General features: G+C 65.0%; 54 protein-coding genes, 2 pseudogenes and 1 riboswitch (2 of these 57 running past the window's edge). Of the genes and pseudogenes, 45 read left to right on the forward strand and 11 right to left on the reverse strand.

Translation table 11 applies throughout. The features are described from left to right. From ACIDOCELLA78_RS82145 to ACIDOCELLA78_RS82245, 21 genes and pseudogenes are all read left to right on the forward strand, one after another. On the forward strand, positions 1–349 hold the 3' portion of the coding sequence (locus ACIDOCELLA78_RS82145; protein ID WP_249674945.1) for an NADH-quinone oxidoreductase subunit C. Its footprint begins 293 nt before the window's first position; 349 of the gene's 642 nt are visible here — the last part of the coding sequence; its start codon lies off the left edge, out of view; its stop codon occupies positions 347–349. Further along, a complete protein-coding gene (locus tag ACIDOCELLA78_RS82150) occupies positions 346–1,566 on the forward strand; it encodes an NADH-quinone oxidoreductase subunit D (RefSeq protein WP_201727620.1) in 1,221 nt (406 codons plus the stop codon). Before ACIDOCELLA78_RS82145 ends, ACIDOCELLA78_RS82150 begins: the two co-directional genes overlap by 4 nt. 3 nt (positions 1,567–1,569) lie before the next feature. Further along, positions 1,570–2,181, forward strand: coding sequence for an NAD(P)H-dependent oxidoreductase subunit E (locus ACIDOCELLA78_RS82155; RefSeq protein ID WP_201727621.1), 612 nt, complete (start codon positions 1,570–1,572; stop codon positions 2,179–2,181). Position 2,182: 1 nt separating this feature from the next. Further along, a complete protein-coding gene (gene nuoF, locus ACIDOCELLA78_RS82160; protein ID WP_201727622.1) occupies positions 2,183–3,478 on the forward strand; it encodes an NADH-quinone oxidoreductase subunit NuoF in 1,296 nt (431 codons plus the stop codon). A 67-nt stretch (positions 3,479–3,545) separates the two neighbouring features. Next, positions 3,546–5,606 (forward strand): NADH-quinone oxidoreductase subunit NuoG, encoded by a 2,061-nt coding sequence (gene nuoG, locus ACIDOCELLA78_RS82165; protein WP_201727623.1) that lies wholly within the window; start codon positions 3,546–3,548, stop codon positions 5,604–5,606. Between the two features lie 5 nt (positions 5,607–5,611). Beyond that, positions 5,612–6,628, forward strand: a complete 1,017-nt coding sequence (nuoH, locus tag ACIDOCELLA78_RS82170) for an NADH-quinone oxidoreductase subunit NuoH (protein WP_201727624.1) — start codon at positions 5,612–5,614, stop codon at positions 6,626–6,628. 15 nt (positions 6,629–6,643) lie between these two features. Further along, positions 6,644–7,131: pseudogene (nuoI, locus tag ACIDOCELLA78_RS82175) on the forward strand (NADH-quinone oxidoreductase subunit NuoI). 6 nt (positions 7,132–7,137) lie between these two features. After that, positions 7,138–7,788, forward strand: a complete 651-nt coding sequence (locus ACIDOCELLA78_RS82180) for an NADH-quinone oxidoreductase subunit J (protein ID WP_201727625.1) — start codon at positions 7,138–7,140, stop codon at positions 7,786–7,788. After that, positions 7,785–8,096, forward strand: a complete 312-nt coding sequence (nuoK, locus tag ACIDOCELLA78_RS82185; protein ID WP_011941875.1) for an NADH-quinone oxidoreductase subunit NuoK — start codon at positions 7,785–7,787, stop codon at positions 8,094–8,096. The genes ACIDOCELLA78_RS82180 and nuoK overlap by 4 nt, the downstream gene beginning before the upstream one ends. Positions 8,097–8,102: 6 nt before the next feature. Beyond that, positions 8,103–10,031: an NADH-quinone oxidoreductase subunit L gene (nuoL, locus tag ACIDOCELLA78_RS82190; protein ID WP_201727626.1), complete on the forward strand. Its 1,929-nt coding sequence runs from the start codon at positions 8,103–8,105 to the stop codon at positions 10,029–10,031. A gap of 13 nt (positions 10,032–10,044) precedes the next feature. After that, the gene (locus ACIDOCELLA78_RS82195) at positions 10,045–11,562 is read left to right on the forward strand and encodes an NADH-quinone oxidoreductase subunit M (protein WP_201727627.1); all 1,518 of its coding nucleotides are present in this window, start codon (positions 10,045–10,047) and stop codon (positions 11,560–11,562) included. An 8-nt stretch (positions 11,563–11,570) separates the two neighbouring features. After that, entirely contained in the window at positions 11,571–13,007 is a 1,437-nt protein-coding gene (gene nuoN, locus ACIDOCELLA78_RS82200) for an NADH-quinone oxidoreductase subunit NuoN (RefSeq protein WP_201727628.1), read from the forward strand. Beyond that, entirely contained in the window at positions 13,004–13,732 is a 729-nt protein-coding gene (locus tag ACIDOCELLA78_RS82205) for a biotin--[acetyl-CoA-carboxylase] ligase (protein ID WP_201727629.1), read from the forward strand. The genes nuoN and ACIDOCELLA78_RS82205 overlap by 4 nt, the downstream gene beginning before the upstream one ends. Before the next feature lie 23 nt (positions 13,733–13,755). Further along, on the forward strand, positions 13,756–14,556 hold the full coding sequence (locus ACIDOCELLA78_RS82210) for a type III pantothenate kinase (RefSeq protein WP_201727630.1): 801 nt from the start codon (positions 13,756–13,758) through the stop codon (positions 14,554–14,556). A 34-nt stretch (positions 14,557–14,590) separates the two neighbouring features. Next, entirely contained in the window at positions 14,591–16,237 is a 1,647-nt protein-coding gene (locus tag ACIDOCELLA78_RS82215) for a ribonuclease J (protein ID WP_201727631.1), read from the forward strand. Positions 16,238–16,490: 253 nt separating this feature from the next. Next, positions 16,491–17,585: an acyltransferase gene (locus ACIDOCELLA78_RS82220; RefSeq protein ID WP_201727632.1), complete on the forward strand. Its 1,095-nt coding sequence runs from the start codon at positions 16,491–16,493 to the stop codon at positions 17,583–17,585. A 35-nt stretch (positions 17,586–17,620) separates the two neighbouring features. Continuing rightward, a complete protein-coding gene (proS, locus tag ACIDOCELLA78_RS82225) occupies positions 17,621–18,934 on the forward strand; it encodes a proline--tRNA ligase (protein ID WP_201727633.1) in 1,314 nt (437 codons plus the stop codon). Continuing rightward, positions 18,934–20,181: a lipoprotein-releasing ABC transporter permease subunit gene (locus tag ACIDOCELLA78_RS82230; RefSeq protein WP_201727634.1), complete on the forward strand. Its 1,248-nt coding sequence runs from the start codon at positions 18,934–18,936 to the stop codon at positions 20,179–20,181. Before proS ends, ACIDOCELLA78_RS82230 begins: the two co-directional genes overlap by 1 nt. Next, positions 20,174–20,851, forward strand: a complete 678-nt coding sequence (locus ACIDOCELLA78_RS82235) for an ABC transporter ATP-binding protein (protein ID WP_201727635.1) — start codon at positions 20,174–20,176, stop codon at positions 20,849–20,851. Before ACIDOCELLA78_RS82230 ends, ACIDOCELLA78_RS82235 begins: the two co-directional genes overlap by 8 nt. A 22-nt stretch (positions 20,852–20,873) precedes the next feature. Beyond that, the gene (locus ACIDOCELLA78_RS82240) at positions 20,874–21,812 is read left to right on the forward strand and encodes an alpha/beta hydrolase (protein ID WP_201727636.1); all 939 of its coding nucleotides are present in this window, start codon (positions 20,874–20,876) and stop codon (positions 21,810–21,812) included. Continuing rightward, positions 21,802–22,272, forward strand: coding sequence for a phosphate-starvation-inducible PsiE family protein (locus ACIDOCELLA78_RS82245; RefSeq protein WP_201727637.1), 471 nt, complete (start codon positions 21,802–21,804; stop codon positions 22,270–22,272). Before ACIDOCELLA78_RS82240 ends, ACIDOCELLA78_RS82245 begins: the two co-directional genes overlap by 11 nt. Here the strand turns inward: ACIDOCELLA78_RS82245 and ACIDOCELLA78_RS82250 are convergent. Further along, the gene (locus ACIDOCELLA78_RS82250; RefSeq protein WP_201727638.1) at positions 22,232–24,037 is read right to left on the reverse strand and encodes an ABC-F family ATP-binding cassette domain-containing protein; all 1,806 of its coding nucleotides are present in this window, start codon (positions 24,035–24,037) and stop codon (positions 22,232–22,234) included. The genes ACIDOCELLA78_RS82245 and ACIDOCELLA78_RS82250 overlap by 41 nt on opposite strands. Positions 24,038–24,104: 67 nt before the next feature. Between ACIDOCELLA78_RS82250 and ACIDOCELLA78_RS82255 the strand changes: the two genes are divergently transcribed. Further along, positions 24,105–25,706 (forward strand): NAD(P)/FAD-dependent oxidoreductase, encoded by a 1,602-nt coding sequence (locus ACIDOCELLA78_RS82255; protein WP_201727639.1) that lies wholly within the window; start codon positions 24,105–24,107, stop codon positions 25,704–25,706. A 38-nt stretch (positions 25,707–25,744) separates the two neighbouring features. Here ACIDOCELLA78_RS82255 and ACIDOCELLA78_RS82260 read toward each other — a convergent pair whose 3' ends face one another. From ACIDOCELLA78_RS82260 to ACIDOCELLA78_RS82270, 3 genes are all read right to left on the reverse strand, one after another. Continuing rightward, positions 25,745–26,650 carry a GNAT family N-acetyltransferase gene (locus ACIDOCELLA78_RS82260; protein ID WP_201727640.1) on the reverse strand — a complete coding sequence of 302 codons (906 nt, stop codon included), beginning with the start codon at positions 26,648–26,650 and terminating at the stop codon, positions 25,745–25,747. Positions 26,651–27,020: 370 nt separating this feature from the next. Then, entirely contained in the window at positions 27,021–27,797 is a 777-nt protein-coding gene (locus ACIDOCELLA78_RS82265; RefSeq protein ID WP_201727641.1) for an exodeoxyribonuclease III, read from the reverse strand. 7 nt (positions 27,798–27,804) lie between these two features. Next, complete coding sequence (locus tag ACIDOCELLA78_RS82270; protein WP_201727642.1) at positions 27,805–28,146, reverse strand: iron-sulfur cluster assembly accessory protein; 342 nt, start codon at positions 28,144–28,146, stop codon at positions 27,805–27,807. A 79-nt stretch (positions 28,147–28,225) separates the two neighbouring features. Here ACIDOCELLA78_RS82270 and ACIDOCELLA78_RS82275 point away from each other — a divergent pair, with 79 nt between their 5' ends. Both ACIDOCELLA78_RS82275 and ACIDOCELLA78_RS82280 read left to right on the forward strand, forming a co-directional pair. Then, entirely contained in the window at positions 28,226–29,368 is a 1,143-nt protein-coding gene (locus tag ACIDOCELLA78_RS82275; RefSeq protein WP_201727643.1) for a deoxyguanosinetriphosphate triphosphohydrolase, read from the forward strand. 9 nt (positions 29,369–29,377) lie between these two features. Then, positions 29,378–31,168, forward strand: coding sequence for an arginine--tRNA ligase (locus ACIDOCELLA78_RS82280; protein ID WP_201727644.1), 1,791 nt, complete (start codon positions 29,378–29,380; stop codon positions 31,166–31,168). A 320-nt stretch (positions 31,169–31,488) separates the two neighbouring features. Here ACIDOCELLA78_RS82280 and ACIDOCELLA78_RS82285 read toward each other — a convergent pair whose 3' ends face one another. Beyond that, entirely contained in the window at positions 31,489–31,785 is a 297-nt protein-coding gene (locus ACIDOCELLA78_RS82285; protein ID WP_249674951.1) for a hypothetical protein, read from the reverse strand. A 174-nt stretch (positions 31,786–31,959) separates the two neighbouring features. On the opposite strand from ACIDOCELLA78_RS82285, the gene ACIDOCELLA78_RS82290 reads away from it, so the two are divergent. From ACIDOCELLA78_RS82290 to ACIDOCELLA78_RS82345, 12 genes and pseudogenes are all read left to right on the forward strand, one after another. Continuing rightward, positions 31,960–32,055, forward strand: a complete 96-nt coding sequence (locus ACIDOCELLA78_RS82290) for a hypothetical protein (RefSeq protein WP_249674995.1) — start codon at positions 31,960–31,962, stop codon at positions 32,053–32,055. 10 nt (positions 32,056–32,065) lie between these two features. Continuing rightward, entirely contained in the window at positions 32,066–32,467 is a 402-nt protein-coding gene (locus tag ACIDOCELLA78_RS82295; RefSeq protein WP_283770800.1) for a glycoside hydrolase family 3 N-terminal domain-containing protein, read from the forward strand. Next, positions 32,416–32,991: a glycoside hydrolase family 3 N-terminal domain-containing protein gene (locus tag ACIDOCELLA78_RS82300; protein ID WP_283770801.1), complete on the forward strand. Its 576-nt coding sequence runs from the start codon at positions 32,416–32,418 to the stop codon at positions 32,989–32,991. The genes ACIDOCELLA78_RS82295 and ACIDOCELLA78_RS82300 overlap by 52 nt, the downstream gene beginning before the upstream one ends. Further along, positions 32,988–33,683, forward strand: coding sequence for a site-2 protease family protein (locus ACIDOCELLA78_RS82305; protein ID WP_201727645.1), 696 nt, complete (start codon positions 32,988–32,990; stop codon positions 33,681–33,683). The genes ACIDOCELLA78_RS82300 and ACIDOCELLA78_RS82305 overlap by 4 nt, the downstream gene beginning before the upstream one ends. Then, on the forward strand, positions 33,670–34,464 hold the full coding sequence (locus tag ACIDOCELLA78_RS82310) for a ScpA family protein (protein WP_201727646.1): 795 nt from the start codon (positions 33,670–33,672) through the stop codon (positions 34,462–34,464). Before ACIDOCELLA78_RS82305 ends, ACIDOCELLA78_RS82310 begins: the two co-directional genes overlap by 14 nt. After that, entirely contained in the window at positions 34,457–35,014 is a 558-nt protein-coding gene (gene scpB / locus ACIDOCELLA78_RS82315; protein ID WP_201727647.1) for an SMC-Scp complex subunit ScpB, read from the forward strand. Before ACIDOCELLA78_RS82310 ends, scpB begins: the two co-directional genes overlap by 8 nt. A 48-nt stretch (positions 35,015–35,062) precedes the next feature. Then, complete coding sequence (gene tatB / locus ACIDOCELLA78_RS82320; protein WP_201727648.1) at positions 35,063–35,506, forward strand: Sec-independent protein translocase protein TatB; 444 nt, start codon at positions 35,063–35,065, stop codon at positions 35,504–35,506. 9 nt (positions 35,507–35,515) lie between these two features. Further along, positions 35,516–36,321: pseudogene (tatC, locus tag ACIDOCELLA78_RS82325) on the forward strand (twin-arginine translocase subunit TatC). After that, positions 36,314–37,624 (forward strand): serine--tRNA ligase, encoded by a 1,311-nt coding sequence (gene serS / locus ACIDOCELLA78_RS82330; RefSeq protein ID WP_201727649.1) that lies wholly within the window; start codon positions 36,314–36,316, stop codon positions 37,622–37,624. The pseudogene tatC and the gene serS overlap by 8 nt, the downstream one beginning before the upstream one ends. Before the next feature lie 75 nt (positions 37,625–37,699). Beyond that, positions 37,700–38,569 carry an MBL fold metallo-hydrolase gene (locus ACIDOCELLA78_RS82335; RefSeq protein ID WP_201727650.1) on the forward strand — a complete coding sequence of 290 codons (870 nt, stop codon included), beginning with the start codon at positions 37,700–37,702 and terminating at the stop codon, positions 38,567–38,569. Positions 38,570–38,587: 18 nt separating this feature from the next. After that, entirely contained in the window at positions 38,588–39,025 is a 438-nt protein-coding gene (locus ACIDOCELLA78_RS82340) for a YeeE/YedE family protein (RefSeq protein ID WP_201727651.1), read from the forward strand. Further along, positions 39,025–39,489: a DUF6691 family protein gene (locus ACIDOCELLA78_RS82345; protein WP_201727652.1), complete on the forward strand. Its 465-nt coding sequence runs from the start codon at positions 39,025–39,027 to the stop codon at positions 39,487–39,489. Before ACIDOCELLA78_RS82340 ends, ACIDOCELLA78_RS82345 begins: the two co-directional genes overlap by 1 nt. Here the strand turns inward: ACIDOCELLA78_RS82345 and ACIDOCELLA78_RS82350 are convergent. From ACIDOCELLA78_RS82350 to thiC, 5 genes are all read right to left on the reverse strand, one after another. Continuing rightward, positions 39,438–39,845 carry a metalloregulator ArsR/SmtB family transcription factor gene (locus ACIDOCELLA78_RS82350; RefSeq protein WP_201727653.1) on the reverse strand — a complete coding sequence of 136 codons (408 nt, stop codon included), beginning with the start codon at positions 39,843–39,845 and terminating at the stop codon, positions 39,438–39,440. The two genes, ACIDOCELLA78_RS82345 and ACIDOCELLA78_RS82350, sit on opposite strands and share 52 nt — an antisense overlap. 179 nt (positions 39,846–40,024) lie before the next feature. Further along, positions 40,025–40,792: a thiazole synthase gene (locus tag ACIDOCELLA78_RS82355; protein WP_201727654.1), complete on the reverse strand. Its 768-nt coding sequence runs from the start codon at positions 40,790–40,792 to the stop codon at positions 40,025–40,027. Position 40,793: 1 nt separating this feature from the next. After that, positions 40,794–41,000 carry a sulfur carrier protein ThiS gene (gene thiS, locus ACIDOCELLA78_RS82360; protein ID WP_201727655.1) on the reverse strand — a complete coding sequence of 69 codons (207 nt, stop codon included), beginning with the start codon at positions 40,998–41,000 and terminating at the stop codon, positions 40,794–40,796. Next, positions 40,997–42,118 (reverse strand): glycine oxidase ThiO, encoded by a 1,122-nt coding sequence (thiO, locus tag ACIDOCELLA78_RS82365; RefSeq protein WP_201727656.1) that lies wholly within the window; start codon positions 42,116–42,118, stop codon positions 40,997–40,999. Before thiO ends, thiS begins: the two co-directional genes overlap by 4 nt. 4 nt (positions 42,119–42,122) lie before the next feature. Then, entirely contained in the window at positions 42,123–43,943 is a 1,821-nt protein-coding gene (gene thiC, locus ACIDOCELLA78_RS82370) for a phosphomethylpyrimidine synthase ThiC (RefSeq protein WP_201727657.1), read from the reverse strand. A gap of 42 nt (positions 43,944–43,985) precedes the next feature. Then, positions 43,986–44,090: riboswitch (TPP riboswitch) on the reverse strand. A gap of 427 nt (positions 44,091–44,517) precedes the next feature. Between thiC and ACIDOCELLA78_RS82375 the strand changes: the two genes are divergently transcribed. The 7 genes from ACIDOCELLA78_RS82375 (at position 44,518) to metG (ending at position 52,053) form a co-directional block, all read left to right on the forward strand. Beyond that, complete coding sequence (locus ACIDOCELLA78_RS82375; RefSeq protein WP_249674954.1) at positions 44,518–46,296, forward strand: bifunctional diguanylate cyclase/phosphodiesterase; 1,779 nt, start codon at positions 44,518–44,520, stop codon at positions 46,294–46,296. Between the two features lie 79 nt (positions 46,297–46,375). Further along, positions 46,376–47,041, forward strand: coding sequence for a DsbA family oxidoreductase (locus tag ACIDOCELLA78_RS82380; protein ID WP_201727659.1), 666 nt, complete (start codon positions 46,376–46,378; stop codon positions 47,039–47,041). A gap of 42 nt (positions 47,042–47,083) precedes the next feature. Beyond that, on the forward strand, positions 47,084–48,043 hold the full coding sequence (locus ACIDOCELLA78_RS82385) for a lytic transglycosylase domain-containing protein (protein ID WP_201727660.1): 960 nt from the start codon (positions 47,084–47,086) through the stop codon (positions 48,041–48,043). Beyond that, positions 48,040–48,924, forward strand: a complete 885-nt coding sequence (locus tag ACIDOCELLA78_RS82390; protein ID WP_201727661.1) for an RlpA-like double-psi beta-barrel domain-containing protein — start codon at positions 48,040–48,042, stop codon at positions 48,922–48,924. The genes ACIDOCELLA78_RS82385 and ACIDOCELLA78_RS82390 overlap by 4 nt, the downstream gene beginning before the upstream one ends. After that, positions 48,921–49,553, forward strand: a complete 633-nt coding sequence (gene tmk, locus ACIDOCELLA78_RS82395; protein ID WP_201727662.1) for a dTMP kinase — start codon at positions 48,921–48,923, stop codon at positions 49,551–49,553. Before ACIDOCELLA78_RS82390 ends, tmk begins: the two co-directional genes overlap by 4 nt. Then, complete coding sequence (locus ACIDOCELLA78_RS82400; protein ID WP_201727663.1) at positions 49,553–50,521, forward strand: DNA polymerase III subunit delta'; 969 nt, start codon at positions 49,553–49,555, stop codon at positions 50,519–50,521. Before tmk ends, ACIDOCELLA78_RS82400 begins: the two co-directional genes overlap by 1 nt. After that, positions 50,518–52,053, forward strand: coding sequence for a methionine--tRNA ligase (gene metG, locus ACIDOCELLA78_RS82405; protein WP_201727664.1), 1,536 nt, complete (start codon positions 50,518–50,520; stop codon positions 52,051–52,053). The genes ACIDOCELLA78_RS82400 and metG overlap by 4 nt, the downstream gene beginning before the upstream one ends. 192 nt (positions 52,054–52,245) lie before the next feature. On the opposite strand, the gene ACIDOCELLA78_RS82410 is transcribed toward metG, so the two are convergent. Next, entirely contained in the window at positions 52,246–53,400 is a 1,155-nt protein-coding gene (locus ACIDOCELLA78_RS82410; protein ID WP_249674956.1) for a FliM/FliN family flagellar motor switch protein, read from the reverse strand. A 258-nt stretch (positions 53,401–53,658) separates the two neighbouring features. Here ACIDOCELLA78_RS82410 and istA point away from each other — a divergent pair, with 258 nt between their 5' ends. Then, entirely contained in the window at positions 53,659–55,185 is a 1,527-nt protein-coding gene (istA, locus tag ACIDOCELLA78_RS82415; RefSeq protein WP_201727680.1) for an IS21 family transposase, read from the forward strand. A gap of 17 nt (positions 55,186–55,202) precedes the next feature. Next, a protein-coding gene (gene istB, locus ACIDOCELLA78_RS82420; RefSeq protein WP_201727488.1) for an IS21-like element helper ATPase IstB crosses the window boundary here: on the forward strand, positions 55,203–55,584 show its 5' portion. 365 nt of this gene lie beyond the right edge of the window; the window shows 382 of its 747 coding nt (coding positions 1–382); it begins with the start codon at positions 55,203–55,205; its stop codon lies off the right edge, out of view.

Genomic DNA, 55,584 nt, shown 5'->3' on the forward strand with positions numbered 1-55,584 from the left:
GATCGTGACCACCGACGAAGCCACACCGGTGCCAAGCGTCAGCGAAATCTGGTCTGGCGTCACCTGGTGGGAGCGTGAGGTATTCGACCTGTTCGGCGTGAGTTTCGATGGGCTTGTCGATCATCGCCGGATTCTGACCGATAACGGGTTCGAGGGGCATCCATTGCGCAAGGATTTTCCGCTCACCGGTCATGTCGAACTTCGCTATGACGAGGAACAGAAGCGGGTCGTTTACGACAGGGTCGCGCTGACGCAGGAATTCCGGAATTTCGATTTCCTCTCGCCCTGGGAAGCGATGAATACGCTGCCTGGCGACGAGAAGGCGGTGGGCGGAGGGTCAGGCTCGTGAGTGACGCGATACAGAACGGGACGCAGGAACCCGAGCGTCGCGTGATCGACATCAACGACCGTCATACGGTGAATGTCGGCCCGCAGCATCCGGCCACTCACGGCGTGTTGCGCCTGATCATGGAATTGGAGGGCGAGACGGTAACCCGTGCCGATCCGCATATCGGCCTGTTGCATCGCGGCACCGAGAAGCTGATCGAATATAAATCCTATCTTCAGGCGGTGCCGTATTTTGACCGGCTCGATTACGTCAGTCCGATGTGCTGCGAGCATGCGTTCGCCCTCGCGACCGAGCGGCTGCTCGGCGTGAAAGTGCCGGAACGGGCGCAGTGGATCCGCGTGCTGTTTGCAGAAATTACCCGTATTCTCAATCATTTGTTGAACGCCGTTCACCTCGCGCTTGATATTGGCGCGCAATCCCCGAGCCTTTGGGGGTATGAAGAGCGGGAGAAGTTGCTGACCTTTCACGAGGCCGTATCCGGGGCGCGCTTCCACGCCAACTATTTCCGCCCCGGCGGGGTTTCGAAGGACATGCCTGCTGGTCTTGCCGATCAGATCTGGGAGTGGAGCGAGCGGTTTCCGAAATTTCTCGACGATCTACAGAACCTGCTGAACGACAACCGAATCTTTCGCCAGCGCCTCGTCGATATCGGGGTGATCTCTGCCGAAGACGCGCTGGCGATGGGATTTTCCGGCCCCAACCTGCGGGCCTCCGGTATCGCCTGGGATCTGCGGCGGGCGCAGCCCTATGACAAATATGACGAGGTTGATTTCGACATTCCGGTTGGCCGGCATGGCGACTCGTTTGACCGTTACCTCGTGCGGATTCGCGAGATGGTCGAGAGCCTGAAAATCATCCGCCAGGCGCTCAAGGCGATGCCTGAAGGACCGATCAAGGTGCAGGATCACAAGATCACGCCCCCGAAACGTGCCGATATGAAGCGGTCGATGGAAGCACTCATCCATCATTTCAAACTCTACACCGAAGGCTACCATGTTCCCGCCGGCTCGACCTACACCGCGGTCGAGGCGCCGAAGGGTGAATTCGGTGTCTATCTCGTCGCCGATGGGAGCAACCGGCCCTATCGCTGCAAGATCCGCGCAACCGGCTTCTCGCATCTCCAGGCGATGAACCTGATGTCGAAAGGCCATCTCCTCGCCGATGCGATCGCCGTGCTGGGCTCGATCGATATCGTGTTCGGGGAAGTGGATCGCTGAAAGATGAACGACATGACCGAACCCGCTTTCAGCTTCGATGACACAAGCGAGGCCCTGATCCCCGCGATCATCGCCAAATATCCGGAGGGCAAGCAGGCGAGCGCTGTGATGCCCCTGCTCGACCTCGCGCAACGGCAGATGGCGCGGCAGACGGGCCATGCCTGGGTGCCGCGGGCGGCGATGGATGCGATCGCCCGCCGCCTTTCGATGCCGTCCATGCGCGTCTATGAAGTCGCGACGTTCTACACGATGTATCACACCAAGCCGGTGGGTCGGTATCACCTTCAGGTCTGCACGACGACGCCATGCTGGCTGCGCGGCTCTGACGAGGTGATGGAGGCCTGCCGCAAGGCCGCCGAGGCCGACGGCGAGACATTCAGCATCGAGGAAGTCGAATGCCTTGGCTGCTGCGTGAATGCCCCGGTCGTGCAGGTGAATGACGATGTCTACGAGGATCTGGACGGACCGCGCACCGAAGACCTGCTCGACCGCCTGCGCGCCGGTGACGTGCCGCCGCCCGGCTCGATGATCGGCCGCCAGAATTCGGCGCCCGAGGGTGGGCCGACCACGCTGTTCAACGTGGGGGGCGGCAAGCAAGAGGGCGGAGCGGAATAACATGCTGAGCGATCGCGACCGGATCTATACCAACCTCTACGGTGTGCATGACTGGCGGCTTGCCGGCGCCCGCGCGCGTGGTGACTGGGACGGCACGAAGGATATCCTCGCCCGCGGGCGGGATGCGATCATCGAGGAGATCAAGTCGTCGGGTTTGCGCGGCCGGGGCGGGGCGGGCTTTCCGACGGGAATGAAATGGTCGTTCATGCCGAAGGAAACCGGCGGACGCCCTAGCTATCTCGTCATCAATGCCGATGAAAGCGAGCCCGGCACCTGCAAGGATCGCGACATTCTGCGCCATGAGCCGCACAAGCTGGTGGAAGGCGCGCTGATCGCCGGCTTCGCTATGGGCGCGCATCGCGCCTTCATCTATGTTCGTGGCGAATATTATAACGAATACAGGAATTTGCAGGCGGCCGTTGACGAGGCGCGTGACGCCGGGCTGATCGGCGAGGATGCCTGCGGATCGGGCTGGGCTTTCGACATCACGGTGCATCGCGGCGCCGGTGCGTATATCTGTGGTGAGGAATCGGCGCTCATCGAAAGCATCGAAGGCAAGAAGGGCATGCCGCGGATGAAACCGCCTTTCCCTGCGGCGCTTGGTCTCTATGGCTGTCCGACCACCGTCAACAATGTCGAGACCATTGCCGGGGTTGCAACCATCATGCGGCGGGGCGCGGCCTGGTTTTCGGCGCTCGGCCGGCCGAAGAATTCGGGCACCAAGATCTTCTGCATCTCCGGTCACGTGAACAGGCCGTGCAATGTCGAGGAGGAACTCGGCATTCCGCTGCGTGAACTGATCGAGAAGCATGCCGGTGGCGTACGCGGTGGGTGGGACAATCTGCAGGCGGTGATCCCTGGCGGGTCATCGGTGCATATGATCCCGAAATCGGTCTGCGACACGGTGCTGATGGATTACGACAGTCTCCGTGAGCAGCGTACGGGGCTCGGCACCGCCGCGGTGATCGTGATGGACAAGTCGACCGACCTCATCAGGGCGATCGCGCGGCTCGCGGCGTTCTACAAACATGAGAGTTGCGGCCAGTGCACGCCCTGCCGCGAGGGCACCGGCTGGATGATGCGGATGATGAACCGGCTGGTCGAGGGGCGGGCTGAAATTTCCGATATCGATTTGTTGGAACAGGTCACCAGACAGGTTGAAGGCCACACGATCTGTCCGCTCGGCGACGCGGCGGCCTGGCCGATCCAGGGTCTGCTGCGGCATTTCCGGCCGATGGTCGAACAGCGCATCGCGGATTACAAGGCGCGCTCGGCAGCGCGGCTCGCGGCGGAATGACGGAGGGGACGATGCGGCACAAGAGGGTCAACGGCGCCACGCGCGCCACCGGCGGGGTGCGGATCTGATGCCGAAAGTGACGGTCGACGGGGTAGAGATCGAGGTTCCGAACGGATACACGGTGCTGCAAGCCTGCGAGGAAGCGGGCAAGGAAATACCGCGCTTTTGCTATCACGAGCGGCTCTCGATTGCCGGCAATTGCCGCATGTGCCTCGTGGAGATCGAGAAGATGCCGAAGCCGGTCGCCTCCTGCGGGCAGCCAGTGGGCGAGGGCATGGTCATTCACACCGACAGCGAAAAAGTCCGCCAGGCCCGCCGCGGGGTGATGGAATTCCTGCTCATCAACCATCCGCTCGACTGCCCGATCTGCGATCAGGGTGGCGAGTGCGACCTGCAGGACGAAGCCGTTGGGTATGGGCGAGACCACACCCGGTATGAGGGCAGCAAGCGCGCGGTCAACGATAAATACCTTGGCCCGCTGGTCAAGACGGTGATGACGCGGTGCATTCATTGCACCCGCTGCGTCAGGTTCATGGCGGAGGTCGCAGGCGTCCCTGAACTCGGCGCAGTGCAACGCGGCGAACACATGGAAATCACCAATTACGTCGAACGCGGCCTATCCTCCGAACTGTCGGGCAATATCATCGATCTCTGCCCGGTTGGCGCGCTGACCTCGAAGCCTTATGCGTTCACCGCCCGCACCTGGGAGTTGCGCAAGACCGACAGTATTGACGTGTTCGACGCGGTCGGAACGAATATCCGCATAGACGCCCGTGGCGCCGAGGTGCTGCGCGTTCTGCCCAGGTTGAACGACGCGGTGAACGAGGAGTGGCTTGCCGACAAGGGGCGCTTCTCGATCGACGGCCTCAAGCGCCGTCGGCTTGACCGGCCCTGGCTGCGTGAGGATGGTAAGCTGCGCCCGGCCAGCTGGGACGAGGCCTTTGCCGCCATCGCCGGCCGGATCAAAGGGCTTGATGGCAGCAGAATTGGCGCGATCGCGGGCAATCTCTGCGATGCCGAGAGCATGATGGCGCTGAAGGATCTGATGGGCGCGCTTGGCTCCGCCAATCTCGACTGCCGGCAGGATGGCGCCACATTCGACGTTTCCAACCGGGCTTTTTATCGATTCAACACGACGATCGAAGGGATCGACGAGGCTGACGCGCTGCTGATCGTCGGCGCCAATCCGCGCGAGGAAGCGCCGGTGCTGAATGCGCGGCTGCGGCGCCGCTGGGTGGAAACCCCGGGTTTCGTTGCCGGATTGGTCGGCGCGCCAGCCGACCTGACCTATGATCATGAACATCTTGGCCACGGAGGCGACGCGCTGAAGGCGCTGCTCGATCCGGCGCATCATTTCACGAAACGGCTGGCGGCGGCGAAACGGCCGATGATGATCGTTGGTTCGCAGGCCTTCGCCAGGGCGGATGCGGCGGCAGTGCTCGCGTCTTGCTGGCAGATCGCGCTGCAGACCGGCATGCTGACCGCCGAATGGCAGGGGTTCAATGTGCTGCACAACGCGGCGGCACGGATGGGCGCGCTCGAACTCGGTTTTCTGCCGGGTGACAAGGGCAAGGACATCGCCGGCATGATGGGCGGCGGGGTGGATGTGCTGTGGCTGCTCGGTGCCGACGAATTCGATATGTCCAGGATCGGCGCCGACACGTTCGTGATCTATCAGGGGCATCATGGCGATCGTGGCGCGGCACGGGCCGATGTGATTCTGCCTGGGGCCGCCTACACCGAGAAGCCAGGCACTTATGTGAATACCGAGGGCAGGGCGCAGCGTGCGCTGCGGGCGATTTTTCCGCCAGGTGAGGCGCGGGAGGATTGGGCGATCCTGCGCGCGGCGAGCGGAGCACTTGGTCGGCCATTGCCGTATGACGATCTCGACGCGTTGCGCGCGAGGATGATCGAGTCTTATCCGGTCCTTGGCGAGATTGGTGTGCTGCGGCGCCTCGGCCATGGTGGTGGGGCCGCGCCGCGCGGCGATTCCGGCTCGGTCAGCGATGCGCCGTTCGGCCGTGCCTTCGCGACCTATTACCAGACCGATCCGATCAGCCGCGCCAGCCAGACCATGGCGAAATGCATCGAGGAGATCATCCTCCCGCGCCAGATAGCAGCGGAGTGAGCGTGATGGAGGCTGGCTTCTTCTCGAGCGATCTTGGCATTCTCGTCATCACGTTGCTGCGGGCTCTGGCCCTGCTGGTGCCGTTGCTGATCGGTGTTGCCTACCTCACCTACGCCGAGCGCAAGGTGCTGGCCGCGATGCAGCTCCGCAAGGGGCCAAACGTGGTCGGCCCGTTCGGCCTGTGGCAGCCTTTCGCCGATGCGATCAAGATGCTTTTCAAGGAAACGGTCATTCCGGATGGCGCGAGCCGCCTGCTGTTCCTGTTTGCGCCGATGATCACGTTCGGGCTTGCGATCATCGCCTGGGCCGTCATTCCCGTGAACAACCACTGGGCAATCGCCAATATCAATGTTGGCCTGCTCTATCTTTTCGCAATTTCCTCGCTCGGGGTTTACGGTGTCATCATCGCCGGCTGGGCGAGCAACTCGAAATTCGCGTTTCTCGGCGCCATGCGCAGTGCCGCGCAGATGGTGAGCTACGAGGTTTCGATCGGGCTCGTGATCCTTTCGGTTCTGGTCTGCGTCGGCAGCCTGAACCTCAACGACATCGTGGTGGCGCAGCGGCATATCTGGTTCGCGATACCGCTTCTGCCCATGTTCGTGATTTTCTTCATCTCCGGTCTCGCCGAGACGAACCGGGCGCCATTCGACCTGCCGGAAGGCGAGAGTGAAATCGTGGCCGGGTTTTTCGTTGAATACAGCGCCATGAGCTTCGCGCTGTTCTTCCTCGGCGAATACGCGAACATGATCCTAATGAGCGGTATGACGACCATCTTTTTCCTCGGCGGCTGGCTGTCGCCGATCCCGCTCGCGCCCTTTACCTGGGTTCCGGGGCCAATCTGGTTCCTGCTCAAGGTGATGCTCTGCCTGTTTGTCTTTCTGTGGGTTCGGGCGACCTTGCCGCGGTTCCGTTACGACCAGCTCATGCAGCTCGGCTGGAAGGTTTTCCTGCCGCTCTCCCTTTCCTGGCTGGTGATCACGGCGAGCGCACTCGAAATTTTCGGCTGGTTGCCGCATGCGTGACCGGGAGATTGGATGATGGCCAGACTTGATCGCATCGCGCACCGGTTTCTCCTGCTGGAGATACTCTCCGGTATGCGTCTGACCTTGCGGTATTTCTTCACCCGCAAGGCGACGCTGAACTATCCGTTCGAGAAGAACGCGATCAGCCCGCGCTTCAAGGGCGAGCATGCGCTGCGGCGATATCCGAACGGTGAGGAGCGGTGCATCGCCTGCAAGCTTTGCGAGGCGGTCTGCCCCGCGCAGGCAATTACGATCGAAGCCGAACCGCGCGAGGACGGCTCGCGCCGGACCACGCGCTACGATATCGACATGACAAAATGTATCTATTGCGGCCTCTGCGAGGAAGCCTGTCCGGTCGATGCGATCGTCGAAGGCCGAACTTCGAATTCGCGACCGAGACGCGCGAGGAGCTGATGTATGATAAAGAAAGACTTCTCGCGAACGGCGATCGATGGGAAAGCGAACTGGCCAAGCGTCTCGAACTCGACGCGCCCTACCGGTAACGCATCATGATCGTAGCCCTTGCGTTCTATGTTTTTGCCGCGATCCTGTTGCTCTCGGCCTGCATGGTGATCACCGCGCGCAATCCGGTGCATTCGGTGCTGTTTCTTATATTGGCCTTCATCAACGCAGCTGCCCTGTTCGTGCTGGCCGGTGCCGAATTTCTCGCGATGGTGCTCGTCATCGTCTATGTCGGTGCGGTCGCCGTGCTGTTCCTTTTCGTCGTGATGATGCTCGACGTCGATTTTGCGGCGCTGCGCGAGGGATTTCAGCGCTACGCGCCCCTCGGCCTGCTGATCGGGTTCATCCTGATGGTGGAAATTGGCGCCGTTGCCGTCGGCTGGACCGTTACCCCCGCCGCCCATCTCGCCAGCCAGGTGCCGATGCCGGCAGATATGTCGAACACCGCGGCTCTCGGCGACCTTATCTACACCCGTTACATGTTCGCCTTTGAACTTGTGGCGTTGCTGCTCCTTGTCGCGATGATCGGCGCGATCGTTCTGACTCATTCGGGCGAGCGCCGCTCGCGCCGACAGGACATCTCGGCGCAGCATCAGCGGCCGATCGACGAAACGCTGACGATGGTCAAGCTCGGTATTGGCAAGGGAGCGAAGCAGATGACCCAGTCTGCCCCCGCGTCTCAGGAGACGATCCGATGAGCGCTGTAGGGCTTGGCCCCTATCTCGTCGTCGCCGGTTTGTTGCTGGTGATCGGGATTTTCGGAATCTTCCTCAACCGGAAAAACATCATCGTCATCATGATGTCGATCGAGTTGATCCTGCTCGCCGCCAATATCAATTTCGTCGCCTTCTCTTCGGCGCTGCATGACATGGCGGGGCAGGTCTTCACCATGTTCGTTCTCTCGGTCGCGGCGGCGGAAGCGGCGATCGGGCTGGCAATTCTCGTTGTGTATTTCCGCAACCGCGGCTCGATCGAAGTCGAAGACGTCACGCTGATGAAGGGCTGAGCCGACATGCTGCTTGCCATTGCCGTTCTCGCGCCGCTGGCCGGCGCGCTGCTCGCCGGGCTCGCCCGTCCCACAATCGGCCGAGCCCCGGCCGTCGGGCTCAGCGTGGTTTCGCTGGTCGTGGCGGCCATCGCCGCGATCGGCACGGTCTATCGTCATCTCGTGCTCGGGGCGGCGGACCATCTCGTTGTGCTCGGTCAATGGATCTCGGTCGGCACCTTCGCGCCGCAATGGGCGCTGCGGATGGACACGCTGTCGCTCGTGATGGTCGGAATGGTCTGCGTGGTATCGGCGCTGATCCATGTCTACAGCATGGGATACATGGCGGAGGACCGCACCGAGCCGCGCTTCTTCGTCTATATCTCGCTGTTCACATTCGCGATGCTGATGCTCGCCACCGCCAATAACCTGCTGCAGTTGTTCTTCGGCTGGGAAGGCGTTGGCCTGATGTCGTACCTGCTGATCGGCTACTGGTACGACCGCGCCAGCGCCAACGAAGCAGCGATCAAGGCCTTCATCGTCAACCGGGTGGGTGACCTGTTCTTCGCAGTCGGCATCGCGCTGACCTGGTATGAGTTCGGCAGTGTGAATTTCGATGCGATCTTCGCCGGCGTGGCGAAGGTTGCGCCGCACGTCTACCATTTGTTTGGCACCGATCTGCCGGTGCTCGAGGTCATCTCGATCCTTCTTTTCATCGGTGCGATGGGCAAGTCCGCGCAGCTGTTCCTGCACACCTGGCTGCCGGATGCGATGGAAGGCCCGACGCCGATTTCCGCCCTCATCCATGCCGCGACCATGGTGACGGCCGGGGTGTTCATGACGGCGCGGATGTCTCCGGTGATCGATGCGGCGCCCGTCGCCCTCGCAGCCATCACGGTAATTGGAGGCTTCACCGCCTTTTTTGCGGCGACGATCGGCTGCGTGCAGAACGACATCAAGCGCATCATCGCCTATTCCACCTGCTCGCAGCTCGGCTACATGTTCCTCGCGGTCGGTGTGGGCGCGGCGCCGATTGGCATCTTCCACCTGATCAATCATGCCTTCTTCAAGGCGCTGCTGTTTCTGGGCGCCGGTTCGGTGATCCACGCGCTGGCCGACGAGCAGGATGTCCGCAAGATGGGCGGTCTCTGGCGCAAACTGCCGGTGACCTATGTGACGATGTGGGCGGGCAGCCTGGCTCTGGTCGCGATTCCGCCATTCTCGGGGTATTTCTCCAAGGATGCGATTCTGTCCGCAGCTTTTGCCGCGCATTCGCATACGGCGGTGTTCGGCTGGCTGTGCGGCACGCTGGGTGCAGGGCTGACGGCGTTCTACACGGTGCGGCTGATGTTGCTCACCTTCCACGGCAAGCCGCGGGCGTCCAACGAAACGCTCGCCCACGCGCATGAAAGCCCGCTGGTGATGCTGCTGCCGCTGGTGGCGCTCGCGATCGGCGCGTTGACGACCGGCTTCCTGCTCGGACCGACGTTCATCGGGGCGCATTTTGCGAATTTCTGGGGCTCCAGCATCGCCCTGCCGCATGGCGGCGCGGTGATGGCGGCACGTGACGCCATTCCGGCCTGGGCAGAAAAGATGCCGCTGCTGCTGGCCATTGCCGGCATCGGTATTGCCTACTGGTTCTATGAACTCGCCCCGGCGCTGCCGGCGCGGCTGGCCCAAACCTGGCCGGGACTCCACGCGTTCCTGCTCAACAAATGGTATTTCGACGAGCTTTATGATGCGATTTTCGTTCGTCCGGCCTTGCGCATCGCGCGCGCCATCTGGCGGATCGGCGATGAGGAGATGATCGACGGCGTGCCGGAGGGTCTGGCGCGGTTGACCGGCGACGCTTCCGGCGTCGCCAGCCGGCTGCAGAGCGGATCGATCGCGGTGTACGGGTTCGTCATGCTGGTGGGGCTGATGGTTCTGGTGACCGTCTTCCTGGTTGCGCGGTGAGGGGGAGCGGCACATGAATTTCCATCTTCTCTCGCTGATGACCTGGCTGCCACTTGCCGGTGCCGTACTGATGTATCTGACCGGTGACTCTGCAAATGCCGCTACCGCCCGCAATGCGCGCTGGATCGCGCTGTGGACCAGCCTGCTCGTGCTCGTGCTTGCTGTGGTAATGATCGTCGGCTTCAATCCGTCGGTGCATGGGTTTCAATTCGTCGAGTCCGCCGAATGGATCCCGGCCTATGGCATCGGCTACCGGATGGGCGTTGACGGCATCAGCCTGTTCTTCGTTGGCCTCAGCGCGCTGCTGACGCCGGTCGCGGTGCTGGCGAGCTGGCGCGAGCGCCGGCGCGTGCGCGACTACATGGCAGCCTTTCTGCTGCTCGAGACCATGACCATCGGCATGTTCTCGGCTCTCGATTTCCTGCTGTTCTACATCTTCTTCGAGGGCGTGCTGATCCCGATGTATCTGATCATCGGCGTATGGGGGGGGGAGCGTCGGGTTCATGCCGCAGTGAAGTTCTTCCTCTTCACACTCGCCGGTTCGCTGCCGATGCTGCTCGCCCTGGTCTGGATGTGGCACCATGCCGGCACCACCGACATGGTGCGGCTTATGCACACGGCCATTGCGCCCACCATTCAGGATTGGCTGTTCATCGCGTTCCTGCTGTCTTTCGGCGTCAAGGCGGCGGTCTGGCCACTGCACACCTGGCTGCCCGACGCTTATGGTGAAGCGCCGCTGCCCGGCACGATCATGCTGGCCGCAGTGCTTTCAAAAATGGGAGCCTATGGGTTCCTGCGCTTCTCGCTACCGATGTTGCCACAGGCGACGGCCTATTTTGAGCCGTTCATGTTCGCGCTCGGCATCATCGGCATCATCTATATCTCCTTCGCCGCCCTGGCGCAGACCGACATCAAGCGCATGGTCGCCTATTCCTCGGTCGCGCATATGGGGCTGATCGTGGTCGGTATCTTTACCGTCACCGTCGCGGGCATCGAGGGAGCGCTGTTCCAGATGGTGTCGCATGGGCTCGTCATTGCCGCACTGTTCCTCTGCGTGGGCATCCTGCTCGCGCGCGGTCATTCGCTGCGGCTCGACCAGCTTGGCGGGCTTGCCTCGCGCATGCCGGTCTACGCCACCTTCCTGATGCTGTTCGTGATGGCGAATGTCGGTTTGCCCGGCACCTCCGGCTTCGTCGGCGAAATCCTGGTGATGATCGGCGCGATCCAGGCGAATTTCTGGGTGGCGCTATTGGTGGGCACCGGCATGATCCTGAGCGTGATGTACATGTTGGTGATGATCCGTCGCGTGCTGTTCGATCAGGCACGCAGCGTCGCCAACGCGGTCATTGCCGATATTGGCCCGCGTGAATGGCTGCTGCTTGCGCCGCTGGCGGTGCTGGTTCTCGTGCTCGGCTTTGCACCTGGCAGCCTGACCCATATTTTCGGCGGCGCCGTGCAGGATCTTGTTCATGCGCATCTCGCCGACCTGTCTTCCGGCGCGCACGGCCGGCTGGCCATGATCAAGCAGTGAGCGAGGCAATGTCGACATTCTATACCGTTCTGCCCATCCTGTTTCTCGCGGTCGCGGGGATCGTGATGCTGATGGCTGGCGTTTTTGCCCGGCGCGACCACAGTTTCGCGATCACCGCGGTCACGGGGGTGGTGCTGGCCATCGCCGCCCGGCTACTTGTCGCGGCCCCGACCGGGACGGTTCTGCACGGGCTGTATCAGACAAATGATTTCACCCGTTTCGCGGATGTTCTGGTGGCACTGGGCGCCATCGGCGCTCTTGCGCTCTCCGTCACGTTCAATCGCAATATCGGGATCACGCGGTTCGAATTTCCGGTGCTGATCCTGTTCGCCGTCACTGGCATGGTCGTGCTGGTTTCGGCAAACGACCTCATTACTCTCTATATCGGGTTCGAGATCCAGTCGCTCGCGCTCTATGTGCTTGCAGCCTTTGCCCGGCACAATCTGCGCTCATCGGAAGCCGGGCTGAAATATTTCGTGCTCGGCGCGCTGTCTTCCGGTCTGCTGCTCTACGGTATCTCGCTCGTCTACGGCTTTGCCGGAACCACGGGGTTCGAGGGCATCGCCCGCGCGCTTGCCAGCCACCCGGCCGCCGCCATGGGATCGACGGTCGGGCTGGTCTTTGTTCTGGTCGGGCTGGCGTTCAAGATTTCGGCGGCACCGTTCCATATGTGGACACCCGATGTCTATGAAGGCGCGCCGACCTCGGTGACGGCATTCTTCGCCACGGCGCCGAAGATCGCCGTGTTCGCACTGCTGTTGCGGGTGATGTTGGGGCCGTTCGGCCCCGCGGTGGCGCAGTGGCGGGATCTTGTGGAACTCCTCGCCGCGGCTTCGATGGTCATTGGCGCCATCGGCGCGATCCGGCAGACCAGCATCAAGCGGCTCATGGGCTACTCGTCGATCGGCCATATGGGATACGCGTTGATGGGGCTTGCGGCCGGCAACGCAGCCGGGGTCAGCGGCGCGCTGATCTATCTGGCGATCTATGTTGTCATGTCGCTCGGCACGTTTGGCTGCATCATTGCGATGAGCCGCGGCCGTCAGCCGGTCGACCGGATATCCGACCTCGCAGGCATGGCGACGGATGATCCGCGCTTTGCCTTCGCGCTCGCGATGATGATGTGGTCGATGGCCGGCATTCCGCCGCTCGCCGGCTTTTTCGGCAAATTCTATGTATTCGCGGCTGCGATAAATGCCGGTCTGACCCCCCTGGCGGTGCTTGGCATTGTCACCAGCGTGGTGGCCGCTTTCTATTATCTGCGCGTGATCAAGGTCATGTATTTCGATGCCGGTGAACCGGGTCTGGATTCGCGCAATTCCGGAGTGAGCCTTGTCATTGGGCTTGCGTCGGCGGGCGTGCTTCTGTTCGCCTTTCATCCCTCGACGCTGACGACCCTGTCGACGATGGCGGCTCACGCGGTCATGACGAGCCAGGGCTTTTGACGGCTGACGTCACGCGCTGGCGGATCGAACGCTACGATACGCTGGATTCGACGTCGGATTTCTGCGCGCGGCGGGCGGCTACGGGTGAACCTGCCGGGCTGATGGTACTGGCCGGGCGGCAGACCTCTGGTCGCGGGCGTGCTGGTCGCCAGTGGAATTCGCCCGCAGGGAATTTCTATGGCTCCGTTCTGCTGCGGCCGAACATTCCAGCGGGGCAGGGGGGATGGTATGCCCTTCTTGCCGGGCTCGCGCTGATCGAGGCTCTCGATGCGGCGCTTCCAACCCCCGGGCGCATCGCGCTGAAATGGCCGAACGACGTGATGGCAGGAGACGCCAAGCTCGCGGGCATCCTGCTTGACGCGACGATCGAGAACGGCGTGATCGCCTGGCTTGTGATCGGTGTTGGCGTCAACCTCGTCACGGCGCCTCACGTTCCGGGCCGTACAACAGCCAGCCTCGCATCGCTGGGCGGAACAATGACCCCGGAGGATCTGGCATCTGTTCTGTGCACACGGCTCGATCACTGGCTCGGTGTGCTACCGCTGGGGTCCGAAACGCTGCGCCGTGCCTGGATGGCGCGGGCGCATCCCGAGGGCGCGGCGCTGACGGTGGATGGTGGCCGGCTGACCGGACAGTATGTCGGTCTTGACAAGGATGGCGCGCTGCTGCTCCGCGATGGTGAACGCGTCGTCGCGCTGCGCGGCGGCGACGTCGCGCTGATCTGATCGCCCAACCGAGCCGGCATGACATGAAACTGGTTATTGACGCAGGCAACACCAATATTGTTTTCGCTGTGCATGATGGCGAGCGGTGGCGCGGTGCCTGGCGCATCGCGACGGACGCTCAGCGCACCTCTGATGAATACGGTGTCTGGCTTGGCGTACTGCTCGATCGTGCGGGCATTGCCTCGGCGGGGATCGACGCCGCGGTGCTCGGCACCGTGGTTCCGGCGGCACTCTATCACTTGCGCCGGCTGTGTCGTGACTGGTTCGGGATCGAGCCGCTGATTGCCCGCGCCGAGCTCGACTGGGGGTTTGCGATCGAGATGGACAATCCGGCCGAAGTCGGTGCGGACCGCCTTCTCAACGCGTTGGCCGCCCATCACAGTTATGGTGGCCCGCTCATCGTGATCGATTTCGGCACGGCGACGACGTTTGACGTGGTCAACGGCAATGGCGCGTATGTCGGCGGCGTGATCGCGCCTGGAATCAACCTCTCGATGGAGGCGTTGCATCAGGCGGCCGCCCGGTTGCCCCGCATCGGCATCGGGCGACCGCAGCAGGTGATCGGGAAATCGACGATCCCGGCCATGCGCTCGGGCATCTATTGGGGATATGTCGGTCTCGTCGAGGGGCTGATCTCGCGGATCGAGACGGATTTCGGCGGCAAGATGAAAACAATCGCCACAGGCGGACTAGCGCCGCTGATTGCCGAGGGCACGTCGAGTATCGGTTTTACCGATCCCGACCTCACGTTGGAGGGCCTGCGCCTGCTCGCCCTTCGCAATCCCGCGCCGCTGCTGCGGGCGCGGGATGCCGAACACGAATGAACAAGCTTATGCGACTGAACAACAAGGTGACTTCATGAACGAGATCAGCAAGGGGCTGAGTTTTACCCCGCTGGGCGGCACCGGCGAGATCGGCATGAACCTGAACGTCTACGGGCTGGATGGTGATTTTCTGGTGGTCGATTGCGGCATGGGCTTTGCCGGGCCGGAGGCGCCGGAGGCCGAACTGCTCGTCCCCGACCCGGCCTTTCTTGCCGCCAACCGGGAACGGATTTGCGGCCTTGTCATCACCCATGCACATGAAGACCATATTGGCGGGATTGCCCGGATCTGGGATGCGCTCCGCTGCCCGGTTTACGCAACGCCTTTTGCCGCGGCATTGATCCGCTACCGGCTCGGTGAAGCCGGGCTGCTGCGAAGCGTTCGGATCACGGAAATCCAGCCCGGTGGCAGCTTCGAGGTCGGCCCGTTCGGACTGCGCTATATCAGGATGGCCCATTCCACACCTGAGTCACAGGCGCTCGTCATCGCCACGAAATACGGAACCGTTCTGCACACCGGAGACTGGAAGCTCGACCCGGAACCGCTGATCGGGCCGCCGACCGACGAGGACGCCCTGCGGGAGCTGGGGGACGCCGGCGTCCTCGCGATGATCTGCGATTCGACCAATGCGCTGGTTGAGGGGCATTCCGGCTCGGAAGCCACGGTCCGCCGCAGTCTGACCAGCCTGATCGCCGGACTGCGCGGCCGGATTGTGGTGACATGCTTCGCGAGCAACATTGCCCGGATCGAAACGGTCGTTAAGGCGGCTGCGGCGGCTGGCCGGCACGTCGCGCTGGTTGGCCGCAGCCTCGGCAAATATGTCGAGGCGGCACAGGCATGCGGTTATCTGGCCGACCTGCCGGATTTTGTTCCGGAGGACGATACCGGCTCGATTCCCGATGATAATCTGCTGATCCTGGCCACGGGCAGCCAGGGAGAGAAGCGTTCGGCCCTGGCGAGAATGGCCGCCGATACGCATCGCCATGTTGCGCTGGGCGAGGGCGATACCGTCATTTTCTCGGCCCGGGTCATCCCCGGCAATGAGCGTGCGATCGGCGCCGTGCAGGATGAGCTGGTGCGCGCCGGCGTGAACATCATGACCGATGACGATCACATGGTTCACGTCTCCGGCCATCCGGCACGGGATGAGTTGCGCCGGCTTTACCGCCTGGTACGCCCGCACTATCTCATCCCCACCCACGGCGAATGGCGCCACATGGCCGCGCAGGCCGATCTTGCGGAGGCCGAGGGCATCCGCACGCTTCTGCTGGAAGACGGCGATGTGTTGCGCCTCGCGCCCGATGCGCCCGAGGTTGTCGACAGCGTTCCGGTCGGGAGGCTGGCCGTGGACGGTGATCGTCTCGTGCCGATGCAGGGCGGCGTCATGGCAGCGCGGCGACGGATGATGCTCAACGGGGTCGTGGTTGGCAGTCTCGCCGTCGATCGAGAAGGCAAGGTGAAGGGAGCCGCCCAGATCACGGCGCCTGGCCTGTTCGAGGCGGAGGATAGCGCCCTCGCGGCGCTGGCCGAGGATTTCGTGGCTACATTCGAGGATCTTCCGGTGGGGCTGCGCACCGACCGGTCCGCCGTTCGGGACGCGGCGCAGACAGCGCTCCGTCGCGTGCTCGGCCGCCGCTTCGGCAAACGTCCGATGGTGGAGGTTCATATTATTCACGTTTGAAAGCCTCATAAATAGGCATTTGAATATTATGAATGCATAATACGGTCATAAATCGAACAAAATCCATTTTTAACCGTCATTTTTATAGGCAGTTTGTGATGATTTCGCTTTACCGATTTTGTGGTGCGCTGCACTATCGTCCGTGGAGTGAGGAATGGTTCTTCGCTCCGCCGTGTGACTGGCGTTTCCTCCCTGAACTTGGCCCGCTGGCGTCTTCGCCGGCGGGTTTTTTTACGTCTGGGACGGATGCGCCATGAACCGCAGGCGAGAACTGACCGACCTGACAGCCTGCCGCGCCCTCTTCGCGCTCTGGGTGTTCGCCTATCACGTCAATCTGCAGGTGGAGTACGCCCACTGGCTGGGCCCGCTCGCGCCCGTCATCGCCCATGGCTATCTTGGCGTCGATGGCTTCTTCATTCTCTCCGGACTGCTGCTCACGAGGGTCGATCAGGACATCCCTTTCAGCCTGCGTGGCGCGATGCGGTTCTGGGGAAAGCGCCTGGCGCGGATCTACCCGGTGCATCTCGCGGTGATCGTTTTGCTTGGCGTGCTGTTCCTGGCCGGGAAAGCTGCCGGGGTGACACCGCGTGAACCGGCGCGCTTTTCAGGAGTGGCGCTGCTCTGTCACCTGTTGCTTGTGCAGGGATGGGGAACGCTGGACCATTGGGCGTGGAACTACCCCTCCTGGTCGATCAGCACCGAATGGGCCGGCTATCTCCTGTTTCCGCTGATGATCGCCGCTTCGCGGACATTCTACCAAGCTGCCTTCGTGGTTTCCCTTCCGCTCTGTTTTACGGTTCTTGCGCTTGTTGCTTGGGCGTTCGGCGGGCTTAACCTGACGTTCGGCGTCTCCTTGCTGCGATTTTTCCCGGAATTCATCGCCGGCATGGCGACTGCGGTCTTTATTCCCTTCGTCGCCGACGAAGCACCCAACAGGACGCTCGCTCTCGGTGGTGCTGGCGTTGCCCTCATCTTCGCCGTCACCGGTCACGATGCCATGACAGTTTTCGGACTCTGGCTGATGTTGTTCGGCCTTGGCATGCATGGCGATGCCGGCCTCCCGGCAAGTCTCGGCGCCATACGCCCGCTGCGGGCCATGGGCGTTTTGTCCTATGCGTTCTACATGAGCTTCGCCCCCGCCGAACTGATGACCGCTCAGCTCTTCCGGCATCTCGGCATTGCCCGCGCGGCGGCGCCGCTCGCGGTTGCGGGGGCGCTGGTGGCACTTACTGCGGGCCTCGCCGTGCTTTTGCACCTGCTTGTCGAGAAGCCCGCGCGGATCGCCTTCAACCGGCGTCTGGACCCTGAACGCGCGGCGGCTCTGGCCGAGGGCAGCGTGGCGCTGTAATCAGGCTTTCGACCCCCAACCGATCAGGACTCATCATGCGCCTTTCCCGCTCGCTCATTCCCACCCTCAAGGAAACGCCCGCCGAAGCGCAGATCGTCTCGCATCGGCTGATGCTGCGCGCCGGGCTGATCCGCCAGCAATCGGCCGGCATCTATGCCTGGCTGCCGGCTGGGCTGCGGGTCCTGCACAACATCGCCAATATCGTTCGCGAGGAACAGGCGCGCGCCGGCGCCCAGGAAATCCTGATGCCGACGATCCAGTCCGCCGAGCTGTGGCGTGAAAGCGGACGCTACGACGCCTATGGCCCCGAAATGCTGCGCATCCGCGACCGTCACGATCGCGAGATGCTCTACGGCCCGACCAACGAGGAAATGCTGACCGCGATCATGCGTGATTCGGTACAGTCCTACCGTGACCTGCCGCAGATGCTCTACCAGATCCAGTGGAAATTCCGCGACGAGGTTCGCCCGCGCTTCGGCGTGCTGCGCGGCCGCGAGTTCTTCATGAAGGACGGCTACAGTTTCGATCTCGACTATGAGGGCGCGGTTGAAAGCTACCGGCGGATGATGCTGGCCTATATGCGCACCTTCAAGCGCATGGGCGTGCGTGCGGTGCCGATGCGCGCCGATACCGGGCCGATCGGCGGCAATCTCTCGCATGAATTCCATATCCTGGCGCCGACCGGCGAGAGCGGGGTGTTCTACGACGCAAGCTTCGAGACGATAGAACTCGGTGATGATGCCTATGACTACGAAAACCGCGCCGATCTCGACGCGTTTTTCGACCGCATGACCTCGCTCTACGCCGCGACCGACGAGAAGCACGACGAGGCCGCCTGGGCGAAAGTGCCCGAGGATCAGCGCCGCGAGGGCAGGGGGATCGAGGTTGGCCAGATTTTCTATTTCGGCACCAAATACAGCCAGGCGATGAATTTCGCCGTGGTCGGGCCGGACGGCGCGCGCGTGCATCCCGAAATGGGCAGCTATGGCATCGGCGTCTCGCGCCTGACCGGTGCGATCATCGAGGCGAGCCATGACGAGGCGGGCATCATCTGGCCCGACGCAATCGCGCCCTTCCGCGCCTCGATCCTCAATCTCCGCCAGGGGGACCAGGTGACCGACGCGCTTTGCGAGCAGATCTACGATGCGCTGGGTCGCGATGCGCTCTATGACGACCGCGATGCCAGGGCCGGCGAGAAATTCGCCGATGCCGACCTGATGGGCCATCCCTGGCAGATCATTGTCGGCCCGCGCGGCGCGGCGAAGAGCCAGGTCGAGCTCAAGCACCGGCGTACCGGCGAGCGCGCCGAACTCGATATCGAGGCGGCGCTCGCGAAAGTGCGCCTCTGATGTTTTCCGCCTTCGAGCGCCGGGTCGCTTTCCGTTATCTACGCGCTCGCAAGGGCGAGCGGTTCGTCTCGATCATCGCGATCTTCTCGCTCGTCGGCATCGCGCTCGGGGTGGCGACGCTGATCATCGTGATGAGCGTGATGAACGGATTCCGCCAGGAATTGCTGGCGCAGATCCTCGGCCTGAACGGCGATATCGGCGTCTACGGCGCCGGGCACAACATTTCGCAATACGACGCGGCGGCGCAGAGGCTCGAAAAGATCCCCGGCGTGATCAGCGCCATCCCGATCGTGCAGGGCGAGGTGCTGATGACCGGGCCGCATGGCGGCGCGATCGGCGGGGTGGCGCGCGGCATCCAGCCGGACGGGCTGGCGAAGCTGCGGACCGTCTCACGGCACATCGTCGCCGGCTCGCTGAAGGATTTCACCGGCGGCAACATCGCAATCGGTGCCGGCGTCGCCAGCCAGCTCGGCATTTCGCTCGGTGGCACCATCACCCTCGTGCTGCCGCAGGGCGACGCCACCATCATCGGCACCATCCCGCGCATCCAGAGCTTTCATGTGAGCGCGATCTTCCGCACCGGCATGGCGCAATACGATTCCAGCTTCGTCTTCCTGCCTCTCGCCTCGGCGCAGACGCTCTTCCGCGCGAAAGACGCCGCGACGCAGATCCAGCTTTTCGTGAAGAATCCCGACAACACCGCCCCGATCAAGGCCGCCATCCCCACGGCGATGGGCAGCGCGCCGGTCAACGTGGTGGACTGGCAGAACAGCAACAACGCCTTCTTCGCGGCGGTCAATGTCGAACGCAACGTGATGTTCCTGATCCTTACGCTGATCATCATCGTTGCCGTGTTCAACGTCGTGTCCTCGATGATCATGATGGTGAAGGACAAGACTGCCGATATCGCCATCCTGCGCACGATGGGGGCGACCTCCGGCTCGATCATGCGGATCTTCTTCATGGTCGGCGCTTCGGTCGGCGTGATCGGCACAATCGCCGGCTTCGGGCTCGGCGTTGTCTTCTGTGCGCATATCGAGCAGATCCGCCAGTTCGTGCAGGGGCTGACCGGCACGCAGCTCTTCAACCCAACCGTCTATTATCTTGAATCCCTGCCGGCGAAGCTGGTCTGGAGCCAGGTGGTCGAGGTCGTGGTGATCGCCATTGGCCTGTCCTTCGTCGCCACACTCTATCCGAGCTGGCGGGCGGCGCGAACCGATCCGGTGGAGGCTCTGCGCCATGAGTGAGGTTCTGAAACTCGATGGCGTCGTCCGCACCTTTCACAGCGAGGGCGAAAATCTTCACATCCTGCGCGGCGCCGATCTTTCGCTGCGCAGCGGCGAGATCGTCGCGCTGGTGGCGCCTTCGGGTTCCGGCAAGTCCACGCTGCTGCACCTCGCGGGGCTTCTCGAAAAGCCGGATGCCGGCACCATCCGCATCGGCGGGATCGATACCGCGCGCCTTTCGGATTCCGAAAAGACCACGCTGCGCCGCAACGAAATCGGCTTCGTCTATCAGGCGCATCATCTTCTCGCCGAATTCACGGCGCTCGAAAACGCCGCGCTGCCGCAGCTCATCGCGGGGCGCTCCCGCAAGGACGCCGAGGTCCGGGCCGCCCATCTGCTCGATGCGTTCGGCCTTGCCGCGCGCGCGAACCATCTGCCCGGCAAGCTCTCGGGCGGCGAGCGCCAGCGCGTCGCGATCGCGCGCGCCATGGCGAACGCACCGAAACTCCTGCTTGCCGACGAGCCGACCGGCAATCTCGATGTTGCCACCGCCGATCTCGTCTTTGCCGAATTGCTGCGGGTGGTCCGCAAGGAAAACATCGCGGCGCTGATCGCCACCCATAATCCCGATCTTGCCGCCCGCATGGATCGCGTGGTGATGCTGCGCGATGGCCATCTCGTCGATGGCTGAACAACAAGGGGAGACACCGTCAATGGCAGAACTCGACAGCAGCGCCACTATGGCGCTCGAACTCATCCGTGCCGCGGGCCGCCCGCCGGCCGACCAGCTCAGCCCGGCCGAAGCGCGGATCGGCTATCTGCTGGCGCGCGGCGCCCTTTCGCCCGAGCCGCCGGCGATCACGCAGGTGCGCGATCTCGATGCTCAGGGCCGCAACGGCGCCATTCCGCTCCGCCTCTATCGCGATGGGGACGACACCGCGGCGCGCGGCTGCCTCGTGTATTTCCATGGCGGCGGCTGGGTGATCGGCGATCGCGATACCCATGACGTCGTCTGCCGGCAGATCGCGCAGCGTAGCCGCGCGGTGGTCATTTCCGTCGATTACCGGCTCGGCCCTGAACACAAATTCCCTGCCGCTGTCGAGGATGCGATCGACGCCACCATCTGGGTCGCCAAGCATGCCGGTGAACTGGGCGTCGACGCGAAGCGCCTCGCCGTCGGTGGTGACAGCGCGGGCGGTAACCTCGCCGCCGTCGTCGCGATCGATTCGCGCGACAATGCCGGCCCTGCCATCGCGCTTCAGGCGCTGGTCTACCCTTCGACCGACATGCTCGGCTCGACCGAAAGCCACGAGGTCTTCGGCGAGAACTACATGCTGACGAGGGCGATGATGACGTATTTTCGCGCCCATTACCTGCGCTCGGAGGCGGACAAGGCGGACTGGCGGGCTTCGCCGATGCGCGCCGCACGGCATGACGGCCTGCCGCCGGCGCTCGTGATCACCGCCGGGTTCGACCCGCTGCGCGATGAGGGCGAGGCCTATGCACGGCGGCTTGCGGAGGTCGGCGTTCCGGTCACGCTGCGGCGTTTTCCGGGGCAGATTCATGGTTTCCTGACGATGGGCCGGGTGATTCCCGAGGCTGGCGAGGCGATTGACGAACTCGTCGGGGCGTTGGCGGCCCGTGGCATCTGACGGAACAGAAAGGCCGCGCGGGCGCTGGCGCGGCCTCGTCTTCCGCGGCTACGACATCGCGGTGGATGCCGTTATCCTCGGCGTGATACCGCTGATGCTCGTCGCCCTCGCTTTCGCTTTTCTCGAGGCGGTTGCTAGCACGATCCATCTTGTGCCCGATTTCCGGGCGGAAACGATGGATACGTTCACCCTTCGCGTGCTGGTCGAACAGATTCTCGACGTTGTCATCCTTATCGAGCTGTTCAACACCTTCATGGATTATGCCCGAACCCGGCGAATCAGACTCTCGACGCTGCTTGACGTGACAATCGTGTTTTCGCTTCGCGAGGTGCTGATCAAGCTCTATGGCCAGAAATTCTCGGCTGAAGACATTCTCACGCTGGTTGTCCTTATCATCGTGCTGGTGATTGCGCGCAGCATCACGATGAGGTTTTCGCCTCATCAGCAGCCTCGCGCCTGAGTTCGAGGTCGAGCCATTCCGCCTCGAGCGCGGCGAGCCTCGCCTGCAATCCGCCCACCGTTTCGCTGACCTTGCGGAATCCGTTTGGATCGCGGGTGAAGAAATCGGGGTCGGCGAGGCGTGCCTCGTGCCGGGCGATGCCGGCCTGAAGCGTTTCCATCTCGCCTTCGAGTTCCTTCAGCCGGTGACGGTCGCGAAAGGAGAATCCCGAAGCGGCAGCCTTCGGTTTCGGCGGCGTTGCAGCCGGCTTGCGCGGTCCTGCCTCGCGGACCTCGCGTGTGCCGCGCTGGGCCAGCATGTCCGCATAGCCGCCCGCATACTCGATCCAGCGCCCGTCGCCTTCCGCCGCGAGCGTCGATGTCGCGATTCGGTCGAGGAAGTCGCGGTCGTGGCTGACCAGCAGCACCGTTCCATTATAGTCCGATAGCATGTCCTGCAGGATGTCGAGCGTTTCGAGGTCGAGATCGTTGGTCGGCTCGTCGAGGATCAACAGGTTCGAGGGGCGCGCCATCGCGCGGGCCAGCAGCAGCCGGCCGCGCTCGCCGCCCGACAGCGTGCCGACCGGCGTGCGTGCCTGCTCAGGGCGGAACAGGAAATCCTTCATGTAGCCGACGACATGGCGGAATTGCCCGCCGACCTCGACCATGTCGCTTCCTCCGCCGGTCAGCGTGTCGGCCAGGGTGCAGGCCGGGTCGAGGGCGGCGCGCTGTTGGTCGAGCGTCGCCACGGCGAGGTTGGTGCCCTGGGTGATCGTGCCCGAGTCCGGTTCGATCTGGCCGGTGAGCAGCCGCAGCAGCGTGGTCTTGCCCGCGCCGTTCGGCCCGACGATGCCGAGCCGGTCGCCCCGCAGCACCCGCAGCGTCAGGTCGTGGATCACGCTGCGTTCGCCGAAGGATTTCGAGACGTGCTCGGCATCGACGATGATCTTGCCGGAGAGTGCGGCGGCGCTCGTCGTCACGTTCATCTCCCGCGCCTCGCGCCGCTCCTCGCGCTTGCGCGTGCGCAGGGCCGCGAGTTCGGCAACGCGGCGGACATTGCGCTTTCGCCGCGCCGTCACGCCGTAGCGCATCCAGTCTTCCTCGCGCGCGATGGCGCGGGAGAGCTTCTGCGCGTCGCGCTCTTCCTGTTCGAACACCTCGTCGCGCCAGGCCTCGAAATGCGCGAACCCGCGATCGATGCGGCTGGTCCGGCCGCGATCCAGCCAGACGATGCTGCGCGTTACCGTTTCCAGCAGCCGCCGGTCATGGCTGATCAGCACGATGCCGGCGCGCGAGGCCTTCAATTCTGCCTCCAGCCATTCGATCGCCGGCAGGTCGAGGTGGTTGGTCGGCTCGTCGAGCAGCAGCACGTCCGGTTCCGGCGCCAGCACCTTGGCCAGCGCCGCGCGCCGCGCCTCGCCGCCGGAGAGGCGGTCGGTGCTCTCGGCGCCGGTCAGCCCGAGCCGATCGAGGCAGGCGCGCGCCCGGTGCCCGTCCACTTCCGGATCGAGCCCGTCGAACACGTAATCGAGCACGGTCGGGAAGCGGGTGAGGTCCGGCTCCTGCGGCAGGTAGCGCAAGGTGGCGCCGGGCTGCAGGAATCGCGTGCCGGAATCGGCCTCGGCCAGACCCGCCGCGATCTTCAGCAGAGTTGACTTGCCCGATCCGTTGCGCCCGACCAGGCAGATCCGCTCGCCCGCGGCAATGCCGATCTCCGCTCCATCGAGCAGCGGCGCGCCGCCGAGCGAAAGCCTTACGTCTTGCAGGTTGAGCAGGGGAGGGGCCATGCGCGCCTTGTGGCCAATCGCGGATCGCATGGCAAGCGAGCGCCGATCGGAGTATGAGAGCGCCGTCATGATCCGCCTGACCGAAATCCGCCTGCCGCTCGACCACGCCCCCGACGCCCTGCGCGATGCGGTGCTCGCGCGCCTTGGCATCGGCGAGGGCGCGCTGCGCGGCTTCACCGTCTTCCGCCGCGCCGTGGATGCTCGCCGCAAGGCCGCGATCGTCCTTACCTACACGATCGATGTCGAAGCCGTGGACGAGGCGGGGCTTCTCGCTCGCCACGCGGCGAGTCGCCATGTCGGCCCGACGCCTGACATGAGCTACCTGTTTCCGAAATCTTCGCTGCCGCCGCGCCGGCCCATCGTGGTCGGCACCGGCCCCTGCGGTATCTTCGCCGCCCTCATCCTCGCCCAGGCCGGCCTGCGCCCGCTGATCCTCGAACGTGGCAAGGTGGTGCGCGAGCGCACGAAAGATACCTGGGCGCTCTGGCGGCGCGGCGTGCTGACGCCCGAATCCAACGTCCAGTTCGGCGAGGGCGGGGCAGGGACGTTCTCCGACGGCAAGCTCTACAGCCAGATCAGCGATCCCAACCATCTCGGCCGCAAGGTGCTGACCGAATTCGTCGCCGCCGGCGCGCCGGAGGAGATCCTCTACGTCGCGCATCCGCATATCGGCACGTTCCGCCTCGTCGGCATGGTCGAGACCATGCGTGCGACGATCGAGCGCCTCGGCGGCGAATACCGTTTCGACGCCAAGGTGACCGATCTTGTCATCGACACCATCGGCGACGCCCGGCAGGTCCGTGGCGTGATGCTCGAGTCCGGCGAGACGATCGAGACCGACCACGTCATTCTCGCCATTGGCCATTCCTCGCGCGATACCTTCGCCATGCTGCGCGACCGCGGCGTGCATCTCGACAAGAAGCCCTTCGCCATCGGTTTTCGCATCGAGCATCCGCAATCATTGATCGACCGCGCCCGCTATGGCGATCATGCCGGCCACAAGCTGCTCGGCGCGGCCGATTACAAGCTGGTGCATCACGCGAAAAACGGCCGCAGCGCCTACAGTTTCTGCATGTGCCCCGGCGGCACCGTCGTCGCCGCGACGTCCGAGCCGGGTCGGGTCGTCACCAATGGCATGAGCCAGTATTCGCGCAACGAGCGCAACGCCAATGCCGGGATCGTGGTTGGCATTTCGCCGGAGGATTTTCCGGGGGATGTTCTGGCCGGCGTCGAGTTGCAGCGCCGCCTCGAAGAGGCGGCCTATGTGGCAGGCGGCTCGACCTATCACGCGCCCGGGCAACTGGTTGGCGATTTTCTCGCCGGCCGTGCCTCGACGGATTTCGGCGCCGTGATCCCGTCCTACCGCCCCGGCGTCACCCTCACCGATCTCGCGACACTCCTTCCCGATTACGCGATTGAGGCGATCCGTGAGGCGTTGCCGGCCTTCGGGCGCAAGATCCCGGGCTTCGACCGTGAGGATGCGGTGCTGACCGGTGTTGAAACCCGCACCTCGGCGCCCATCCGCATCACCCGCGGGGCGGATGGCCAAAGCCTGAACACGCACGGCCTGTTTCCCGCCGGCGAGGGGGCGGGCTATGCTGGCGGCATCCTCTCGGCAGGGGTCGATGGTATCCGCGCCGCCGAGGCCGTTGCCCGCAGCCTCCGCTGAGACGGACATATCCACGCCCGATCCCGCTGGAAGCGGTTCTACCGGCCGAGAGCGCGGCGCACGCCCAGCAACGCGTTCAACACCGCCGAACTGCGCGAGACGCAGTAGCGAGGCACGACAGTCCCGCCAAATCCGCTCAGCATCAGAAGGTTGGGCAGCGCGCCATCCACGACGTGGATATTGTCCATGTCGAAAATACGATTCGCGGCCGCCGCATTCTGAATGGCCGACCAGATCAGCAGGTTGATGGCGCCGAAATGGGCTGACGGGTCCCGTGCCGACATGAAGTAGAACTCGCGCCGCTCGCACCATGCCGTGAGGATTGCGGCCTCCGGCGTATTGTCGGGCCTGATTGCCGCCAGCACCCGCCCGCGTCGGCGCCGCAGAATCTCTCCAACCAGGGAGGCCAGCGTCGCGTCGTCATAATGGTTCCTGCGGTCGCTCCGGCGCAGGCAATCCTTGTAGAAATCAAGGAAATGCGCGGGCTCGTCCCACGTCGTCACGGTCAGGCCGTCGCCTGCACGGCGAATGGCGTTGCGCGTCTTGTCGCGCATCCGCTTCCACAAATGCTCTTCCGGGTGCGGCGCAATCTCGACCGACCATTGTACAGTGCTTAAAAACCCCGCCTTGTCGAACGCCAGCGTATTTGCGGTTTCCGGATGAAGCCTGAACCAGACATGAGCCGCCTTGGGAAGTTGAGCGATCAACTGGCTGCAAATCTCGATTCCCTTGGTCGATTTGACGGCGCCCGGCGGATCGAACTCGGCCGCGATCGCCGGCCCCAGGCAGTGGGTGAGATCGGGGATGCGCACCACATCGAAGCTGCGTGCCCGCCGCTGGACGATAAAGGGCAAGCGTCCCGCAAGACGCCCTCCGGATTCCACCCTGACCTCACCAAACGCTCCACCGGAAGCCGCATCGAGCCACCAATGTTCATGGAACACGGTAGGGGATAGCCAGGATGTCCCGAAACGGCGTCGTTCATGTCGCGGTTCATGATTCTCCTCCCGGGAAAATCAATGGGCGCGGCCAGAGGCGTTAGCAACGTTTCAGATTGTCAACGAAAATGATGACAAGTCAGTCAAAATAAATAAAATTTGTAAAGGAATATCTGATGTAATAAAAAAATAAATTTTTTGTTAATCAAATCGAATTCTAACATCAACCAAATGTGATCTAGGACATTGCCTGAAAACGCGAAGATCTTCGAGTTGCGTTTGGCAGGATGGCCAGAAGACGTTCAGCTTGCCGGATGAAGGAAACCCGCCCGGCACATGCGCGCTCCGCCTCGCCGCCCGCGAGCGCCTTCGCCGCTCAGGACGGGTCACGGAGCGTCACGATGACCGGCACATGGTCAGAGGGTTGCGGCTTGTCCCGCTCCTCGCGCGCCACCCGCACCGTCTCAAGCCGTTCCGCTACGCGCGGCGAGAGCAATGCGTGATCGATCCGCAGCCCTCTGTCGCGCTGCCATGCGCCGGCCTGATAGTCCCAGAACGTATAAAGCGTCTCACCCGGATGCAGCGCTCGCAGCGCATCGGTCAGGCCGAGCCAGATCAGCCCGCGGAATGCCGCCCGGCTTTCCGGCCGCACCAACGCGTCATCCGCCGCCAGCGCGCCTTTCGCCAGATCCGCATCGGTGGGGCCGACATTGTAATCGCCGGCGAGGATGAAATCGCGATCATGCTCAAGCAGCGAGGCGGCATGCAGGCGCAATTTCTCCATCCAGTCGAGCTTGGCGGCGAAGCCGTCGTCGCCGCCGGAATTGCCATTGGGCAAATAGAGATTGCCGACCAGCAGGCCGCCGGCCTCGACCTCGATGAAGCGCGCCGCCGCGTCTTCCTCCTCGCCGGGAAGGCGACGATGCGTCACCTTCACCGGCGCGCGCGAAAGCACCGCGACACCGTTATACGCCTTCTGCCCGACGATCTCGGCGCGGTATCCCTCCGCCTCGAAGGCCGCGGCCGGAAACTGCGCCGCCTCGCACTTGATTTCCTGTAGCAACAGCAAATCCGGCTGTTCGCGCTTGAGAAAATCCGCAATCAGCCCGGCCCGCACACGCGCCGAGTTGACGTTCCAGGTCGCGATCCGCACGCTGCGCTCAGTCGACCGAGAAGGACGAACCGCAGCCGCAGGACGAGGTCGCGTTCGGGTTGCCCACGGCGAAATAGGCCCCCATCAGCGTGTCCTTGAAATCCAGCTCGGCGCCATCGAGCAGTTCAAGGCTCGCGGGATCGACGACCACCTTCGCGCCGCCGTGCTCGAATACCACATCATCGGGCGCCACCTCGCGGGTGAGGTCGAACTTGTATTGAAACCCGTTGCAGCCGCCCGCCAGAACTTCCACCCGCAGGGCCGAATCGGGGTTTTCCACCGCGACGATGGCGGCGATCCGTGCCGCCGCCGCCTCACTGATCCGGAACCGGTTCACTGTCTCGCTCATGACGCGGAATATAGTCGCTCACCCGCCGGATCGCCAGCGTCGCTTGGACAAGCCTGCGCTCTCCTAGTAAGCCGGGGCCATGTCACTCGCCCCCTATGCCGCCCGCGCCGGGGCCTCGCGCGGCCGCCAGCATCCAGAGCCCGAAAGCGCGACCCGCTCCCCCTTCGCACGCGACCGCGACCGCGTGCTGCACTCGGCCGCCTTCCGCACGCTGCAATACAAGACCCAGGTCTTCGTGATCCATGAGGGCGATTTCTACCGCACCCGCCTGACCCACAGCCTTGAGGTGGCGCAGATTGCCCGCAGCATCGCCCGCGGCCTGGGGCTCGACGAGGACCTGACCGAAACCCTCGCCCTCGCGCACGATCTCGGCCACCCGCCCTTCGGCCATGCCGGCGAGGCCGGGTTGAACGACGCGCTCGGCGAGCATGGCGGCTTCGACCATAACGCCCAGAGCCTGCGCACCGTGACGCTGCTGGAGCGCCGCTATGCCGGGTTCGACGGGCTGAACCTCACCTGGGAATCGCTGGAGGGGCTGGCCAAGCATAACGGCCCGCTGACCGCGCCCCCTGCGTACATCGCCGCCTTCGATGCCGCCTATCCGCTCGATCTCGCCCGCCAGGCCTCGGCCGAGGCGCAGGTCGCGGCCCTGGCCGACGACATCGCCTATCATGCTCATGACATTGACGATGGGCTGCGCGCCGGCCTGTTCACGCCTGACGATCTCGCCGCCGTGCCGATCATCGGCGCCACGCTGAACGAGGCGCGCGCGTTGACGGCCGATCCGGTGCGTATCCGCGCCCATGCCGTGCGGCAGATGATCGGCGTGCTGGTCAGCGGCGCGCTGGCCGAGAGCCGCCGGCGGCTGGCCGCCCTCGCGCCCGCCGATTCCGAGGCGGTGCGCGCCTGTCCCGAACCGGTGATCGGCTTCGCCCCCGAGCTTGCCGCGGAGAATGCCGAAATCCGCCGCTTCCTTTACGCACGCATGTATCGCCAATGGCGCGTCAACCGCATGACCCACAAGGTCGAGCTCGTGGTGCGCGACATGGCCCGCCTGCTGCTCGCCCGGCCGGACCTGCTGCCGGAGGACTGGCGCAGCGCCGCCGGCGCGCCGCGCAGCATGACGGCGGCCGAGGCGGTGCGCGACTATATCGCCGGCATGACCGACCGCGCCGCGCTCGACGAGCATCGCCGCCTGACCGACCCCCATTCTCCCGCCTGAGGTTTCCGCATGTCCCACAACATCTTCATCGCCCTGCGCCGGCTGGTCCTGGCCGAAATGGCGCGCCTGTTTCCGGCTCTCGATGCGGAGGTTCAGGCGCGGATCGAGGTCTCGCCGACGCGGGAAGCCGCGCATGGCGACATGGCGACCAATGCCGCGCTGATCGCCGCCAAGCCGCTTGGCCGCGCACCGCGCGAGATCGCCACCGCCCTCGCCGCAGCGCTGGCGGCGCTGCCGGACATCGCGAAGGCCGAGCCAGCGGGGCCCGGCTTCGTCAACCTCACCCTGGCGGATCCGGTCTGGCACGCCGAAATCGCCGCCATCCTGCGCGCCGGCGAAGCCTTCGGCGCGAGCGCTATGGGGCAGGGGCGCCGTGTCAATGTCGAATACGTCTCCGCCAACCCGACCGGCCCGCTCACCGTCGGCCATTGCCGCGGCGCCGTTGTGGGCGATGCGCTGGCCTCGCTGCTAGCCAAGGCCGGGTATGACGTCACCCGCGAATACTACATCAACGATGCCGGCGCGCAGGTTACCGCACTCGCCTGGTCGGTCTACTGGCGCTATTTGCAGGCGCTCGGCACCCAGCTCACCGAAGAGGATTTCGCCGCGGCGACGCCGACCGGCCTGCAATATCCGGGCGATTACCTGATTCCGGTGGCGGAGGCGCTGGTGGCGGCCCATGGCGACGCGCTCGCCGGCCCGGGCCTGTCCATCGCGCCCGCCGGGGCCTGGCTCGACATGGTCCGCCGCCACGCGATCGAGGCGATGATGGCGCTGATCCGCGACGATCTCGCCGCCCTCAACGTCCGCCAGGACGTGTTCACCAGCGAGGCGGCACTGATCGCCGCAGGCGGAGTCGAGCGCGCCGAGGCGATCCTGCGCGGGCAGGACCTGCTTTACGAGGGCGTGCTGGAACCGCCCAAGGGCAAGACGCCGGAGGACTGGGAACCGCGCGAGCAGACACTGTTCCGCGCCACCGGCTTTGGCGACGATGTCGACCGCCCGGTCCGCAAGTCGGACGGTTCGAACACCTATTTCTTCAACGACATCGCCAACCACGCCGACAAGATGGCCCGCGGCTTCGACACCATGATCGATGTCTGGGGTGCGGATCACGGCGGCTACGTCAAGCGGATGCAGGCGGCGGTGAAGGCGCTCGCCGCCGGGCGCGACGCCTCGCTCGACATCGTGCTCTGCCAGATCGTCCGCGTGATGAAGGACGGAACGCCGATGCGCATGTCGAAACGCGCCGGCACCTATATCGAGCTGCGCGACCTGATCGATGCCGTGGGGTCCGATGTCGTCCGCTTCATCATGCTGATGCGCAAGTCCGACGCGCAGATGGAGTTCGACCTTGATGCCGCGGTGGCGCAAACGCGGGAAAATCCGGTTTTCTACGTGCAATATGCCCATGCGCGTTGCCGCTCGGTGCTGCGCGCCGCAGCGGAGCTGCCCGAACTCGGCGATACCGCCGATGCCGCCCTCGCGGAGGCCGCGCTCGCCGGCCTGACCGCGCCCGAGGAGCTGACGCTGGTGCGCCGCCTGGCCGCCTGGCCGCGCCTCGTTGAATCGGCCGCGCAAGCGCGCGAGCCGCACCGAATCGGATTTTTCCTGTATGATCTGGCTGGCGACTTCCATGCCCTGTGGAACGCTGGCCGCGCCGATGCCACGCTCCGCTTCATCCAGGCCGATGCCATCGAGGCCAGCCGGGCGCGGCTCGCCCTGGTCGCGGCGACCGCGATGGTCATCCGCTCCGGCCTTGCGGTGATGGGTGTTGCCCCGGTTGAGGAGATGCGCTGAGCGGCGCCGGCTGCCCGGAGAGACGATGGACCGACAGGATTACGATGACGAGATCGACATTCCGCCCTATGCGGTGCGGCGTCCGCCCACGCGCGGGTTCGATCCGGAAATGCGCCGTATCGCGCTCATCGCTGGCGGCTTCGCCGGGGCGATCGTCCTCGTCGCGCTGATCTGGGGCGGCGTGCATCCGCGCCTTGGCCCGCCGCCGGTGATCAAGCCGCCGCCGGGACCGATGCGGACCGCTCCGGCCAATCCCGGCGGCCTGCAGGTTCCGGGGGCGAACGAGCAGATCATGTCCGGTACGACCGCTTCAGGCCACCTCAGCTCGCGCCGCCGACACCACAGCCGGATTTCTCGAAGCTCGCCGCCGAGGCGAATTCGTCACAGCCGAAGCCCGCTCCGCACCCCGCGTCGACGGCCGCCGCGGCCTCGCAGAGCCGGCCGCCCGGCGCGGGCCTTTCGGCCCCCCTGCCGCCACCGCCGCCGTCATCGGCGGCCCCGGCATCTGGTGCGTCTGCATCCGGCGCGGCAGCGCCGGCGACACCGGCCGCCGCGCCGCCGGCAGCGGGAACCGCCGCGCCCAACCCGCAGATCGGCAAGGCGATGCCGGCGATCATCCCGCCGAAACAGGCCGCCAGCGCCGGCCCGCACGACATCCAGCTCGGCGCCCTCGTCTCGATGGCGAAGGCCGACGAAGCCTGGCAGATCCTGCTCGCCCGCGTGCCCGATCTATTGGCGGGCCGCACCCCCCTCGTCGTGCCGGGCACGGTGAACGGGAGGACTTCTACCGGCTGCGCCTCGGCGGCTTTGCCACCGCCACCGCCGCCACCACCTTTTGCGACCGGCTGAAAGCCCGTCACGTCGCCTGCTACGTTCCGCCGAAGTGAGACACCGACCATGAAGGCCGCCATACTCGGCATCGCCGGCACTACCCTTGCGCCGGAGGAACGCGCGCTGTTCGCCGAACATCCGCCGGCGGGCGTGATCCTGTTCGGCCGCAACATCGCCGATCCCGCCCAGCTGCGCGATCTCGTGGCCGCCCTGCGCGAGGCACTCCCCGCGGAGGCGGTGCTGATGGTCGACCAGGAAGGCGGCCGTGTGGCCCGGCTGCGCGCGCCGCACTGGCCCGAGCTTCCGCCAGCCGCCCAGCTCGGCGCGCTGTTCGCGACCGACCCCGACGCCGCCCGCAACGCCGCCCGCGCGCACGGCGCCGCGATCGGCGCGATGGCCCGCGACGCGGGTTCGACGTGGTCGCCGCGCCGGTGCTCGATGTCCCGGTCCCCGGCGCGCACGATGTGATCGGTGACCGCGCGATCGCCGCCGACCCCGCCGTGGTCGGCGCGCTGGGGGCGGATATCGCCTGGGGGCTGATGTTCCAGGGCGTCGTGCCGGTGATGAAGCACATGCCGGGTCACGGCCGCGCCGGGCTCGACAGCCATCATAGCCTGCCGCGTGTCACCGCCACGGCACTCGATGCCGACTTCGCGCCCTTCGCCGCGAATCGCGACCTGCCCTGGGGCATGACCGCCCATATCCTCTACGAGGCGCTCGACCCCGCGACTCCGGCGACCTTCTCCCGCAGGATCATCGAGGAGGTGATTCGCGGGCGGATCGGCTTCCGTGGGATTCTGGTCAGCGACGATCTTGCGATGGGCGCGCTTGACGGCACGCCGGTCTCGCGTGCCCTGCGCGCCCTTGCCGCCGGCTGCGACCTCGCCCTCTATTGCCCGGGCGAGCCTGCCGCCAACCGCGCGGTGCTCGAAGCCGTGCCCGATCTCGACAAGGCGCTGATCCTCCGCCTCAAACCGACGCCGGCGCCATGACCCATAACCCCATCCTTTCAGTGGCGATCAGTGTGCTTGCGGCGATCCCGGCGATCGTGCTGCATGAACTCGCGCATGGTTACGCCGCGCTCGCCCTCGGTGACCGAACGGCCCAGCGCGCCGGGCGGCTTTCGTTCAATCCGCTGCGCCATGTCGACCGGTTCGGCACGGTGATCCTGCCGCTGTTTCTCATCGCCAGCCAGCTCCTGACCATCGGCAGGATCGATTTCATGTTCGGCTGGGCAAAGCCGGTGCCAGTGGACCCGTCCGGCTTCCGCGATCCGCGGCGTGGCATGGCGATCGTCGCCGCCGCCGGCCCGCTTTCGAATTTTGTCCTTGCGCTTGCCGCGTCCTTCGCCATCGCCGCCTTCGGCAATGTGCCGATGCTTGGCGATTTCCTGCTCTATTTTCTGCTCTTCAACATCGTGCTCGGCCTGTTCAACCTGCTGCCGCTGCCGCCCTTCGACGGCGGGCGGATCGCCGTCGGCCTGCTGCCGCTGCCCGCCGCCCGGATGCTTGCCCGCGTCGAGCAGCTCGGCATCCTGCTCATCCTGTCGGTGATCTTCATCCTGCCCGCGCTGCTCGGCCAGTTCGGCATCCGCTTCAACCCGGTATCGGACGCGCTCAGCCTCTGGGTGCCGCGCGTCGCCGCCTGGTTCCTTCATCTTGCTGGCGTCAATGCCGGATTCTGACGCCGCGCCATCCCCCGAACCCGTCGAGGCCTTCATCGTCCGCTTCGAGGGGTTCGAGGGGCCGCTCGACCTGCTGCTGGAACTCGCCCGCGGCCAGAAGGTCGATCTCGCCAATGTGTCGATTCTCGCCCTCGTCGAGCAATATCTCGCGATCGTCGAGGGCGCGCGCCGGGTGCGGCTCGAACTCGCGGCGGACTGGCTGGTCATGGCCGCCTGGCTCGCCTGGCTGAAATCCCGCCTGCTGTTGCCCGAGGACGAGACCGCCGCCGAGGAGGGCGAGATCGCCGCCGACGTGCTGGCCGCGCGGCTTCAGGCGCTTGAGGCCATCCGCGAGGGCGCCGCCTGGCTGGGGGCACGGCCGCAACTCGGACAGGACGTCTTCCCCCGTGGCGCGCCGGAGGATTTCACCGAGATCGACCGTTCACGGCTGCGCGTCGATCTCACTTCGCTGCTGACGGCCTATCTCGCCGCCCGCCGCCGGTCCGGCGCGAAGCGGCAATACCGGCCGAAGCCGATGAATTTCTGGTCGGTACAGCAGGCGCTGGAACGTCTGACCCGGCTGCTCGGCGCCACGCGGGACTGGACCGATCTCGCCGGCTTCCTGCCGCCCGAACTGCCCGATTCGTCCGAACCGCCACTTGCCCGCCGCGCTGCTCTCTCCAGCACGCTGCTCGCCGGGCTCGAACTCGCCCGCGACGGCCAACTGGCACTCCGACAGGAGCAGCCTTTCGGCCCCATCCAGATCCGCCCCGGCCCGGAGCCCGAACCCGACCATGAATGATACCGCCCCGCCCAGTTCCCGCCCACACGCCGAACGGCTGATCGAGGCGGTGATCTTCGCCAGCCGGGAGCCGGTGCCGATGCGCACCCTCGCCACCCTGCTGCCCGAGGGCGAGGATCTCGACTCCGTGCTGGCGGCCCTGCGCGCCCGCCACGAGGGCGGCGGGATCGAACTCGTCGAGGCGGGGCAGGGAATGATGTTCCGCACTGCGCCGGATCTCGCGCCGGCGCTGCGCCGGGTGGTGGAAATCCCCCGCCGCCTGGCGCGCGCGGCGATGGAGACGCTCGCCGTCATCGCCTATCATCAGCCGGTTACCCGCGCCGAGATCGAGGAAATCCGCGGTGTCAGCCTCTCGCAATCGGCGCTGGATGCGTTGCTGGAGGCCGATCTGGTCACTCCGGCCGGCCATCGCGAGGCGCCCGGCCGCCCGGCGCTCTGGGCGACGACGCCGCAGTTCCTGGTGCAGTTCGGTCTCAAATCGCTGCGCGACCTGCCCAAGCGCAGCGATCTTCTGGTCGAACCGGCCGGCCCGGCCCCGGCCGATCCTTGACCTCGGCCGCAGGGCTGCTAGCAGAGAAGCCGGTTTAAGCGGACGGATATGCTCGGATTTTCCTGGCCAGAGATTGGCGTGATATTGATGGTGGCGCTTGTCGTCATCGGACCGAAAGACCTGCCGGTGGCGATCCGCACGGCAACCGCGGCGCTGCGCAAGATGCGCGGCCTTGCCAGCGAGTTCCAGGGCCATGTGCAGGAGCTGATGCGCGAGGCCGATCTTGCCGACATCGGCAACGACCTGCGCAATCTCCGCAATTTCGATCTCGGCAGCACGATCGAGCGCCATGTCGACCCCGATGGCACGATCCGCAGCAGCTTCGATTCGATCGATGGCGAGAGCTATGGAGTTCCTTCCGCTGCGGATGCCGTGATCGAAGGAACCGCGGATGACGATCTGCCGCCCGGATTGCCCGCTTTCGTTCCGCCGGACGCGGTGCGCGCCCGCCCGGTGCCCGCCTTCATTCCCCCCGGCACACGACTCTGGTAGGTCCGGCGCATGACATCCGATGAGACCGACGCGCCGCAGGATGCGGACCCGATCAACGACAAGGAAATGCCGCTGCTCGACCACCTGGCCGAGTTGCGCCGCCGCCTCCTCTGGTCAGGCCTTGCCTTTCTCGGCGCCTTCCTGGTGTCGTATTATTACGCACGCCCGATCTACCATTTTCTTGCCCAGCCGCTCGTCAACATCCTCAAGGAACGCGGGCAGAAGCCGGAACTCGTCTATACAGCGCTTTACGAGGCGTTCTTCACCTATGTGAAGGTCGCGATCTTCGCCGCCGCCTTCATCTCCTTTCCGGTGATCGCCACGCAGATCTGGCTGTTCATCGCGCCGGGCCTCTACCGGTCGGAAAAGCGCGCGCTGCTGCCTTTTCTGATCGCCACGCCGGTGCTGTTTTTCGCAGCGGCGCACTGGCTTATTATGTCATATTTCCAAATGCCTGGAAGTTTTTCCTGAGTTTTCAGACGAACCCGCACAACGCGAATTTCCAGATCAACGTGCTGCCGCGCGTCTCCGACTATCTCAACCTTGTGATGAAGCTGATCTTCGCCTTCGGCATCTGCTTCGAACTGCCGGTGCTGCTGACACTGCTCGGACGGGTCGGGATCGTCAACGCGGCGGCGCTGAAGAAATATCGTCGCTATGCCTATGTCGCCTGCTTCATCGTCGCCGCGATCCTGACCCCGCCCGACGTTTTTACCATGACGGGCCTGGCGCTGCCGCTGATCGCCCTGTTCGAGCTGTCGATCTTTGCGGTGAAGATGGTCGAGCCAAAAGCCGAGGTTACCGAGAATGCATGATCTGAAAGCCATTCGCGACGCCGCCGCGGCCTTTGCCGCCGCGATGCGCCGGCGGGGGATTGCCGGTGTCGAATTCCCCGGTTACCCGGCTGAAGGGGCCGACCACGCTATACTCGTGTACGACCGACAGCGGCGCGACGCCCAGACCAAGCTGCAAGGCTACGAGACCCGCCGCAATGAACTCGCTCGCGCGATTGGTCAGGCCAAGCGGGCCGGCGAGGATACATCAGCGCTCGAGGCGGAAGGCGCTGAGTTGCGCCAGAAGATCGAGTCCGCCAACGCCTATCTGGCGGAATCGGCACGAAAGCTGGACGAGATGCTCGCTGTCCTCCCCAACATCCTCTATGCCGACGTGCCCGATGGCCCCGACGAGTCGGCCAATGTGGAGCAAAAACGGGTCGGCGCACCGCCCGCGTTCGACTTCGAGGCCAAGCAGCATTTCGAACTCGGCGAAGCCCTCGGCCTGATGGATTTCGCCGGCGCGGCCAAGCTTGCGGGCGCCCGCTTCACCGTGCTGCGCGGCGATCTCGCCCGGCTCGAACGCGCCCTCGGCCAGTTCATGCTCGACCTGCATGTGAACGAGCACGGCTATACCGAGGTCTCGCCGCCGCTCCTCGTCAACGACGCGACAATGTACGGCACCGGGCAACTTCCCAAATTCGCCGAAGACCTCTTCAGCACCACCGACGGCCGCTGGCTGATCCCCACCGCCGAGGTGCCGCTGACCAACCTCGCCGCCGGCGAGATTCTCGATGCCGCCAGCCTGCCGCTGCGCATGACGGCGCTGACCCCGTCCTTCCGCTCCGAGGCCGGCTCGGCCGGGCGCGACACCCGCGGAATGTTGCGCCAGCACCAGTTCTGGAAGGTCGAACTCGTCTCCCTCACCACGCCGGAGGCCAGCGCCGACGAGCACGAGCGGATGACGCGCTGCGCCGAAACCGTGCTGGAACGCCTGGGGCTGCCCTATCGCCGCATGCTGCTCTGCGCCGGCGATACCGGCTTCTCCTCGGCAAAGACCTACGATCTCGAGGTCTGGATGCCGGGGCAGGGGACCTATCGTGAAATCTCCTCCTGCTCGAACTGCCGCGCCTTCCAGGCCCGGCGGATGAACGCCCGCTACCGTCCGGCGCAGACCGGCCCAAAGCCGGCAAAGCCCGATTTCGTTCACACATTGAACGGCTCCGGTGTTGCTACCGGCCGTGCCCTGATCGCGGTGATGGAGACCTACCAGAATGCCGATGGGTCGATCACGATCCCGGATGCGCTGCGCCCCTATATGGGAGGGCGCGCGCGGATCGGCTGACCGTCGGCACTATTGACCACAGCGTTCGGCCTCTCATATTCGGTGCACAGAATATGACCCCGTGAGGAGGCTGCGATGACTGTGCGCCCCGAAATACTGCCGTTTTTCGACCCCGCGACGAGCACGATCAGTTACATCGTGATCGATCCGACGACGTCTCGCGCCGCGATCATCGATTCTGTGCTCGACTACGACCCGAAATCTGGCCGGGTGTCGACGACTTCGGCCGATGCGCTGATCGCGAGCGTGCGCGAGCGCGGCCTCACCATCGACTGGATTCTCGAAACCCACGTCCATGCGGATCATTTCTCGGCGGCGCGCTATATCCAGCATAGCCTCGGCGGCGGGATGATCGGGATTGGCGATCATATCGCGCCGGTGCAGGCCAATTTCGCCGATATCTTCGATCTCGGTCCCGATTTTCCCATTGACGGAAGCCAGTTCAACCACCTGTTTCGCGATGGCGAACGCTTCGCGGTCGGCATGATCGAGGCCGAGGCGATCTATACGCCCGGCCACACGCCGGCCTGCATGTCCTATCATGTGGGTGACGCCGTCTTTGTGGGCGACACGTTGTTCCAGCCCGATTATGGCACCGCGCGCTGCGATTTCCCCGGTGGCGATGCGCACGCGCTCTATCGCTCGGTTCACCGGCTCTATGCGCTGCCGGGCGAAACCCGGGTCTTCACTGCGCATGACTACCAGCCCGGCGGGCGTGAGCCGCGATGGGAAAGCACGATTGCCGAGCAGAAGGCAGGGAACCTGCAAATCAACGCCGGCATCGGCGAGGAGCAATTCGTCGCCATGCGCGAGGCGCGGGATGCGACCCTCGCCGCCCCGGTTCTGATTCTGCCCTCTCTGCAGGTCAACATCCGCGGCGGTGATCTGCCGGCCCCCGCGCCGAACGGCCGGCGCTATCTGAAAATTCCGCTCAACACGCTCTGACCGCGAGGACCCGGCTGCATGCTGCTTCCAGCGCCTTTCCCCACGGGCTTCACCCCGCTGCCCGATCTCGCGGGCGGGCTGATGATCGGCGCCGCCGCCGCCATGCTCTGGCTCGGCATCGGCCGCATTGCCGGGATCACCGGAATCGCCGGAGACCTGATCCAGCGCTCCGGGCGGGACTGGCGGCTCGCCTTCATCTCCGGCCTGCTTCTGGCCGGCCTTCTCGCGCGGTCGTTTGGCGCCGCCCCGGCGATCCATGTCGCCGCCGGGCCGCCGGTGATGATCGGCGCCGGCCTGCTGGTCGGAATCGGCACCGCGCTCGGCGGCGGCTGCACCTCAGGCCACGGCGTCTGTGGTCTGGCCCGCGTTTCGCCGCGCTCGATTGTCGCGACACTCGTTTTCATGGCCGTCGCGGCGGTCGTGGTTTTCCTCACCCGTGACCTTGGAGCCGTATGATGCGCCGGCCCCTGATCGCTTTTGCCGCCGGCCTGCTCTTTGGTGGCGGGCTGCTGCTCTCGGATATGGTCGATCCCGCCAAGGTCCTCGGCTTCCTCAACATCGCCGGTCATTGGGATCCGAGCCTCGCCTTCGTCATGGCCGGCGGCGTTCTCGTCGCCGCGGCGGGGTTCGCATATGGCCGCCGCCGTGGCAGGCCATTGACTGGTGGGAGCTTTCCAGTGCTGCGGCGCAGCGGAATCACCCTTCGCCTTGCCGGTGGCGCTGCGATTTTCGGGATTGGCTGGGGAATGGCCGGGCTATGCCCCGGACCGGCCATCACCGCGCTTGCGCTCGATCCTTTGGCCCTCTGGCCATTCGTGATCGCAATGTTCGCCGGGATATGGATCGTCCGCTTGCTGGATGCCGCGCGTCAGTCGCAGCCGCCCACCTTGTCCATGCCCGCCGTGCAAAACAGGCGGTAGATCAATCCCACCACATCGCGCGCCGCATCGCTGCCCAACGCGTAATAGATCGTCCGCGAATCGCGACGGGTCGTAACCAGCCCGTCCTGTCGCAACCGTGCGAGCTGCTGCGACAGATGCGCCTGGCGGATGCCGAGTTCCCGCTCGAGCTGCCCCACCGAGGCTTCACCATGGGTAAGGTGACACAGAACCATCAACCGGTGAGGATTGGCGATGCACCGCAGAAACTGCGCCGCCATCGTCGCGTTGCGCATCATCGCGTCGAGTTCAATCTCGGTTTCGCTATCAACCGCCATCGTTTTCAGTTCGCCAGTCCGCAGCAAACCGTCTGCTGCCAGGGGCGCATGCTGACCCATTTCTTTGTCCCCGTAACCAAACTCTCTTTATCTGGACAGACTATGATCCGTTCGGTGATGATTTGGCAATATCAAAGGCCTTTCCGCGCGCGGGCAAAATGAACGCGCCAAGGGGGCGCGCGGGCGGCGCAACTCACGCTCCCGCGCTTGAAAGAGCCGGTACGGCGCCAGCCTGACCTTCACGCCCCAATCAGACCCAGTTCCGGGCTCGAGGCTTCGGCCCGCAGCCGTTTCGGAATCCGGCCGGCGCCGCGGGCGCCGAATCCGGCCTCGACCGCTGCCCGCATCGCCGCCGCCATCCGCACCGGGTCATGCGCCCGGGCAATCGCGGTATTCAGCAGCACGGCATCGCAGCCGAGTTCCATCGCCAGCGTCGCGTCCGACGCGGTGCCGATGCCGGCATCGAGCACCACCGGCACCGCACTCTGCGCGCAGATCCGCTCGATGTTGTAGGGATTGGCGATCCCGAGCCCGGAGCCGATCGGCGAGCCCAACGGCATCACCGCGGCCGCGCCCAGATCCGCCAGCTTGCGGCAGAGAATCGGATCGTCAGTGCAATAGGGCAGCACAGTGAAACCGGCCTTCACCAGCACGCCTGTCGCCTCGATCAGCAATTCGGCATCCGGATACAGGGTCTCCCGGTCGCCGATGATTTCAAGCTTGATCCAGTCCGTCTCCAGCGCCTCGCGCGCGAGTTCGGCGGTCAGCACCGCATCGCGCACGGTCGAGCAGCCGGCGGTGTTCGGCAGCAGCCGATAGCGCCCGCCCAGCGCATCGAGCAGTGATCCGCCATAGGCATCGAGGCTGATCCGCCTGATCGCCACGGTGACCAGCGAAGGTTCCGCCGCATCCAGCGCATCGAGCAGCACCTGCTGGTTGGGATAGGCGCTGCTGCCCATGAACAGGCGCGAGCCGAGCGCGACGCCCGCGATCTCGAAAGCGTTCATCTCAGCCTCCTCCGACCGCACGGACAATCTCGACCTCGTCGCCCGGCACCAGCCGCGTACGCGCCCAGGACGCCCGCGGCACCACGGAAGCGTTGAGCGCCACCGCCAGACCTTTGGTTTCGTGCAGCCCCTTTGCCTCCAGCAAAGCGGCAATGCTCGCCGCAATCGGCTCGAAGGTGCCGTTTACCCTGATTTCTTCGCGATTCATGCCGCACTCCTCACCCGCGCGAACCGCCCGATATCGAACGGGGCAATGCGCGGATCCAGCCTCTGCTCAAGGATTGTCGCCGCCATCGCTGCGGCGGTGACCGGGGTGAGCAGAATTCCGTTGCGGTGATGCCCGGTGCAGAACATTAGGCCGGGAAGGGCGCTCGGCCCGAGCACAGGCGCATCGTCGCGCGAGCCGGGCCGGAAACCGACCCAGGTCTCCACCAGGTCGAGCTCCTCGATCCCCGGCACGGCGCGCCAGGCGCCATCGAGCAGCGAATAAAGCCCGCCAGCCGTTATCGCGCCATCGAACCCGCGCTCCTCGACGGTTGCCCCGACGATGAGCAGCCCGCTCCGCCGCGGCACCAGATAGGCCCGTGGCGCCCAGATCACATGGCGCAGCAGGGGGGCTTCCGGGTCCATCTGCACCGAGAGCATCTGCCCCTTGATCGGGCGAACCGGGGGCAGCGGCACCGGCACGTCGAACGTGCCAGACCAGGCCCCCGCCGCCAGCACGACCACATCGGCCTCGTGGATGCCCTCGGCGGTCACCACGCCGCGGGCGCGGGCGCCGTCGGTCTCGATCCGCAGCACCGGCAGCCGCTCGCGCAGCACCCCGCCGGCGCGGCGGAAGGCCTCGCCCAGCGCCATCGTTGCCGCCCGGTTGTCGACCTGGATGTCATCTGGCGAGAACACCGCCCCGGCCAGTTGCGGCGCGAGATAGGGCTCGCGCGCGCGCGCCTCGACCGGCGTCAGCCATTCGAGGTCGATGCCCTGGCGTTTCTGGAATTCCATGTCGTGCCGCAGCTTCGCCGCATCGTCGCGGTTGAGGGCGATCAGTATCGTGCCCTCGCGCCGCAGCCCCACCTGCATGCCGGAGGCCGCCTCGAGTTCAGCCGCGAAATCCGGCCACAGCGCCAGCGATTTGTGGTTGAGCACCCCGAGCGCCTGTTCGCCCGGCTCCGCCTCGCAGCCGGCGGCGAGCATTCCGGCCGCGGCGTAGCTGGCGCCGCGGCCGATCGCATCGCGCTCGAATACCGTGGCTTCGGCGCCGCGCTGCGCGAGGCGCCAGCCCAGGGCGAGCCCGATGATGCCGCCGCCGATGATGGCGACCTTCATGGCTTCACTCCGCCGCCTGATCCTCGACATAGATGCGGCTGCCGCCATCGCGGAACTCGGCCGCCTTCTGTGCCAGCCCCTCATCGCGCGCCACCTCGTCGCGGATGTCCTGGGTGATTTTCATCGAGCAGAATTTCGGCCCGCACATCGAGCAGAAATGCGCGACCTTGTGCGCTTCCTTGGGCATCGTCTCGTCGTGGAACGCGCGCGCCGTGTCGGGGTCGAGGCCGAGATTGAACTGGTCTTCCCAGCGGAATTCGAACCGCGCCCGGCTCACCGCGTCGTCGCGCAGCTTCGCCGCCGGATGCCCCTTGGCGAGATCCGCCGCATGCGCCGCGAGGCGGTAGGTGATCACCCCGGTCTTCACGTCGTCGCGGTTCGGCAGGCCGAGATGTTCCTTCGGCGTCACGTAGCAGAGCATGGCGGTGCCGAACCAGCCGATCATCGCGGCCCCGATCGCCGAGGTGATGTGATCGTAGCCGGGTGCTATGTCGGTGGTCAGCGGCCCGAGCGTGTAGAACGGGGCCTCGTGGCAGACTTCGAGCTGCTTCTCCATGTTCTCCTTGATCTTGTGCATCGGCACATGGCCGGGGCCCTCGATCATCACCTGGCAGCCCTTGGCCCAGGCGATCTTGGTCAGCTCGCCCAGCGTCTCCAGCTCGGCGAACTGCGCCGCGTCATTGGCATCGGCAATCGAGCCGGGCCGCAGCCCGTCACCCAGCGAGAACGACACGTCATACTTGCGCATGATGTCGCAGATTTCGTCGAACTTCTCATAAAGGAAGCTCTCGCGGTGATGCGCGAGGCACCAGCGCGCCATGATCGAGCCGCCGCGCGAGACAATGCCGGTCACCCGCTTGGCCGTCAGCGGCACATGGGCAAGCCGCACCCCGGCATGGATGGTGAAATAGTCCACGCCCTGTTCGGCCTGCTCGATCAGCGTGTCGCGGAACACCTCCCAGTCGAGCTTGTCGGGATCGCCGCCGACCTTTTCCAGCGCCTGGTAGATCGGCACGGTGCCGATCGGCACCGGCGAGTTGCGCATGATCCAGGAGCGAATGTTGTGGATGTTCCGCCCGGTCGAGAGGTCCATCACCGTATCCGCCCCCCAGCGGATCGCCCAGACCAGCTTCTCGACCTCTTCCGCGGCTCCGGAGGTGACCGCCGAATTGCCGATATTGGCGTTGATCTTCACCAGGAAGTTGCGGCCGATGATCACCGGCTCCAGCTCGGGGTGGTTGATGTTCGCCGGAATGATCGCCCTTCCGGCGGCAATCTCGCTACGCACGAATTCCGGCGTCACGAATTCGGGGATCGCCGCGCCGAACCGCTCGCCATCCGCCCGCCGCGCCGCAGCCCCCTCGGCGGCCTTCGCCCGGCCGAGATTTTCGCGATGCGCGACATAGATCATCTCCTCGGTGACGATTCCGGCCCGCGCGTATTCATATTGCGTCACCAGCGCGCCGTCCTTGCCGGCGAACACGCGCCGCCCTGCGGGGCAGGGGGGCACCAGCCGGTCCGCCGCCGCGAATCCGTTATCCTCCGGTTTCACCGCCCGGCCGGCAACAGAATCGAAGCCGCGCCGTTCGATCCAGGCGCCGCGAACCTGCGGCAAGCCGTTGTCGAGATCGAGGCTGAAATGCGGGTCGGTGAACGGGCCCGACGTGTCATAGAGCCGGAACGGCGCTTCTCCCGCGCTCGGATGCAGATCGATCTCACGGAACGGCACGGCGATGTCTGGCCGCCCGTCGGGGGAGGTAAACACCTTGCGCGAGCCGGCGATCGGGCCGGTCGTGACGCTGGCAGGCTTGGTCTGGACATTCATGGCGCGCTCCTCGGAACAGGGGCGACGCTGGGGCGTGTGGTTCGGTCTGTTTGATCCCGTCCCTCCGCCGGCGTAACCCGGATCAGGTTCAAAGGGTTGCCGGACATCCAGCTCTCAGCGCCTGCGGGCGCACCCCTCGGTCCTATCACGATGGGTCTAGCGGCGTCGCAAGTCAAGTGCGCTACCGACCTGTCGGAATCCGAAACGTTTTGTTCACCTTTTCGGGCTATATGTCTTCATGAATTTTGGCATCACGGAGACCGAGGATCGACATGAACGGTTCTGCCCCGGCCCCCATCCGGCACCCCAGCCTCCGCCGCGTCGGGCCTGATGCACGGGCCCGGGCCCTTGCTGCGGCCGGACATCCGCCAGACCTTGCGGTCGTTCTGGGTCGGATCGGGTTTGGACTGGTCACGATGCCGCGCCGGCTTCCGTTTCCCCAAACGTCCCTGAGGCCGCTGTCATGACAGAGCGGGAAGCGGCTTGCACCACCTTCGATCCCACCGAAGTCGACCAGCTTCGCGCGGCATTGGCCCAGGCCACGGCAGATCTTGCCCGCGATCTGCCTGCGGGGATGGCGCATCCCGCCGTGCAGAAATTCAATCGCGTTGCAGGCCTCGCCCTCGACGTCGCGCAACGCTCGATCGGTTGTGCCCGCCAGGCGCTTGATGATCTGCAGACCGTTCATCGCATTGCCCGGATCGGGAACTGGCGGATCGCCGTCAAGGATCGTCGCGCGACATGGTCGGCCGACATGCACGAATTATTCGGCACCGATCCCGCATCGTTCGTCCCGCATGAAGATACGCTCACCAGCCAGATGGACGAAGCTGACCGCGCCACCTTCCTTGCGACCTTTGCGACGATTGTCGAAACCGGCGAGCCGGCCGCAGTGGAAGTCCGACTCGATGGCTGCGGCGAGGGGGCGCGGCGCTGGTTCTGGATCGACATGCGACCCGAAACCGGCTCCGCCGGCGCCGTGGTCGCCATACGCGGGTTCTGCCAGGAAATCACCGACCGCAAGCTGGCGCTCGAGCGGATCCGGTTCATGACCTCGCATGATCCGCTGACCAGCCTGATCAATCGCGGCCATCTGCTCGAGCGGCTCGACCAGGTGCTTGCCGAGGCGCGCCGCCGCCGTGAAAACGTCGCGCTGCTGACCTTTGATATCGATGATTTCAAGGGCATCAACGATCTGTTCGGCCATATGGCGGCTGACGGCGTGTTGCGCGAGGTCGCGGCACGGATCAGCCGTCAGGTCCGCGAAACGGATCTTGTCGCCCGCATCGGCGGCGACGAGTTCGTGGTGGTCGAAGCCGGCTGCGAGGAGCCGGAGGCGGTCGAAGCGCTGGCGCGCCGGCTGTTGCGCGCCATCGCCGAGCCGATCACTCTGTCCGATGGTCGCGAGATCGCCATTTCCGCGTCAGTGGGCATCGCGTTGCATCCCTTCGATGGCATGACCTCCAGCACGCTGCTCGCCCATAGCAGCCAGGCGCTGCATGTCATCAAAAAGGAAAGGCCCAACAGCCTTACTTTTTACGACGCCACGATCCAGTCGGAATGGCAGAAGCGGCGCGTACTCGAACAAGATCTCAGGCTGGCCCTCCAACACCGGGAACTGTCGCTGGTCTATCAGCCGATGATCTGCATGCGCACCGCCTTATGCAGCGGGTTCGAGGCGTTGCTGCGCTGGAACAGCCCGGTCCACGGACCGGTTGCGCCCGACCTTTTCATCGGCCTCGCAGAGTCGATCGGCCTGATGGAGGAGTTCGGAACCTGGGTTTTGCGTGAAGCCTGTGCCGAAGCTGCGCGGTGGTCGGCGCCGCTGACCGTCGCGGTGAACGTTTCGCCCATACAGATCCAGCACGGCGATCTCGCCGCGATCATTACCGACATTCTGCGCGAGACTGGCCTGCCGCCGTCCCGACTCGAAATCGAGGTTACCGAATCGATGCTGATTCGCAATTTCGAGCGGGCGGTGGATACGTTGCAGAGGATCAAGGCTCTCGGCGTCGGCATCTCGATCGATGATTTCGGCACCGGCTATTCTTCACTCGCAACGCTTCGAGCCTTTCCCTTCAACAAGCTCAAGATCGATCGCAGCTTTGTTCGTGACCTGGCAGAAGAATCCGAATCGCTCGCCATCGTCAATGCCGTCCTCGGCCTCGGGCGCGGGTTGCGCCTGCCGGTGGTGGTGGAAGGTGTGGAAACCGAGCGGCAGGCGGACATACTGAGGGATTGCGGAGCCGACGAAATTCAGGGCTACCTGTTTGGCCGGCCATCGCCGATTTCCACATATAGCGCGATTACGGACGCGATGCGCCCGCCGTGCCGCACCATCACCCTTCAATGATCCCAAAACTCCCTCGGGCCGTCGATACCTTTTCGCTTTGCCTGCCGGGACGCATCGGCTAGTCTGATTAGCCATGAATATGGCTCTGCCTCGCCCGCCGAGGGTGACCGTCGAGATCGTTTTCGATTTCGTCTGTCCTTGGTGCTATCTTGGCATTCACCGTTTTCAGCGTCTGCGCCAGAGCCGCCCCGATCTGCCGCTCACGCCAGTATGGCGGCCGTTTCTTCTCAATCCGGACATGCCCCGCAGCGGAATAAGCCGCGCCGATTACACTGCGCGCAAATTCGGCGACGAAGATCGCGCGCGGCGGTTTCATGCCGCCATTTCCAGCATCGCTGCCGAAGACGGTCTTGACCTCGCCTTTCCCCGGATCGCCCGCGCGCCGAGCACCGTCGATGCCCATCGCCTCGTCCGCCTCGCCCTTGAGCGTGGCGTAGCGGCGGAAGGGCTGGTTCTGGACATTTTCCAGGCCTATTTCTCGGCGGGCCTCGACATCGGCAACCCCGACGCTCTTGCCGCCATCGGTGAGGCAAATGGCTTGAGGCACAATGAGACCGCCGCCTTTCTCGCGAGCGACCGGGCGATCGAGCAGATCCATGCCGACAATCTGTTTGTCCATCGCCTCGGCATCAACGGCGTTCCCTGTTTCATCATCGATGGTCAGGCCGCGATTGCCGGCGCGCAGGAGCCGGATATTCTGGAACGCCTGATTGAACTCGCGGTAGCCGATGTTGAGGGAGCCTGAACCTCCCTTCCGCGACGACGCGGGGCGTGGCAGAACGAGGGGATGAAACGTCGTCTCCTGCTCGCCGCGCTACCGTCTACTCCCGCCCTGATTCGGCCGGCCCGCGCGGCCGGTTTTGAAGATTTCATCCACGAACTCGAAGGCCGGGCGCGTCGGGAAGGTGTTCCGTCCCATATCGCCGTCGCCGCCCTGTCCGGTCTGAAGCCGAACCGGGAGGTGATACGACATGAAACCCATCAGCCTGAATTCACCCTGACCTGGGCGCAATACAGCGCCCGCGTGGTCACCCAAACCCGCGTGGCCGCGGGAAGGGCGGCCTTCGCCGAGCATCGGGTCATTCTCGATCGGCTCCGGTCCCGCTTTGGCGTCGCCGCCGCGCCGATCATGGGCATCTGGGGGATCGAAACCGATTTCGGCCATTATCAGGGCGATTTCAACGTGATCGACTCCCTCGCCACGCTCGCCTGGTACAAGAACAGCGCCTATTTCAGCCGCGAGGCCATCGCCGCGATGCGCATCGTCTCCCGCGGCGACATCCGCCTTCCCGAGTTGCGCGGCTCATGGGCCGGCGCCATGGGGCAACCGCAATTCATGCCGAGCATCTATCTCAGTACCGCAGTCAGTTATTCAGGCCATGGCCAACCAAATATCTGGACCAGCGTGCCAGACACAATGGCATCGATCGCCAATTACATGCACAAGTCGCACTGGCGGCTCGGCCTGCCATCGAGCGAGCCCGTGCTGATCCCACAGCATTTCGACACCGCACTGGCTGGTCGCGACCACTCGCTGCCCCTGGGCCGCTGGCAGGCGCTGGGCATCCATCGCCTGGCACCGGCTCGTCGCCTGCCGGCATCCACCCCGGCCTCGCTGCTGCTGCCGGATGGCCCGCACGGGGAAGCGTTCCTCGCCTTCGGCAATTTCCGCGCGATCCGCAGCTACAACCCGTCCGATCTCTACGCCCTCGCGGTCGGTGAACTCGGCCGCCGGATTCTCGCATGATCCGCCTGACCCTGCTGCTGGCCGCGGTGCTGGCTCTTGCCGGGTGTACACGGCCATTCCATCATTCCGGATTGGCGGCGCACGTTCACTATACGATCGGGAAGCCCTACGAGGCGGGTGGACAATGGCATTATCCGCGCGTTTTCAATCGTTATGACCGAACTGGGCTTTCCGCGGTCATTCCATCCGGGCCTGCCCGGCTTACCGCGGATGGCGAGGCGTATCGCGCCAGCGGTCTCATGGCCCAGAGCACGGTCCTGCCGCTGCCCTCGATCGTGCGGATCACCAATCTGGATACCGGCCGCAGTCTGACCGTCCGCGTGAACGATCGCGGTCCGATGCAGCCAGGGCGGATCATTGCAGTCACGCCCCGCGTCGCCCGTCTTCTCGGAATGCCGTCCAACGGTCTCGCCGAGGTCCGCGTCCGGCTGCTGGCCGGGCGCTCGTCGACCTTGCAGGCCAGTCTCGGCGTCGGTCCGCATCTCACAGCGGCGCCGGTCAGTTCGGTCGCTGCCGCCGCCCTGCCGCCGCCACCGGGCGCCACAGGCACAGCCGGTACCTTTATTGCTACCCCTGCCCACCCTGCCACGCGCCAACGCAACGCCGGCGCAGCAGCGCACCTCTCCGGCATGGTGCGCATCGGCCCATCTTCCCCCGGCCCGCTCTATGTCGAGATCCCGGGATTTGGGTCGAGCGCCGACGCGATGAACCTTCACGCTCGTCTTTACGGCATGCCGGGTGAGGTTGTTCCGCAGTCCGCCGGCGGTCGCACGCTCTACGCCATGCGCCTTGGTCCCTATGACAGCGTACCCGCCGCCGATGCGGCGCTACGTGCATTGCTCGACCGGGGCATCGCCGGCCCAGGGATCGTGGTTCGGTGAACCTCCGCGGTGTTTTCATCACCATTGAAGGCGGGGAGGGGGCCGGCAAGTCAACGCAGATCACCCGGCTTGCCGACCGGCTCCGCGCCGCCGGGCACGAGGTTCTGACCACCCGCGAGCCAGGCGGCACGCCGGGAGCCGAGGCTATCCGCGCGCTGATGCTCGACCCCGAGCGCCATTTCACGCCGCTTGCCGACACGTTGCTGGTTTTTGCTGCCCGTGCCGATCATGTCACGGCAGTCATCCGTCCGGCGCTCGAACGCGGCGCCGTGGTGCTGTGCGACCGTTTCACCGATTCCACCATGGCCTATCAGGGCTATGGCCTTGGTGTGGACCGGGCGACGATCGCAACACTTGGCACGATGATCGGCGTGGCGCCCGATCTCACGCTGATCCTCGACCTGCCGGATGCCGTCGCACGTGCGCGGCTCGCCTGTCGCGGCAGCGCCGCCGACCGGTACGAGAAATTCGATGCCGGCTTTTACGCGCGGGTCGCTGCCGGATTTTGCGCCATCGCCGCCGCCGCGCCGGAACGCTGCGCCGTGGTCGACGCTGCGGGCCGGATCGAGGAGGTGACCGAAGCCCTTGCCGCTTGCATCCGCGCCCGGCTCGGCCTCGCCATCGCCTGATGCTGTCGCCCCGCGCCAACCCCCAACTGTTTGGCCATGACAGCGCCGTCGCGGAGCTTTTCCGTGCCGCGACTGGCGCGCGCCTGCATCACGCCTGGCTGATCGCCGGTCCGCCGGGGATTGGCAAGGCGACGCTGGCCTTCCGCTTCGCCCGCTGGCTGCTCGCCGGCGCCCGCACGCCCGACCTGTCGCTGTCCGCGCGCGATCCTGCTTTCCGCCGCATCGCCACCGGCGCGCATGCCGACCTGCTGGTGATCGAGCGCCGTTATGACGAGAAGCGCAAGCGGATGCAGGGCGAAATCGTGGTCGACACGGTCGCCGCCGCCGGCCGTTTTCTGCGGCTGACGCCGGGCGAGGGGGGGTGGCGCGTCGTCATCGTCGATGGCGCCGAGGCGCTGAACCGCAATGCCGCCAATGCGCTGCTCAAACTGCTCGAGGAACCGCCGGCGCGGGCGATCTGGCTGCTGGTCAGCCACGCGCCCGGCCGGCTGCTGCCCACCATCCGCAGCCGCTGCCGCCGGCTCGATCTCGACCCGCTGCCAGCCGAAACCGTCAGCAACCTGCTGGCCGCCGATCTCCCCGAACTTCCCGATGAACGCCGCACGGCCCTGGCCAGACTGGCCGAAGGATCGATCGGACGCGCGCTCTCGCTGGCCGATGCCGATGGCCTGGCTCTGGCCGGCCTTGTCGGCGAGGCGCTCGCCGGCCCGCTCCCGCCCGCGCGCAGCGCCGCCATCGCCGATACGGTGGCCCGCGCCGATGACGGATTCGCCACCTTCGCCGACCTGCTGCGCGCCGCGCTGGCCACCGAAACCCGCGCCGCCGCCCGCGCCAACCCGTCGTCCGCGCTTGATGGCCGCGCCCGGCTCTGGCAGGAGTTCGGCAGGATCGCGGCGGAGGTCGACGGTCTCAATCTCGACCCGCGTGCGGCGGTTCTGACCATGCTCCAGCTTCTCCGAGTGCCATGACCCGAAAATTCTACATCACGACCCCGATCTATTACGTGAACGGTGCGCCGCATATCGGCCACGCCTACACCTCGGTCGCCGCCGACGCGCTCGCGCGCTTCAAGCGGCTGGACGGGTTCGATGTGCATTTCCTCACCGGCACCGACGAGCATGGCCAGAAGGTCGAGGCGACCGCCCGCGCGAACAATATCGCCCCGCAAGAGTTCACCGACCGCATTTCCAGCGAGTTCCGCGCCATGGCGCAGGCGATGAACATCTCGAACGATGATTTCATCCGCACCACCGAGCCGCGCCATATCCGCTCATGCCAGGCGATCTGGCAGGCGATCGAGCGGGCAGGGGCCATCGAACTCGGCCATTACGAGGGGTGGTATGCCGTTCGCGACGAGGCCTTTTACGACGAGAGCGAACTCGTCACCGGCGCCGACGGCGTCAAGCGCTCGCCCTTCGGGGCGCCGGTCGAGTGGGTGCGTGAACCCTCATATTTCTTCAAACTCAGCATGTTCCAGGATCGTCTTCTAAAATTGTATGAAGACAATCCGGACTTTATCCAGCCCGCCTCCAGCCGCAACGAAGTGCTGTCCTTCGTCCGCTCCGGCCTTCGCGACATCTCGATCAGCCGCACCAGCTTCAAATGGGGCATTCCCGTTCCCGGCGCACCCGATCACGTGATGTATGTCTGGATCGACGCGCTGACCAACTATCTCACCGCCTGCGGCTATCCGGACATGGACGCGCCGCTGATGAAATACTGGCCGGCCGATCTGCATCTGGTCGGCAAGGAAATCACCCGCTTCCACGCCGTCTACTGGCCGGCGATGCTCATGGCTGCCGGCCTGCCGGTGCCGCGCCGCATCTTCGCCAATGGCTGGTGGACGATCGAGGGCGAAAAGATGAGCAAGTCGCTCAACAATGCCCTGGCCGTCGAGCCGCTGATCGCCGAATTCGGGCTCGACCAGCTCCGCTTCTGCCTGCTGCGCGAAATGCCCTTTGGCAATGACGGCAATTTCTCCCGCCGTTCGGTGATCACGCGGATCAATGTCGAGCTTGCCAACGATCTCGGCAACCTCGCGCAGCGCACGCTCTCCTTCATCGCCAAGAATGCCGGTGGCGTGGTGCCCGAAGCCGGCCCCGCAGCCGAAGCCGATCACGCGTTGCGTGCGATTGCTGACGGCCTGCCGGACCGCATGCGCGATGCGATGCACCGCCTGGCGTATCAGGAAGCGATCGAGGAAGTCTGGAAACTGGTCCGCGCCGCCAACGCGTATATCGACCACCAGGCACCCTGGGCCCTGCGCAAGACCGACCAGGAGCGGATGCGTGCCGTATTGCGGACCCTCTGCGAGGCGCTGCGTGTGATCGGAATCCTGTTGCAACCCTTCATGCCGGAGACAATGGCCATATTGCTGGACCAGCTTGCCGTCCCGGCCGATCGGCGTGACTTCGCGGCGCTGGCGATCCCGCTCGATACCGGCACCGCGCTGCCGGCGCCGTCCGGCCTGTTCCCCCGGATCGTCGAGACGGTTCCCTGATCTGATGTGCCCATCTGGTGACGATAGGGCGGGGTGAGCGAGCTCGGCAAACCCGATCCTCAGCCACTCCGGCGGGATCGGGCAGGGGGCCGAGCGCTTTCCGATCCATCCGGATCGGGTGTAGTGCTCTGTGAGATTTATAAGTGGAGCATCTTTATCCGATCAGATCACTCCATCAGATCGGGTGATCCCCTAATCCCGCTCGCGGGGAATCCAGCCGCGGATCTCGGCGGCCAGTTTGCCGTGCCGAACGCCGAGTCGTCCGGCGAAAAGGTCGACATTGCCGCACCGCAATACGATATCGGAGCCACGCGGCGCGTTGATCTGGATGATGTCGCCCACGCGCAACTCCATTACCGCGCCCAGCTTCATCGTCTGCTCGTCGAGCACCGCTTCGAGTTCCACATCGGTATGCCAGAGTTCCTCGGCGAGATGGCTTTCCCAGATCGAATCACGACCGAATTTTTCGCCCATGAATTGCTGCAGCAGCAATTCGCGAACTGGTTCCAGCGTGGCGAACGGCAGGATGATGTCGATCGTGCAATTCCGTCCCGCTGAATGCAGGCTGAGTCGCGCCGTCAGCGCCACGCCCGAATTGCGCCCGATTGTTGCGAAACGTGGATCTGTTTCGGTTCGTTCGAAATCGAACGTAACATCGCAGATCGGCCCGAAGCTGCTTCTGAGATCGTGCAGCACGACGCGGATAAGCCGCTCGGACAGGTTTCGGCTGATCGAGGTGACCGGCTTCGGGATCCGATCGGATGAAATCGCCATGCGGCGCCCGCCGAGCAGGATTTCAGTCAGATTGTTGACGGTCTCGGCATCGAGGTGAATGAGCCCGAGATTGTCCCACTCCCGCGCGCGGAACACGCCTAGCAACGCCAGAGGCCTGATTTCCGCGAAACTGTCGGCGAGCCGGCGCGAGGCAAGCCGGGTAAGGCGGACCTCGACATTGTCCTGAAACAGGTTGCGCAAGGAGCCCGCCAGGATGCGCGACAGACGTTCGAAAACGACTTCCGCCATCGGCAGGCGTTCATAACTGTCCGCCCGACCATAAAGCAGTCGGTTGGCGTCCTCTTCGGCCTCCGGTTCCAGCTCCTCTTCCTCGTCGACCGCGCCGCCAGACAGGATGGAATCAATCTCCTCCTGAGCCAGCTGCGTCGCATCGCTGTTTCTGTCCGTTCGAGCTTGACCGCTCATCCGCTCCTTTGCTCCCGCAGGGCCGCTCGTCAGGATTGGCCGTTCAATTCCGGTCCACCTTGCCGCAATCCGGTTAACAAAATGTTGAGAACGTCCTCGTAATGTCGGTTGTCGCCCCGTTACATATCGGCGCGAGAGTGCAGCCATGCGGGCGGTGGGCGCAGGCCGGGATGAACGGGTGCTGATTCCGGGCTCAATTCGCCCGGGATTCCGAGATTAACTCGCCCGGGATTCCGGGAATTATTCGCCCACCTATTCCGAGATTAATTCGCCCACCTGTTCCGACTTTTATTCGCCCAGGCGGGCGGGGTTGGCCGGGTTGGCTTGAGGTCTCTGCTGGCTGGTTCAGGTTCCCTCCCTTTGGCTGATCGAGGGAGCGGATGAATGCCAGTGGAGCGGATTGCGATGCGCGATGTGCGCGAGATTGTCAGATTGAGGATGGCGGGGCTTTCGACCCGCCAGGTGGGGATCCGGGTCGGGGTTGCGGCATCGACGGTGCGCTTGACGCTGCGGCGACTGGAGGCGGCCGGGCTCGATGGGCCAGGGGCTCTGGCGCTGTCCGAAGCGGCATTGGAAAGGCGCTTGTTCGACGGCGCGGTGGGCAAGCGGCCGGGGCATCGACGTGTGGATGAGCCGGACTGGGGGCGTATCCGCCGCGAGTTGCAGCGCAAGCACGTGACGCTGTCGATCCTGTGGGACGAGTATATTGCCGAGCACCCGGATGGGTATCGCTACAGCCGGTTCTGCGAGCTCTACCGGAGCTGGGAAGCCCGGCTACCGGTGACGATGCGCCAGACCCACGCATCGGGCGAGAAGCTGTTCGTCGATTATGCCGGCGACACGGTGCCGGTGGTGATCGACCGGCTCACCGGCGAGACGCGTGCGGCCCAGATCTTCGTCGCCGTTCTCGGCGCATCGAGCTTCACCTATGCTGAGGCGACCTGGACCCAGACCCTGCCGGACTGGATCGAGGCGCATAATCGCACTCTGGCAGCAATTGGCGGCGTGCCGGCGCTGCTGGTGCCCGACAACGCCAGGGTCGCGATCATCCGCGCCTGCCTCTACGATCCACAGGTCAACCGGACCTACACCGATATGGCGCGCCATTACGGCACGGCCATTCTCCCGGCGCGGCCGCGGCGGCCGCGTGACAAGGCGAAGGTCGAGGTGGCGGTTTTGCTGGCGGAGCGGTGGCTGCTGGGCAAGCTGCGCAACCGGGCATTTTACGGCCTCGCCGAACTGAATGCCGCGATCGCTGAATTCTGCCGCTGGCTGAACGAGGAGCGGGTCGTCCGTCGCCTGGGGGCGACAAGACGGCATCTGCTGGAAACACTCGATCGTCCCGCGCTGAAGGAACTGCCGGCCGAACCCTATGTGCTGGCGCAATGGCGGCGCCGGCGGGTCGGCATCGATTATCACGTCGAGATCGAGAAGCATTTTTACTCCGTCCCCTACCGGCACGCCCGCGCCGAGGTCGAGGCCCGGTTCACCGTGCGCACGGTCGAGATCTTTCTCCGTGGCGAACGGATCGCCGTGCACGCACGCAGGCCGGGTAACGGCAAACACACGACGATCGCCGAGCACATGCCCTCGAGCCACCGGCGTTATGGCGACTGGACCATCGCACGGATCCATCAGGAAGCCGCACGGCTTGGTCCCTCGGTCGCGACACTCTGCACCCTGATCCTCGAACGCCGGCCTCATCCGGAGCAGGGGTTCCGCGCCTGCATCGGCATCCTTCGCCTGGCCCGCAGTGTTGGCGCCGACCGGCTCGATGCCGCGGCCGAGCGCGCGCTCACCATCGGCACCCTGACCTACGGCTCGGTCAAATCCATCCTCGATAACCGGCTGGAGCGAGCCGCCGGCACCGCCAGTCCCGATCCCACCCCGATCCGCCACCCCAACATCCGGGGCGGCGGATATTTCCACTGATGACAAGGAGAAGCCTCATGCTGAACCATCCGACCCTCGATCAGATCCACCAGCTCGGTCTTGCAGGCATGGCCCGCGCGTTCACCGAGCTGCACGCCAATCCCGAAACCCCCAGCCTCAGTCACGCCGAATGGCTCGGTCTTCTGCTCGACCGCGAGATCACCGTCCGACGTGACAAGCGGTTGAGCACAAGGCTGCGCCATGCCAGGCTGCGCCATGACGCTGCAATCGAGGATGTCGATTACCGGAGTGCCCGCGGCCTCGATCGGGCTCTGTTCCAGAAGCTGATCCAGGGTGAGTGGATCGACGCGCACGACAATCTCGTCCTGAGCGGGCCGACAGGGGTCGGAAAATCGTGGCTGGCCTGTGCCCTCGGTCACAAGGCATGTCGCGATGACA

This window comes from Acidocella sp. C78 (assembly GCF_907164655.1).

Excerpts from the sequence above, each read along its gene's own strand:
- ACIDOCELLA78_RS82180 (WP_201727625.1), top strand. The coding sequence starts at position 7,138 with ATGATCGTAGCCCTTGCGTTCTATGTTTTTGCCGCGATCCTGTTGCTC.
- ACIDOCELLA78_RS82285 (WP_249674951.1), bottom strand. The coding sequence starts at position 31,785 with ATGATCGCCGGCATCGCCTTGCCGATCTGCGGGTTGGGCGCGGCGGTT.
- istA (WP_201727680.1), top strand. The coding sequence starts at position 53,659 with ATGCGCGATGTGCGCGAGATTGTCAGATTGAGGATGGCGGGGCTTTCG.
- thiS (WP_201727655.1), bottom strand. The coding sequence starts at position 41,000 with ATGAATCGCGAAGAAATCAGGGTAAACGGCACCTTCGAGCCGATTGCG.
- ACIDOCELLA78_RS82195 (WP_201727627.1), top strand. The coding sequence starts at position 10,045 with ATGAATTTCCATCTTCTCTCGCTGATGACCTGGCTGCCACTTGCCGGT.
- ACIDOCELLA78_RS82390 (WP_201727661.1), top strand. The coding sequence starts at position 48,040 with ATGATCCGCCTGACCCTGCTGCTGGCCGCGGTGCTGGCTCTTGCCGGG.
- ACIDOCELLA78_RS82270 (WP_201727642.1), bottom strand. The coding sequence starts at position 28,146 with ATGAGCGAGACAGTGAACCGGTTCCGGATCAGTGAGGCGGCGGCGGCA.
- ACIDOCELLA78_RS82355 (WP_201727654.1), bottom strand. The coding sequence starts at position 40,792 with ATGAACGCTTTCGAGATCGCGGGCGTCGCGCTCGGCTCGCGCCTGTTC.
- thiO (WP_201727656.1), bottom strand. The coding sequence starts at position 42,118 with ATGAAGGTCGCCATCATCGGCGGCGGCATCATCGGGCTCGCCCTGGGC.
- ACIDOCELLA78_RS82250 (WP_201727638.1), bottom strand. The coding sequence starts at position 24,037 with ATGGCCCCTCCCCTGCTCAACCTGCAAGACGTAAGGCTTTCGCTCGGC.
- ACIDOCELLA78_RS82280 (WP_201727644.1), top strand. The coding sequence starts at position 29,378 with ATGTCCCACAACATCTTCATCGCCCTGCGCCGGCTGGTCCTGGCCGAA.
- ACIDOCELLA78_RS82155 (WP_201727621.1), top strand. The coding sequence starts at position 1,570 with ATGAACGACATGACCGAACCCGCTTTCAGCTTCGATGACACAAGCGAG.
- tatB (WP_201727648.1), top strand. The coding sequence starts at position 35,063 with ATGCTCGGATTTTCCTGGCCAGAGATTGGCGTGATATTGATGGTGGCG.
- ACIDOCELLA78_RS82305 (WP_201727645.1), top strand. The coding sequence starts at position 32,988 with ATGACCCATAACCCCATCCTTTCAGTGGCGATCAGTGTGCTTGCGGCG.
- ACIDOCELLA78_RS82220 (WP_201727632.1), top strand. The coding sequence starts at position 16,491 with ATGAACCGCAGGCGAGAACTGACCGACCTGACAGCCTGCCGCGCCCTC.
- ACIDOCELLA78_RS82380 (WP_201727659.1), top strand. The coding sequence starts at position 46,376 with ATGGCTCTGCCTCGCCCGCCGAGGGTGACCGTCGAGATCGTTTTCGAT.
- ACIDOCELLA78_RS82215 (WP_201727631.1), top strand. The coding sequence starts at position 14,591 with ATGAACGAGATCAGCAAGGGGCTGAGTTTTACCCCGCTGGGCGGCACC.
- ACIDOCELLA78_RS82350 (WP_201727653.1), bottom strand. The coding sequence starts at position 39,845 with ATGGGTCAGCATGCGCCCCTGGCAGCAGACGGTTTGCTGCGGACTGGC.
- ACIDOCELLA78_RS82295 (WP_283770800.1), top strand. The coding sequence starts at position 32,066 with ATGAAGGCCGCCATACTCGGCATCGCCGGCACTACCCTTGCGCCGGAG.
- thiC (WP_201727657.1), bottom strand. The coding sequence starts at position 43,943 with ATGAATGTCCAGACCAAGCCTGCCAGCGTCACGACCGGCCCGATCGCC.
- ACIDOCELLA78_RS82340 (WP_201727651.1), top strand. The coding sequence starts at position 38,588 with ATGCTGCTTCCAGCGCCTTTCCCCACGGGCTTCACCCCGCTGCCCGAT.
- nuoN (WP_201727628.1), top strand. The coding sequence starts at position 11,571 with ATGTCGACATTCTATACCGTTCTGCCCATCCTGTTTCTCGCGGTCGCG.
- ACIDOCELLA78_RS82310 (WP_201727646.1), top strand. The coding sequence starts at position 33,670 with ATGCCGGATTCTGACGCCGCGCCATCCCCCGAACCCGTCGAGGCCTTC.
- nuoH (WP_201727624.1), top strand. The coding sequence starts at position 5,612 with ATGGAGGCTGGCTTCTTCTCGAGCGATCTTGGCATTCTCGTCATCACG.
- serS (WP_201727649.1), top strand. The coding sequence starts at position 36,314 with ATGCATGATCTGAAAGCCATTCGCGACGCCGCCGCGGCCTTTGCCGCC.
- scpB (WP_201727647.1), top strand. The coding sequence starts at position 34,457 with ATGAATGATACCGCCCCGCCCAGTTCCCGCCCACACGCCGAACGGCTG.
- ACIDOCELLA78_RS82210 (WP_201727630.1), top strand. The coding sequence starts at position 13,756 with ATGAAACTGGTTATTGACGCAGGCAACACCAATATTGTTTTCGCTGTG.
- ACIDOCELLA78_RS82345 (WP_201727652.1), top strand. The coding sequence starts at position 39,025 with ATGCGCCGGCCCCTGATCGCTTTTGCCGCCGGCCTGCTCTTTGGTGGC.
- ACIDOCELLA78_RS82335 (WP_201727650.1), top strand. The coding sequence starts at position 37,700 with ATGACTGTGCGCCCCGAAATACTGCCGTTTTTCGACCCCGCGACGAGC.
- nuoF (WP_201727622.1), top strand. The coding sequence starts at position 2,183 with ATGCTGAGCGATCGCGACCGGATCTATACCAACCTCTACGGTGTGCAT.
- ACIDOCELLA78_RS82400 (WP_201727663.1), top strand. The coding sequence starts at position 49,553 with ATGCTGTCGCCCCGCGCCAACCCCCAACTGTTTGGCCATGACAGCGCC.
- ACIDOCELLA78_RS82240 (WP_201727636.1), top strand. The coding sequence starts at position 20,874 with ATGGCAGAACTCGACAGCAGCGCCACTATGGCGCTCGAACTCATCCGT.
- ACIDOCELLA78_RS82255 (WP_201727639.1), top strand. The coding sequence starts at position 24,105 with ATGATCCGCCTGACCGAAATCCGCCTGCCGCTCGACCACGCCCCCGAC.
- ACIDOCELLA78_RS82410 (WP_249674956.1), bottom strand. The coding sequence starts at position 53,400 with ATGGCTGCACTCTCGCGCCGATATGTAACGGGGCGACAACCGACATTA.
- nuoL (WP_201727626.1), top strand. The coding sequence starts at position 8,103 with ATGCTGCTTGCCATTGCCGTTCTCGCGCCGCTGGCCGGCGCGCTGCTC.
- ACIDOCELLA78_RS82275 (WP_201727643.1), top strand. The coding sequence starts at position 28,226 with ATGTCACTCGCCCCCTATGCCGCCCGCGCCGGGGCCTCGCGCGGCCGC.
- metG (WP_201727664.1), top strand. The coding sequence starts at position 50,518 with ATGACCCGAAAATTCTACATCACGACCCCGATCTATTACGTGAACGGT.
- proS (WP_201727633.1), top strand. The coding sequence starts at position 17,621 with ATGCGCCTTTCCCGCTCGCTCATTCCCACCCTCAAGGAAACGCCCGCC.
- ACIDOCELLA78_RS82230 (WP_201727634.1), top strand. The coding sequence starts at position 18,934 with ATGTTTTCCGCCTTCGAGCGCCGGGTCGCTTTCCGTTATCTACGCGCT.
- nuoK (WP_011941875.1), top strand. The coding sequence starts at position 7,785 with ATGAGCGCTGTAGGGCTTGGCCCCTATCTCGTCGTCGCCGGTTTGTTG.
- ACIDOCELLA78_RS82235 (WP_201727635.1), top strand. The coding sequence starts at position 20,174 with ATGAGTGAGGTTCTGAAACTCGATGGCGTCGTCCGCACCTTTCACAGC.
- ACIDOCELLA78_RS82385 (WP_201727660.1), top strand. The coding sequence starts at position 47,084 with ATGAAACGTCGTCTCCTGCTCGCCGCGCTACCGTCTACTCCCGCCCTG.
- ACIDOCELLA78_RS82375 (WP_249674954.1), top strand. The coding sequence starts at position 44,518 with ATGGCGCATCCCGCCGTGCAGAAATTCAATCGCGTTGCAGGCCTCGCC.
- nuoG (WP_201727623.1), top strand. The coding sequence starts at position 3,546 with ATGCCGAAAGTGACGGTCGACGGGGTAGAGATCGAGGTTCCGAACGGA.